Source organism: Blastopirellula retiformator, from assembly GCF_007859755.1.
In the GTDB taxonomy this organism is placed as follows: Bacteria; Planctomycetota; Planctomycetia; order Pirellulales; family Pirellulaceae; genus Blastopirellula; species Blastopirellula retiformator.
In genome coordinates this window covers 345,807-403,477 of the sequence record NZ_SJPF01000003.1, presented here as the reverse complement: position 1 = coordinate 403,477, position 57,671 = coordinate 345,807, and the positions used below count along the sequence as shown (strand labels likewise).

The window sequence follows — 57,671 nt, the reverse complement described above, 5'->3', positions numbered from 1 at the left end:
TGCTTGCGGAAGACGCTCCACAAGCGATGACGCCCCGGAGCGAGCACGCCGACGAATTCGCCGTCGACAAAGTGCAGGCCCGCTTCGTACGTTTGGATTTGAATTAGCTGGTTAAACATCATCGTCGTCATCTCTCCTGCTCCGCTCGTCTGTTAACGCATCGGAAGCAATCTCCACAAAAAGGTTGAAAACGAAAAAGCAATTCGGCCGTGATTGTGCGTGTACGAAAAATGCCATCCAGGATGCAAGCGTCCGCTGCGATCCCATCTTTTGCCGCGGGGGATCGTCGGTGCGCATCGCGAGCGTCAAGCGTCTTTCCACTTAGAGAGCGCCCGCTCTTCTCGCAAGAAGAACCAGACGCGCTTGCCGTAGAGGTCGGCAACACGCAGTATCGATGCGGACCGTTCGTCCCGCAAAGCCGCAAACCGATGGGGCCGCCGACAAAGCGAGTGTCATTCTCGGCATCTCCGCCAAGTGGCCGAAGCCAAAAAGCGTAGTTGCGTTGACCGACAAGACGCCGCGTCGACGACTGATCGTGCGATCGTCGCATCCCTTCAGGCGGTGGTTAACCGTGCAAGATTCGAACTTGCTACAGCCAGATTAATCGTCTGGTGCTCTACCCATTGAGCTAACGGTAATGGTGGAAATGCCATTGGGCATTTCCTGGTGCAGTGGATGGGAATCGAACCCATACATTCGGTCCTCAAAACCGACGTCCTACCTTTGGACGACCACAAGAGAAACGCAACCGTCGAACCCGTTTTCGCGGAACGCTTTTGACCAATCTGAACAAGAGGCCCAAGCGCCGCCGGAGTATTGCGTCTCTCGATGCTTGCATCAAAAAAACGTCGGCGGGAATCGAACCCGACGTGCGAGCCGTTTTGCAGACGGCCGGCTGTCCAACAGCGACGACGTTAAAAAAGCGGCTCACCCAGGAATCGAACCTGGCCTACAACCTTCGCAAGGTTGCGTGCGAATCCGGCACACTCGCAAGCCGAGAGAGAAGAAATGCCTAATGACCAATGTCTATTGTTGTTCTGTAGCTTTCGATGGTTGTTCGCCGCCCCAGCTTGAATATTGGAGCGAACCCAAGAATCGCGGTTTGATCGCTAAGAAAACGCAATTCGGTCTTGCGTTTCAGCATTGGCAGTCCGTTGATTTTCTCAACGGGCTGCTGGATCGCAGGGATGCGATCCCAAAATAGCGACGTAAGTTGTTATTTTGCGAGCCGCGAAGAGCTATGCTCTGAGCCTGGCGAGGTTGGAAAATGCCACGAGGGCATTTTTCAACAGGCAGTTAGACATTCGTCATTCTCAAATAGCGGACGCGGGAGTCGAACCCGCTGCCCGAAGCTTATGAGGCTTCGTCGAGCTCCGGCTCGTCCGCAGTGAGCATCAAGGTAGAGCAAGGGGAGTCGAGTGTGTCGGGACGGAATTGAACCGCCAAAGTTCGAAAACGAGTGGTTTACAGCCACTTGGGCTCGCCAATGCCCAGCCGACGCGTAGTGGATAGTGGCACGAGTGAGACTCGAACTCACAAAGTCACGAAGGTCTGAGCTTCGCCGCTTTGCCAAGATTTGCGTACCGTGCCGAAAATGGGAAGCGAGAACCGCGGCAACTTGTTACCGCGAATTCTTAAGCGCACCAGACGGGATTTGAACCCGCGACCTCCGCCGTGACAGGGCGGCGAACATTCCGGACTGTTCCACAGGTGCATTTTCGTTTGTAGGGCGAGCGACAAACCGGACCATCGTAGCCCAACAAGGCTGCGAGAGCTGGAATCGAACCAGCGGCAACCTGATTCAAAGTCAGGCATCACTACCAACAGCGAACCTCTCGCAACAGCAATCACTAGCCGAATTGTCAAAGATCAAAGTGGCCGAAACGTCGTTTCGGACGTTGCGGCGCGCTCCCTCGCTTGTTCCCACCCACTGGGAGCGCGCCGCCTCAAGTCGCTAAATCACGTCGAAGTAGTCGGCCGAGACTTCCAAAGCCCGGCGACCGCCTCCGAGTCGCAGTTCATAGGCGTCTTGGCCAACGCCGCTGGGTCGCAGGTCGACCTCCAACTCTTGGCCGCCGCGAAACTGTAAACGCTGCGGCTCGTCCGCTTCCTGCGGTCCCAGCACCACGGCGTAGCGCTGCGAAGCGCCGCCCCGGAAGCGGATCCGAGCCGAGCGGATCGCCGGCCGACTGGGAATTTCGAAGCAGGCGGCGATCGCTTGTTGAAACAAAGGTTGACTGTTCATCATCCGTCTCCTGATAGTGGACGAGGGAGCGCTCGAATCTCCGTCTTCTGGTTTTCAGCCAGACGCTACTCCGTCTCAGCTACTCGTCCGTAGATGCACAAAAAAAGCCCGGCGTCGATAGTCGACCCGGGCTTGTGCAGAACATCCGCGCAAGTCACCCGCGTCGAGAGCGAAAATCGAGATACAACGATCGCATCAGGCAGCAGCCTGAGGTCGCGTTACCTTCGTGTTGTCGCGGCAAAAACGTCATGGCGGAAAGGTTTTCTCGCAAAAGGTTGGTGGTCGCTATCACTCGCCCGCTGGCAGACATGGCACAAGCGGTATGCAAAGGTAGACGACGTAGCGCCGAAAAGGTTCGAGGCAAGAGAGAAAAAAACTTGGGAAGGAAGCCGAACCCGCGAATAGTAGCCCGAAGCGCAAAAAAAGCCCGCTCTTGGTGAGCGGGCTTTTTCGTTTACTTGCGAGGCCAAGAACTACTTCGGCAAGCGTTCCGTCTCAACGGCGGGGAACTCGCCGGTCAGCGATTCCATGAAGGCGACCAGGTCTTTCTTGTCCTGCTCGGTCAGGTCTAGCTTTTTGACCTTGTCGCTCAGGTACGGATTGGGGTGGCCTCCCTTGGCGTACCACTCGACCACTTCCATCAGCGTCTTTTGGCTGCCGTCATGCATGTACGGGCCGGTCTGAGCGATGTTACGCAGGGTCGGGGTCTTGAAGGCGCCCTTGTCCTTTTCTTCCTTGGTCACTTCGTAGCGTCCCAGATCCGGCTTCTCAACCTCCATGCCGACGCCGAGGTTGTGGTACAACTCGTCGGTGAAGTTGGCGCCAGCGTGACAGGCGGTGCACTTTCCTTTTTCGCTGAAGAAGATCTCACGACCACGGCGAGCCGATTCCGACATTTCCTTCGCCCCATCAACGGCGGCGGTGTACTTCTTGTACAGATCGGGATCGTCTTCTTCCAGGTATTCGATGTCGTCGCCCAGTTGGTTCTCGAACGTCCGCTGCACTTCGTAGTAGTCGTACGGCGCCGGACCGGTGACGATGGCACGCTCAAACGTGGCGATCGCCTTACCGACTTCGTCGATCGTGATCTCTTCGTCGCCAAAGATCTCTTTGAACTGCAGCACGTAGCCCGGGATCTCTTTCAGGCAGAGAATGCAGGCGTCATGCGTGAAACCCATTTCGATCGGGTTTGCGATCGGTCCGACCGCCTGGTCTTCGAGCGTCGCCGCCCGACCGTCCCAAAACTGCGGACCGCTTAGGATGCGGTTAAAACTGACCGGCGAGTTACGATTGCCTTGCTGCCCTAGAATGCCGACGCCGAACTGCGTTTCTTTCGCCCAGCCGCTGTTGGGATGATGACAATCGGCGCAGCTGATCGTTTGATCGACCGAGAGGCGCTTGTCGAAGTAGAGTTGGCGGCCGAGCTCGATCTTGGCGCGGGTCATCGGGTTCTTGTCGATCCCGGTGATGTTGCCGGCCTGGGCGGCGATGCCGTAGGGCAATTCGACTTCCAGCGTTTCGCGGTTGGCGGGATCGGCGAGCCATTTCTTCAGCTCGGCGATTTCCAGCGGACCTTCGCCTGGGATGCCGGCGGTCAGCGACGGATCGCCCAGGGTGACGTTGTTCGATTTAGCGGCTGGCTCGTCGGCGAACAGACAGGTCGTACAAGCGATGGCAGCAATCGCTAGCGCGCCCGATAGTTGGCGTTTCATCAGTTCTCCTAGCAGAACGAGAGAGGAAAGGTGGGGAAGGAATGGAGACATATCCCCTGCGAGATCTCGCTAATGGGATATAGGTAAAAAAAGGCGTCGGAGCAAATGCCGACGCCTCTTTCGTGGTTCATCCTTGACCGATACGTCGGATCGAGTGCGGGCGAGGCCGCGCAACCGATCTAGCCGGCGTATTCGGCGCCGAAAAATTCTTTCGAATCGGTCGGGGTCGGTTTGATCGTGCGAGCCCCTTCCTTCCAGTTAGCAGGGCAAACTTCGCCGTTGGTCTCGAAGAACTGCAGGGCTTTGACCATGCGGAGAGCTTCGTCGACGCTACGACCCAGCGGCAGGTCGTTGACCACCTGGTGACGGACGACGCCGTCTTTGTCGATCAGGAACAGACCGCGAAGCGAGATGCCGCCCGGCAGCAAGACGTCGTACTTGGTGGCGATGCTCTTGTCGAGGTCAGCGACCAGCGGGTACTGGATGTCGCCGATACCGCCTTCGCCACGAGGCGTGTTGCGCCAAGCCAGGTGCGAGAAGTGGCTGTCGATCGAGCAACCCAAGACCTGCACGCCCAGCGCCTTGAAGTCTTCAATGCGATCCGAGAACGCAATGATTTCGGTCGGGCAGACGAAGGTGAAGTCGAGCGGATAGAAGAAGAGCAGGACGTACTTGCCTTTGTAGTCCGACAGGCTGACTTCTTTGAATTCGCCGGTCTCGGTCACCGCGGTGGCTTTGAAATCAGGGGCTTCTTTCGTGACCAATACGCTCATCGTTCGTGTCTCCGTGTCCGAATTTGTGCTGTACGCCGGAACCTTCTCGCCATGGACGAGACTGGATAGGCTGTTGGATAGGTTCTACTATCATGACGGGGCGCAGACCCATCCGACAAGTGCCTAACGCGCTATGTCTGCGATAACTTTTGGTAATAGGGAAATCCCTGACGCGATTCCCGCAAATTTTCGAACCCGTTCATGTGAAAAAAGGGGCTCGCGATCCGAAATCCGCCGAAAGCGCAGAAAAAACGCCGCCGGCGAGAACCATCAGCCCGTTGATTTTCTCGACGGACTGTGTGATCGCATGAATGCGATCACAAAATAGCGACGTAAGTCGTTATTTTGCGAGCCGTGAAGAGCTACGCTCTGAGCCTGGCGAGGTTGGAAAATGCCACGAGGGCATTTTTCAACAGGCAGCTATAGCTTCGCGGAGGCGGCGATGTAGTTTGCGTGTATTGGCGATCGCGTTAGAGCGGTTTTCCTCCATCGGTATCGTTCTGGCTGGTTGCGGCCGCCTTGACCAGCTTGCCTCACCAACGCCAGAAACGCTACAGATATCAGAAAAACGCTCTAGCTGAACAGCTCGGCAATCGGAGTTCCGCCGTCGGTGATCGGCACTGGGCGATCGCCGGCGTACAGTTCTTCGTACGGATTGATGCCGAGCGTCTGGTAGATCGTCGCAAACATATCGGGGACCGAAACGGGACGATCTTCGATCTTCATCGCCAGGTGGTCGGTCACGCCGATCGCTTTGCCGGTTTGCAAACCGCCGCCAGCCAAGACGACCGTAAAGGCGCCGCCGTGGTGACCGCGACCGCCGCCGCCATCGAACTGGGCCGGGCGGCCGAACTCGCTGGAGATGACGATCAGCGTCTTGTCGAGCAGCTTCTTTTCTTCCAGGTCGGTCACCAGCGTCGAAATCGCACCGTCCAGTTCCTGAATCAGCAGATGCTGGTTCAACTGACCTTCGTTGTGCGTATCCCAACCGGTGCCGTTGACGAAGTTCAGGTTGTGTGAGACTTCGATAAAGCGGACGCCCCGTTCAACCAGCCGGCGCGACAACAGACAGCGCTGACCAAACTCGCCGCCATACTTGTTACGCAGCGCGTCCGGTTCGTTCTCCAGCTCGAACGCCTTCATGAACTCGGGCCCCGAGAGCCGCAGCGCCGCCTGACCCGCTTCGGCGTAGTCGGCGACCAGCTTCTTCTCTTCGGCCTTGGTCAGATAGCGGCTGCGGAGTTTCTCGAGCACGTTCTCGCGACGCGCCGCGCGGCTGTCGGAGATGTGCGGCATGCGAGCCAGACCGCTGGGGCCTTGCGCCGTATCGGTCAGATAAACGTAACCGGCGGCGGAGCCAAAAAAGCCAGGACCGCGGGTAACGTTCGGATAACCGATCAGCATATAAGCCGGGGCGATGTCGCTGGCGGCGCCGCGCTGATGCGCGACGACCGAACCGATCGACGGATAGACGATCGTTCCGGAGGTGTCGCGACCGGTGTGCATGAAGTTGGTCGCCGCTGCGTGCTCGTCAATCACATGGTGATTGACGGTCCGCACCGGGTTAAAGCGTTCCATCAGCGGCGCACAACGCTTCAGATGTTCGCAGACCTGCAGACCGGGGACCGCGGTATCGATCGCGTCGTAGTAGGCGCCAGCCTTCTTGGCCTTGGCGTCTCCTTTGGCCTTCGGGTCCCAGGTATCGATCTGGGCGGCGCCACCGCCGAGCCAGACCATGATGCAATGCTCGGCCTTGCCCATCGGCACGGCGGGATGAGCATGTTCGCCTTCATTGGCCAACAGCGGAACGCCGCCAGCCATCGCCAGGGCGCCAGCCGCGGCGGCCGATTGCTTCAGGAAATTACGTCGATTGGTATTGGGAATGGACATTAGCAGGCGTCCTTGTTTTGATCTTTGGTGAATTGCAAATGGGGTCAGCGGCGTGTTACGGGACGAAGACGAATTCCGGCGTATTCAACAGCGCCCAGAGCGCGTCTTCCATCCGAGTTCGCCACTCAGGAGTCAGTCGCTGCGTCGGCAAATCGCCTTTCCGCACGACGTGCTCCAGTTCGACGACGATTTCGTTGGCGCGAGGATCCAAGTGGTTGGTCCACGAGACCAGCCCGCGCGGCAACGGCGGACGCTTGACGATCAGAGCGTCAACGCGACGGGATTCGTAGCCCGGCGAGAGGAGCTCGCGGAAGATCGCCAATTCTTCGGCGTCCGGCTCGCGGGTTAGCACTCGCATGAACAGGCGACGCGTTAGATCATCCAGCTTGACGTCTTCCAGGGCCATCTCGGTAAAGACGCTATCGTCGCTGAGACGCGTAAAACGTTCGCCCAATTCACCGTTGGCCAAAATCGCCGGCTGCAACACGTTCGGCTCTTTCTCACGCTGGGCGATCGGATTTTGGCGAGCGCCGGTCCAACCGAACGATTCCATCGTCGCCACAAACGGCGCCGCGAACGGCTTGGCCAGACTCGGACGATCGCGCTCGTTGGAGAGCGAAATGAACTCCCAGGCGCGAGTCGGGACGCCGAAGTCGGTCGAATTGCTGCTAGATCGCGAGCCGTCGAGGTCGATGTTCAGCGGGCCTGCGTCGAGCGGCTTCTCACAGGCGACGAACAACGAGTCGACGATCTGCTCGGCCGTCATCCGGCGAGTCGCCGGACCGGCGAAATCGAAGCCAAACGGCGACGGCTCGATCGAAGTCCGCTGATAGGCGTCGGACGAGACGATCTGTCGCGCCAGATGCTTCAAGTCGTAGCCATTGGCGACAAAGTCGCGGGCCAGATATTCCAACAGTTCTGGGTGGCTCGGATCGGCGGTTTCCCAGTCGTCGACCATCTCGACAAAGCCGACTCCCATCAGCCGCTTCCAGACGCGGTTGACGATCACCTGGGCGAAGCGAGAGTTTTCGGGCGCGGTCATCAACAGCGCCAATTGCTCGCGCGAATCGTCGGCGTCATTCAAGTAAGCGTCGTCGGGATCGGCCGTCAGTTGCTCGAAGGCCCAATGGGGCGTGATCTTCTGCCCCGGCTTTAGCATTGACTTGACGATTCCTTCACGACCGCCGCCGGGCACGGTGCTCGACTTGGGAACCGAAATCTGGCTCCGATTGAGCATCGCCCCCATGCCGAACAGGTCGGCCTGAGCGATATCGTGATACGGCGCGTCATGGCAGCGGGCGCACTTCATCTGCACGCCGAGGAACGCCTGACCAAGCACAAACGCCTTGGCCGCCATCGGCGAGTCATTTTGCGAAGCGATGCCGAAACCAGCCGCCCCGCCCAAACGCGTGCTCCCTTCCATCATCACCAGTTCGGTCACCATGCGATCGAACGGCTTGTTGTCGAGGAACGCTTCGTACAGGTACCAGCGGAACGGGCCGGTGTTGTTGAGCGTCGGATTCACCAGATTCGGGTTTTCGGCCAGCGCGTCTTGCCAATATCCCACCCAGTGATCAGCCCAGCCTTGGTCAGCCAGCAGACGATTAATCGCCCAGGTGCGGCGCTCGCCGGCAGGCTGCTTCTGGTATTGAGCGATCAGTTCGGGCGTCGGAATCTGACCGATGACGTCCAGCGACAACCGCCGTAAAAATGCGAGGTCGCTGATCGGCGCCGTCGGCTCTTCGCCAGCGTCGGCCAGCTGCACGTTCAAGAAGCGATCGATGTCGATCTTCGCGGTTTGTTGATACGGATCGGCCAATTCAGCGACCGAAGGAACTTCGACCGGCTCGAGCCCGGCCACATATTTTTTCGCGTAGGTGTGACGTTTTTCCCAGTAGGGTCGCGCTTCGTCGATCTCGGCGCGGCGACGAAAATCGAGATCGCGGTACATTTGACGCTGATCCGCGGCGAACGGCAGCCAGGTCTCATCGGTGATCGCGATCTGAAACTCATCCCGCGGCGAGAGGAGATGGAAGTCTCCTTCCGGCGTGGCGATGCTGACCGACGATTCGCCAAACGTCTGACGACGATTGCCGCCGCCAACGATCATCTCGAACGCGACGATATGCTCTTGGCCGTCACCTTCGATCGTGATCACTTTCTCTTGATCGCCACGCTGCAGCGGGCGAATGTTGGGGGCCAGCGAACGATCCGGATCGACCACCGAACCGTGGGCCGAACTGCTGATGTTGTGAAACGGCGTGGTAACCTGCAGTTCGCCGTCGATGTAGACGCGGGCCGAGTTCCGCGAGCGGGTCAACATCCGATGCTCGCCTTTGGGCAGCGTCACGCGACCAGCCGCACGCAACAGATACGGATTGGGGCGGTCGATGCGAACGCCGTTGCCGTTGTACTTTTGGCGAGCGTCGAGGAAGGCGAAGGCCGGAATCTCATACGCTTCGATGAAACGAGGCTGGCGGAAGTCCCACGACTTGCGATTCGGCACCCCTTCGTACAACTCGACGCGAACGGCATCCGCTGGCAGTTGCGTCACGTCGAAGGTCGGCTTCGGCGCCTCGTAGCGGAAACGCTTCTTGATCGCTTCGTTCGAGAGGACGCTGCGGTAGAGCGCGACTTCGTCAATCTGGCCATGGAACGTGCTGCCAGGCGAACCGCCCATCGCCGAACCGATCCAAACCTGATCGTCGTCGACCATCGGCGCGGCGCCGGTGTCGCCGCCCATGTCCCATTTGCCTTTGACCGGCTTGCCGTCGATGAAACCCTTGAGCGAACCCTTCTCGCCAAAGACATACGTCACGGCGACATGATGCCAACCATCGCCGACGGCAATCACCTGCTCGCTGTCCCAGCGGTGATAATTGGCGTTGTCGGCGTCGCGATACAAGAAACTGATGCCAACCGAGCTATTGCCGCACAGACGCAGCGACCAGTTTTGATTGTCGGGCGAAAAACCGGCGCGATGGGTCCGCCCCTTGCCAATGATATAGATATAGCTGCCGGCGCGATGCTGCGGAGAGACCCACGCTTCGATCGTGATTGGGTCGCCGGCGGCGAAGTCGAGCGGGCTCTCGGCGCCTGGATCATCGATCACCATCCGCGCGGGCGTCTTCGGCAACTCGAGCGCTCGGTTGTCGACGTCAAACAGCGGATACTGGGGCGCGGCGGCGCCCAGGGTCAGCTTGACCGGACCATGTTCGGCAGCCGAAAATTTCGGCCCTTGCGGCGCTTCGTTCTGAATCTTCGCCAAATCGTCGGCGTCGAATGACAGATACAAAACCGGGCTGTCGGTCTCAATCAGCTCTCGGTAGGTCGCTCCCCGACTATCGGTGGATCCTAAAGCTAGGATGCAAACGGCAGTCACAAGGAGGGAGAAACAGCTTCTAAACGGCATAATTCCTGCCTTGATGGTCAGATTCGGGACTTAGGCGGGTGGTAAAGGTGGGCATCACCGTATTGGCGATGGATCTCAATTCTAACAAATATCGTTTCGCTTGACCAAGGAAAATTCGCTTCAGAAAAATCGCAGTTTTTTTGTCCCCCTCGATCGCTAGCATCGGGTGGTTGACCCTAGACCGGGCAAGGCCGTAAAAAGGCGAATTGGTATACCTCTTCCGTAATCGAGCAGGGAGCTCTGGAACGTTGAATCCTCCGATCAAGAACGCCATTATCAGCGTCAGCAACAAGCTGGGGCTGGTCGATTTCGCCCGGGGCCTGACTGCCCACGGCGTTACGATCTACTCGACCGGCGGCACCCGTAACCATCTCGACGCGGAAGGAATCGCCGTCCGCGACGTTTCCGAATACACCGGATTTCCGGAAATGATGGATGGTCGCCTGAAGACCCTCCACCCGAAAATCTTCGGCGGCATCCTGTGCCGACACGATCGCGACGACGACATGCGGGCCATCGACCAACACCGGATCGAAGCCTTTCCGCTGGTCGTGGTGAATCTCTACCCGTTCGAGGCGACCATCGCCAAGTCGGGCGTCACGATGGCCGAAGCGATCGAACAGATCGACATCGGCGGGCCGAGCCTAGTCCGAGCGGCGGCCAAGAACCATGCGTTCACGGCGATCGCCTCGCGTCCGGAGCAATACGCCGAGATCCTGGCGCAAATCGACGAAAACGGCAGCACGACGTTCGAGCTTCGCCAGAAGCTTGCCGCCGAAGCGTTCTCGCATACCGCCGCCTATGACCGGGCGATCTCGGATTACTTCGCCTCGCAGCTGGCTCCGGAAGCGTTCCCCGCGACGATGAATCTCTCGCTGAAGCGGGAAGAGATTTTGCGTTACGGCGAGAACCCGCACCAACAAGCGGCGGTCTACAGCAACCCGCGAGAAGTCGGCGCCAACCTGGTGACGGCCCGCAAGCTGAACGGCAAAGAGCTGTCATACAACAACCTGCTCGACCTCGACAGCGCCCTGGCGATCGCCCGCGGTTTGCCCGACTGCGGCGTCAGCGTGGTAAAACACAACAACCCGTGCGGCGCCGCCTCGAGCGACAATATCGCCGACGCATGCCGCAAAGCGATGGAAGGGGATCCGGTCAGTGCGTTCGGCAGCGTGCTGGGCTTCAACCAACCGGTCGATGCGGCGGCGGCCGAGTATCTCGCCACGCCGGGCCTGTTTGTCGAAGCGATCGCCGCCCCCAGCTTTTCGGCCGAAGCGGTCGAGATCTTGACCACCAAGCCGAAATGGAAGGCGAACGTCCGCCTGATGCAGGTGGGCGAATTTACCGACAATCGCCCCGCCTTCCAGACTCGCTGGATTGAAGGGGGCCTGCTGGTTCAAGGAACCGACATTGGCGACGATCCGGAAGCGGAATGGTCGGTCGTGACCGAAGCCAAGGTCGCGTCCGAACTGATGGCCGAATTGAAGTTCGCCTGGGCGGTCTGTCGCTTTGTGAAGTCGAACGCGATCGTGCTCTGCAAGGATCGTGCGCTGGTTGGCGCCGGCGCTGGCCAGATGAGCCGCGTCGATTCGGTCGAAATCGCGATCAAGAAGGCGGGCCAGCGTGGCCCCGGCAGCGTGCTGGCCAGCGACGCGTTCTTCCCGTTCCCCGACTCGATCCACGAAGCCGCCAAAGCCGGCGTCGCCGCGCTGATTCAGCCGGGCGGATCAAAGCGTGACCAGGAAGTGATCGACGCCTGCAACGAGCATGGCCTGCCGATGATCTTCACCAGCCGCCGTCACTTCCGCCACTAAGCCGCTACAGGGATCCCACGCCGTGTCGACCATCCTCGAAAAGATCGTCGCGACCAAACGAGAAGAGATCGACATCGCCAAGGCTCAATATCCAGAGGAGATGCTCACCGGCCTGCTCGACCAGGCGCCGCCGGTGCGCGACTTCTTTGCGGCGTTGACCGCGGAAGGCCCGATCAAACTGATCGCCGAAGTCAAAAAGGCGAGTCCCTCGAAGGGGCTCATCCGCGAAGACTTCAACCCGGTCGAAATCGCGCTCGCCTATCAAGCGGCCGGCGCGACTTGCATCAGCTGCCTGACCGACGAAATCTACTTTCAAGGCTCGCTCGACTATCTCCGCGACATTCGCCAGGCCGTCGACATCCCGGTCCTGCGGAAGGATTTCATCCTTGATCCGTATCAACTGCTCGCATCCCGCATCGCCGGCGCCGACGCCGTCTTGCTGATCGCGGAATGCCTGGATGACGAAGCGCTGAAGACGCTGCTCGACGGCGCTCACGAGCTGGGCATGACCGCCCTGGTCGAGCTGTACGAGCCGGAGAACGTCACCCGCGTGCTGGCCTCGGGCGCCAAACTGATCGGCGTCAACAACCGCGACCTGCGGACCTTTGAGGTCGACCTGCACCACACGGTTCGTCTGCGCCAGCAAATCCCTGCCGACAAACTGCTGGTCGGCGAAAGCGGAATCTTTACCAACGACGACGTGCAGATGCTGGCCAGCGGCGGCGTCAACGCGATCTTGGTCGGCGAGAGCCTGATGCGGCAGCAGGATATCGAAGTGGCGGTAAAGACGCTGCTGGGGACGAACTAGCCCCCACCCCGGTTAGCCGCGACAGCTCCGCTGTCGGGGCTAACCATGGTCCCCTACTGCTCGGCCGCTTCTTTCTTCAGCGCGGCTTTCTTCTTCGACACCGCTTTCACCCGCAGGTTGAGCATCTCCACGATCAGCGCGAAGGCCATCGCGAAGTAGACGTAGCCCTTATCAAAGTGGGCGCCGGTTCCTTCGGCGACCAGCATTACGCCGATCAAGATTAAGAAGCTGAGGGCCAGCATCTTCAGCGTCGGGTGCCGCTCAACAAAATTCGAGATCGGATTAGCGAAGGCGATCATCACGCCGACCGCGATAATCACGGCCGCGATCATCACGTAGATGCCGGGGATGACGCCTCCAATGTCTCCTTTCACCATCCCGACCGCCGTGATGACCGAGTCGAGCGAAAAGATGATATCGAGCAGCACGATCTGCGTGATCACCCCGCTGAAGGTAATCGCCGCTTTCGGCTCGTCCGACTCTTCGTGCGGCTCGTGCTCCAGCTTTTCATGAATCTCGCGAACGCTCTTCCAGATCAAGAACAACCCGCCGAAGAAGAGAATCAAATCCTTGATCGAGACGTGATTCAGCTCTTCATGCTCGGTCAGATAGTTGAGCTGAATCCCAAGATCGGTCCAACTGAACAACGGGAACGTCGCTTTCATCACGAGCGAGATCGTCAGCAATAGCAAGATCCGCATCACTAGCGCCGCCAACAGTCCCAACTTGCGGGCCTTGGGCCGCTGCTCCTCTGGCAATCGCCCTGAAATAATGGCGATGAACACGATGTTATCGATCCCTAAGACGATTTCGAGCGACGTCAGCGTAACCAGGGCGATCAGGGCTTCGATCCAAGCGTCCATCAAGCGGTGATCCTATCGAGGCGAAGTTGCGTATCAGCGGGTATTCGTCGTCCGGGAGGCGATCTTGGACTCGCTCGCCGCCGAGTATCATAGCCGAGTCGCGATGCTGCGCATACGTGCAACGCCCGCGTTGAAATCTGCGTGGCGGCGGTTCAGAATAGATCAACTACTTCCTCTTTTCCCGCACACCTTGGAATCGCCTGCCATGTTTCACCCCCTCGATCGACGCGACGCACTTCGTTTGGCTGGCCTGGCTGGCGCCGGCGTCTGGCTGGGCGGTGCGGCGAGCAGTCGCGCCGCCGAAACGCCGAAGGCCGACAAGCACGGCATCCGCTATTGCCTGAACATGTCGACGATTCGCGGTCAGAAATTGCCGCTCGATCAGGAGATCGAAATCGCCGCCAAGGCGGGCTACAGCGGCGTTGAGCCCTGGATCAACAAGATCTCAGCGTACCAGGAAGCCGGCGGCAGCCTGGAAGATCTCCGCAAGCGGATCGCCGATCACGGGATGCAGGTCGAAAGCGCCATCGGCTTCGCCCAGTGGATCGTGGACGACGAAGCTGCCCGCAAGAAGGGGCTGGAAGACGCGCGGCGCGACATGTTGCTGGTCAAAGCGATCGGCGGAACGCGAATCGCCGCTCCGCCGGCCGGCGCAACCAATGGCGCCAAGCTGGATCTGCTGACGGTGGCCGAACGCTACCGGGCGCTCTGCGAAGTGGGAGAAGAAGTCGGCATCACGCCGGAGCTGGAACTGTGGGGCTTTTCGACCAACCTCAGCCGGTTAGGGGAAGTGGCCTGCGTGGCGATCGAAGCGGCTCACCCGCGGTCGTGCATCATGCCCGACGTCTATCACATCTACAAAGGGGGCTCCGACTTCCACGGCCTGAACGTGATCAACGGCGCTGCGATGCCGGTGTTTCACATGAACGACTATCCGGCCGATCCGCCCCGCAGCGAAATCAACGACAGCTACCGCGTCTTCCCTGGCGACGGCGTCGCTCCGCTGACGCAGATCATCCAAGACCTGTACAACGGCGGATTCCGCGGGGCGTTTTCGCTGGAACTGTTCAACGCCAAGTACTGGAAACGAGAACCGCTGGACGTCGCCAAAGAAGGCCTGGCGAAGATGAAGACGGCGGTCGAAACGGCGCTTGGCTAAACGGCGCCCGCCCGACGACTAGAGCGGTTTTCCTCCATCGGTATCGTTCTGGCTGGTTGCGGCCGCGCTGGTCGGCGTTGACCAGCTTGCCTCACTAACGCCAGAAACGCTACAGCGATCAGAAAAACGCTCTAATCGTTAGCGAAGTGGATGTTCGAGACATACCACTCATAGTCGTGGCCGCTATCTTTGCGGCCGGCCAGTCGGCCCAGTTCAACGGCGATGTCGCGATGGGCTTCGCCGCTGGTCACCGTAAAAACGCAGGTCGCATAGGGGCGTCCATCGTCATAGCGAATCTGCGCCACCCGCAGGAATTGAACGCTCGGCTTCGGCTCTTTGTGATCACGCAGCCACTGGACGGCGGCGTTCTCCATGTATATGCCGTATTCTTCGAGCGCTTTCGGATTCTCGCTGTAGTAGACGTTCAGATTGCCGTCGAGCGGCACGCGACCTCCGGCCGAGATCGTCAGTTGGTGCGCCTCTTGCGGGTTCTCCGCCGCCAACTCGAGCCACGCTTCGGCGAACTGCGTCGCATTGGCCTCGATCGCCTGAGTGACGATCAAACTATTCGCAACTCCGACAGCGCCCAGCACGCCAGAGAGAAACAAGCCAAGCGTGGCGATTCCCTTGCCGGTCAGATGATCGCTCTTGCTGATACCGCGCAGCGCGACCAGGGCGACGATCACGCCGACGATCGGCACAAACCAGAAAATCTGGTTCAAGAGCGCGAGCACCGAAGCGACGCCCAACACAAGGGCGGCGATCGCCATGCGGCTCGGCTCGCGATAATTGACGAGATCTTCGTTTCCGGCGGCGAGTTCTGATGAGGAGAATTCGTTCATTGCATCAACAACACAGGGCGAAGAATAAGGAGGCGTTAGGGGACATCCATCACGCCCTTCTTGGTTTTCAACTCGTTGCTACGATCCAGTCGCGAATTCATGTAGTCCGTCATGCTGATCGGTCTACCCAAGAGCCCCATCCCCAACTTCCCTGGCGCCGCAACGTACCATCCACCAAATCGAAAAGCGGCCGTATGCGCAACAGCGCCAGGCGACATCATACTTTGAAAGCCATCAGCCGCGATCGGCGCCACAACCAGGGTAAAGCAGACCCAGATGGTGAACATGCACGAAACCCAAACGCTGAACGCGTAGTTAAGAATGGTCTCGCCCGTCTCGCCGCCGACCCGCACCGGAACCGGCGACAGCTTGTCGGTAACCGCCCGACTGATCGCGAAAAAGATCAGGAACAATACCCAGAGGGACATGAACTCGGCCATGTAGTAGAGCGGTTCATACATACCGATCAGCAGGTTCGCCAGTGGCGCGGCGTAATTGAACGCCATCACTCCGGCGAACGTGATATTGAACATCATCAACGCGCACGTCCAAAATCCTTGATTGAACGTCAGCGAAAAGACGATCAATTCGAGCAAGCCCAGCATGAGCAAATTCATATTCATGGCGCAATCGCCTTTCTAAGCGTTTCGCTTTGGATAATCTTTATTCCTTAAGAGCGCGACCAATTTCTTCCAGCGACGTCACGCCGCTGACCGCCAGCAAGATTCCTTCTTCCTGCATGGTGCGATTGCCGGCCTGCTTGGCGGCGGCTCGCAAGGTCTCTAGTCGTGGCTGCTTCATCAGCGCTTTGCGAAAGCGGTCATCAACTTTCACAAACTCGAAAATGCCGACTCGGCCGTAGTAGCCAATACCGCCGCACTTGGTGCAGATCGACTTCGGATCTTCCGGATCTGGCTTGCCGGCGCGGTAGAGCGTATCGACGCGTCCCGCCGGAATGCCCAGCTTCTGCAGCATTTGCGGCGTCGGCTGAAACGGCTCGCGGCACTTGTCGCACAACCGGCGGCACAGCCGCATGTTGAGCGAGGCGCTGATCGCTTTGGCGAACGCCTTCGGCTCGGCGCCGATCGCCATCACCCGCAAGATCGCTTCGACCGCTTCCTTGGCGCGAGTCGACGTAAAGACCAGGTTCTTTTCTTCCGCTCTTTCCAGCAGCACTTCCATCGCTACCGCGTTGTCAATTTCGCGAAACACGAGCACGTCGGGCTGCTTCCGCAGTAGGCTGGGCAAGTGAGTCTCTTGCGTCTCTTTCGCCGGATCGTACTCGACCAGGCCGACGTTCAAGATCTCCGGCTCTTTGCTGGTCGTCTTCTCTAACCCGGCGAAGTCGCGAACCAGCCGATCGGTCGAACCGATACCGAGCGAAAAAAGCGTCGACAGACCGCCTTCGGGACGCGCCGAAAAGATGAACATCCCGTGCGAAGCGAGCATCGCCTCTTTGACGTCTTCCAGCAGCTTCTCCCGCATCCCCAGCTCGACCAGCGTCGCCAGCTTCCGATCATTGCCGGAGAACTCGAGCAGGACTCGCTCACCGGTCGGAACCCCTTGGCTGGAGATATTGCAGGTGTACTTGGCGTTCTCGTAGTTGGCGCCAAAAGTTCCTTGCTGGCGAGAACGACGATCTTCCGGCTTGAGCGCGGCGATCAGCTTCATCAGCACCAACATCAGATCGCTCGACTCGCGATCGCGGGCTTCGCCGGCATGCCAGACGCCGTCGATGAAGTACTTCATCTGCACCGAATCTTTGCCGTAGTCCATCAAGATCTTGTTAGCGCGGCGCTCGTGCACTTCGGCGACCAATTCTTTGACCCAGACGTAGGCGTCCGACGCCTTGCGGGCGTTGTAAAGATTGGCGTTGTTGGTTTCGCCTGATGCGCCTTGCGCGATCAACTCGACGCGGGGGCCCATCTGCCACGGCTCTTTCCGCTCGGCGTCCATCTTACCGCCGCTGAGTCGCGAGATGACGAACCGAATATGATCGCGGGTCAAGACGCGCAGGTGCGGGTCGACCAGCGCGTTGCGCTTCGAGACGTACATTCCCAACGGCACCGCATACAGCGCGATCGCAAAGGGGAAGCCGAGAAAAAACGGCACCAGCGCGACAAACGCCCAGGACAACAGAAAGAAGGGCCAGAAGTTCAATGAGACCCACCTTGCCTGGGGCAACTTCAACACTTCGGTGTCTTGGCTAATCCAGGTGGTGGAATAGACCCAGCACAGGAATAGCGCCCAGTACATCAGCAAAAACAGCGGGTTGACGAAGCCGTACTCGCCCGGCTCGTTGACGCGCAATCCGTCGGGCTTGGGCGCCGGCGTCGAGGCTTGGGCCGCCGGCTGCGCCGCGGCAGGCTCGGCTGCGGCGGGCGCCGCTTCCCCTTCCTGTGCGTGCAGGTAGAGCGGGCCGGTTAAAACGGTCGCCAGGACGACCGCGATAAGAATCAGCGAAGAGATGCGCAGCATTAGACCATACCAGGTTGCGAAACGTTGATGCCCTTGAGCGACATCTTCAAGGCTTCCAAATTCGGCGCGACGGCGAACGCAGTCTCGCGGTCGATCAACTCTTCGTCGATCAGCGCCTTCAGACTCATCGTGAAATCTTGCATGCCGTCGTCCTTGCCGACGCGGATCGCATCGGGCAGCTTGCTGTCCTTCCCTTCCAAAATCAACTTCTGAACCATCGGGCTCAGCGTCATGATCTCGACCGTCGGCACGCGACCGACGCCCGGCTTGATCGACTTGAGCAGCTTTTGGGCGACGATGCCCCGCATGTTAAACGCGATGGCGCTACGAATCGAACCATGCATTTCTTCGGGGAACAAGTCGAGAATACGACCGATGGTGCTCGGGGCGCTCGACGCGTGAATCGTACCGAACACCAAGTGGCCCGTTTCCGCCGCGTGAATCGCCGTGAGGAACGTTTCCTGATCACGCATTTCGCCGATGAGGATGATGTCGGGATCTTCACGAACCGCGTGTCCCATCGCGATTTCAAAGTTCTTCACGTCCTGACCGATCTCGCGCTGATTAATCAGGCACTTGTCTTCGGTGTAGACGAATTCGATCGGGTCTTCAAGCGTCAGAATATGCTTCGAGTAGTTGCGGTTGATCCAATTGAGCATCGACGCGATCGTCGTACTCTTACCAGAACCGGTCACCCCCGCCAGCAGCACCATCCCTTGGTCGAACTTGCAGAGCGACTCCATCACCGGCGGCAGATTCAAACCTTCAAAGTTCGGAATCCAGTTGCTAATGCGACGGGCGACCAATCCGAGATTGCCCAGCTGCGTCAGCATGTTCACGCGGAAACGCCATCGCTCGCCATCGACGTCGATGGAATGCGCGAAGTCGGCGCCTCCGTTTTCTTCGAGGATTTTCTTATTCCGTTCGTCCAGCAGCGGGATCAGCAGACGAACCATTTCTTCCGCATCAATCGCCTCGCGGTTCAATTCGCGCAGCGTACCGTTAATTCGAACGATCGGCGGACGCCCGACTTTCATGTGCAAGTCGGAGCCTTCCAGCTTGACGCAAGCCCGGAAGATCTTGTCGACTTCCAGCTCTACCTTCTTCTTCAGGTACTTTTCTTTTAGTTCAGCCGCTTCCGTCATCTGTTCGTTCTCCGACTAGTCCGCTAGATCCGCACGGCGACTCCGCGCTCGGCCATGATTCGCTTTGTTTCTGAAATCGAGTACTCGCCGAAATGAAAAATGCTGGCCGCCAAGGCGGCGGCCGCTTTCCCCAGTTGAATCGCATCGGCCAAGTGCTCCGGCTTCCCAGCGCCGCCGCTGGCGACTACCGGAATCGCCACCGCTTGGCTAACGGCTCGCGTTACGTCGATGTCGTAACCATCCTTCGAGCCGTCGCAGTCCATGCTGGTCAGCACGATCTCGCCGGCGCCCAGCTCCTCGACCGTTTTGGCCCACGAGACCGCTTCCAAACCGGTCGGCGTGCGGCCGCCGTTGATGTGCACTTCCCAGACCTCGTCCCCGTTCTCTTTCTTCACGCGTTTGGGGTCGATGTTGACCACGATGCATTGGCTGCCAAACCGTCGCGACGCTTCGCGAACGAATTCGGGATTCTTACAGGCAGCCGAGTTGATCGAGACCTTGTCGCTGCCGGCGTTAAGCAAGGCGCGAATGTCCTCGATCGTGCGAATCCCGCCGCCCACGGTCAGCGGCATGAAGACTTGCTCGGCGGTGCGCTGGACGACATCCAACATGATCGCCCGCTCTTCGTGGCTGGCGCAGATGTCGAGAAAGACCAATTCGTCGGCGCCTTCCTGCTCGTAGCGCGAGGCGACTTGCACCGGGTCGCCGGCATCGCGCAGGTTGACGAAATTGGTTCCTTTCACGACGCGACCGCGATCGACGTCGAGACAAGGAATCACACGATGAGCCAGCATCGGCGACTTTCGAGTTAAATAGTTGCGTTAACGGGAGTTCCGGCCAGTCGCCAGCAGAAGTTTGACGACCGAAGAGGTGCAAATCTACTGTAAGCCGGGCAAGGGAGAGGGTCAACTAACCCAGGCGTCGTCTCGCCGTCGTTCTTCCTATTTTGCCCCGGTCGGGCCTCCTTTTCGCCAAGCAACCGGCCCGAAGCCCACCCCCGACCAGGACGACGTAAAAAAAGCTCGCCGGCGCCATACGACGCCCGCGAGCTTGATTTCCCGTTTTTCGCTCTTACTTGGCCCCACCAGAGCCAAGCCAGTCGATTAATATTCGCCGATCACTAGGCCATCGTTGCGAATCCCCAGCCGCTGATAGACCCCCAGCTGCGCGGCGGTCCCCAACGTTACCGAGCCGTCAAACGTGCCAGACCCACTAATTGGCGTCGACACGACCGTCGCACCTACGCTGAAGGCGATCGTCTCGGAGATGAACTTCACGGCGCCGTCCCCCAACACGAACTGCGTTCCGCCAGGATGACTGCTGCTGAAGCCGGCCCAGGTGTTGTAGGCGATCTCGCTTGCCGGGACCGATTGCCCCTGACGTTTGTAATTCGGCGGAACGCCGACTGTTCCCAGCGAATTGGCCGAACTCGACTCCTCGGTCACAAAGGTCGCCGTATTGCCGCCAGCCCGAACGTAACCGGTACCGATCCACGTGCCGACCGCTTGGTATTCGGCCCGCTCGCCCACCAGAAACGTATTGCTGGCGCCGTCGGTCATCCCCTGGAACCCGGTTTTGCTGTGGGCGTACATCACACCGTTGTTGGCACGCATCTGCGTATCAAAGATGCCGGCGCAGGCGACGTAGTTCGTCGTACTGGCCTGCATGGCGGTAATGCCTCGCAAGGTCGTTCCCGACGCGGGGCAGGTCCCTGTCGCGCCGTTGTATTTGACGACGCGACACGAAGGGAGCGTCCCGGCCGTGTCGCTGGGACAGCGAAAGGCGTCTAACTTCGCCTGCATGGCATTCTTTAGCGCAACGCTGGCCGTCGTGGGGGTCGTTGGATTGGCGTTGTCAATAACGATCGAGAGCGAGTTCGATGTCACACCCATCGTGTCGTACAGGTTGTCCTGCTCGATCTGCGGCAAGATCAACGCGCTCCAACTCCAAGCATTATCCACACCAGCGTCCGAGGTGCGGTTCACCGGATCGACCGCCCCCGAAGGAAACACCTTGAACGCGTCGGCGTAGGTGTGACAAGCAATACCAAGCTGCTTCAGATTGTTTGTGCAAGAAATGCGACGCGCCGCTTCGCGGGCCTGCTGGACGGCTGGCAGCAGCAGTGCGATCAAAACGCCGATGATCGCAATCACCACAAGCAGCTCAACAAGCGTAAATCCCCGACGACGCTGATAAAAACCGATAGACATTGCCCCTCCCAATGGAAAGAAAGAAGTTGTGATTTCCGGATATACAATCTCTAGTAACCGGGTAGCAAACACAGCCTAAAGTGCGGCCACCTAGCGGGTCAATCAAAATACCCCATGAGAACCACAATTCTTCGGAATTCCTTGAAAGGCGAACTACCGTTCCGGCCCTGCGCTAACAGTCCGTTGATTTTCTCAACGGGCTGCTGGATCGCAGGGATGCGATCCCAAAATAGCGACGTAAGTCATTATTTTGCGAGCCGCGAAGAGCTATGCTCTGAGCCTGGCGAGGTTGAAAAATGCCACGAGGGCATTTTTCAACAGGCAGCTAAGGCCCAAGGAGCCGAGTTTCCACGAAAAAAGCTCGCGAGCGTTTTTAGACGCTCGCGAGCTTTGGTTTTGTCATGTTGTCGAGATCAACCGTTCATCACCAAACGGCGAAGTCGATTAATATTCGCCGACGACCTGACCGTCGTTGCGGATACCGAGACGCTGATAGACGCCGTAGTCGGCGGGGGTGCCATTGGCAACCGAGTCATTGAAACCACCGCTGCCGTCGATCGGCGTAGCGCCGCCGTTGTTGAAGGCGATCGTTTCCGAGATGAACTTCACGGCGCCGTCGCCCAGCACAAACTGCGTGCCGCCCGGGTGCGTGCTGCTGAAACCAGCCCAGATGCTGGAAGTCGCGGTCTGAACTTTGTAGTTCGGGACCACGCTGACCATACCCATCGAGTTGGCCGCGTCCGAGGTGTCGGCAACATAGGAAGCGGTGTTGCTCGTTCCACGGATGTAACCGGTGGCCATCCAGGTGCCGGCGGCCTGGTATTCAGCCCGTTCGCCAACCAGGAAGGTGTTGCTGGAACCGTCAGTCATCGACTGGAAGCCAGTCTTGCTGTTCGGGTACATCACGCCATTGTTTTTACGCATCTGCGGGCTGAAAAGACCAGCGACGGCGATGTAGTTCGAGGTGCTCGCTTGAACGCCAGCGATGCCCCGGAGATTGGTGCCGGCAGTCGGGCAGGTGCCGGTCGTTCCGTTGACGCGGACCGTGCGGCAGGTCGGCAATTCGCCAGCGGTGTCGCTGGGGCAACGAAAGGCGCCGATTTCCGATTGAATCTGACCTTCCAAAGTCGTCCCTGAGGTGGCGTTGGAGGCCACGGTGAGGACCGAGTTCGTGGTAACGCCCATCGCATCGTACAGGTTGTTTTGTTCGATCTGCGGCAGAATCAGAGCACTCCAGCTCCAAGCGCCGTTGGTGCCGGTCGCAGTTGCCAAAGCGACAGGATCAACGCCGCCGCTGGGGAAGGTCTTGAAGGTGTCGGCGTAGTTGTGGCAGGCCAGACCGAGCTGTTTCAGGTTGTTGGTGCAGGTCATACGACGAGCAGCTTCACGAGCTTGCTGCACGGCCGGCAACAAAAGAGCAATCAATACGCCGATGATGGCAATCACGACGAGAAGTTCGACGAGGGTGAAACCCCGACGGCGCATACCTTGAGCGATAGACATTGCCTCTCCAAAAGAAAGCGAAGGGAAGAACTGTTCCGTGTGTGCGGATATTAAACGACGAGACTCGTCATAGGTTCCGGTCGTGCCCCTCAGATTTCACTGATCAAACGGATCCTATATCGTTCAATTCAAGATTTGAACGCTTGATGTGTCAAGCGTGTGGTTCCGAAAAAATGATAGTTCGCAATCCCCGAGAAATCCGGGAAACTTCCGTTTTTTTCTTCCAACTTTCACAGCTCGCCAACTTGTCGCTATTTGCTGTAAGCAGGGCAAAATTTCGCGCGATTGCACCGCTTTCTCGCGAAACCACCCTCGATATCGCGCCTGGCGGTACTGGGATTTACGGGTCACCGAGGCGACAAGAAATCTTTTTTCTTTCACCCCCACAGGAGTGGACTCCCTGCCGTTAAATCGATGAAGAAACTCCGATTTGTTCCGATTGGGAAAGTAGAACGGCGCAAAACCGGCTTCCTCTGGTTCGCATGACCACACATCCCCCACTCCCCACGTAAGCGAGCCGCGCATAAAAAAACGCCTGGCGGGCCATTGCCAAGCGTTTTTCAAGCTTGCTGTTCGCGCTCGGAGGTTTGGCGTCGTCATACGCCAACCGGCGCGCGATCAAGTGATCGCTAACCCGCCTTGGGCGCGATGGTGCACATCATGCGACGTCCCATCTGCTTCGGGGTTGATTCAACCTTGCCGTATTCCTCCAGCAACTCGATCACTTGATTCATCACACGCTGACCTTCGTCGACGTGGGCCATTTCGCGGCCGCGAAACTGGATCGAGACTTGAACTTTGTCTTTGTGCTTCAAAAAAGTAATCGCCTGCTTCACTTTGAATTCGATATCGTGATTCCCGGTCTTGGGACGCAGGCGAATCTCCTTGGTTTTCGCGTGATGCGAGTGCGATTTGTGTTGTTTCTTGTTTTGCTGGTACTTGTACTTGCCGTAGTCCATGATGCGGCACACCGGCGGAGTCGCCATCGGGGCGACTTCCACTAGATCCAGACCAGCAGTGCGAGCGCGGCTGAGCGCGTCTTCGGTGGGAATGATCCCCAGCTGTTCTCCTTCTTCATCAATGACGCGCACCGGAGTCTTACGAATTCTCTCGTTAATGCGCGTTTGATCGCGGTCACGATCGCGATCCCGTGAATTCCGATCTATGATGGCAGTTAATCCTTTTTCGTGGATAGAAACGGGAAAAGCTGGGCAGGGGCCCAGCCACTAAGTTTGACAAGTCTAGCATTGTAGCTATTTTCGGAACAGTTTGTCCCCCATTTTTAAACTCCCCCAAAAATAACGAATTTTTCGGTCTTTCTCGGGGAAACGCGGCCTCCGGCGTCGGTTGAATCGCCGCTTCTACTTGAGGGATTCTTGGGCAATTCGCCGCGATTTCCCCAAAAAGCCTTCTATTGGCCTTGTCCGACTCGCCCTGGAAGCCGACATTGGTCCGACCTCGCGAACGATCGAGGCAAGGATGCTATCACGTTCGCACCGTTTAGGTACCGCACTGGGCGTCTATGTTCGCCCCCACGATCCAGGGAGGGACGCGATGAACGCAGTCTCCGCGCTAATGTTGTCGGTCGCGCTGACCGCCGCCCCGGCCGATAATTCGCGATCGCCGGTTCTGTATTACGTCACCGCCGACTGGTGCGTCTACTGTCGCGAGATGAAACCAACCGTTCAGCGGCTCCAAGCGGCCGGCTACCCGGTCGTTATCATTGACCAAACCCGGGATCCAGACATGGCCCAGCGTCTGGCCGTCCGCGGACTGCCCGCGTTTCGCATGGTCCAACAGGGCAAGATCATCGCCCAAACCGAAGGCCGTACCAGCTATGACGAACTGGTCGCCATGTTTCCGAAACAACCATCCGCGGCGACCAATCCCGCGCCGCAACAAGCCATGGCGATGCAATCGCCGGCGGCGCCGGTCGTACGGGGGCAATCGCCGGGCCCGATGATGACCTCCGGCAATTCGTCGGCCGCTCGGCAAAAAGCGCTGGCCGCGACGGTCCGCTTGAGAGTCATCGACCCCAATGGCTTTTCGTACGGAACCGGCACCGTGGTTCACTCGCATCATGGCGAAGCGCTGGTGCTGACCTGCGGCCATTTGTTCCGCGATTCGCAGGGCAACGGTCAAATTGAAGTCGAATCATTCGCCCCTGGCGCTACCAGCGCTATTGCCGGCCGGTTGCTGACTTACGACCTGGACCGAGACGTCGCGCTGCTCACCTTTAAGCCGAACTTCCCGATCTCTGCGGTCACGGTTCGTACTCCGAATCAGCCGGTAACCGTCGGCGAAAAAGCGTTTACCGTCGGTTGCGACAAGGGAGCGGACGCTTCCATTCGCGAAAGCCGCATCAATAGCATCAATCGCTATCAGGGCCCCGACAATCTACAAGCGGCGGGCGCACCGATCGACGGTCGCAGCGGCGGCGGCTTGTTCAATGACGCCGGCCAGCTGATCGGCGTCTGTAACGCCGCCGACCCCGAATACGACGAAGGCTACTACGCCGCCTTGAAGACGATCTTCGCGCTGCTAGAGGAAAAGCAGATCGCTCACCTCTTCACCGGCAATGCCGCGCAGCCGCAAATGGCGCAAGGCTCGCCCAGTCCCAATCGAGCCGCCCCCTCGATGCCTGATTTGCCCAGGTCACAGCCGAATCTGCCCGCCCACATGCCGTCGACCGCCGCCGGAGCCGCCGCGTTGGCCAGCAGCGGAATGATCACCGGCAGCAGCGATCTGACCCCGGCCGAACGAGAGGTGCTGGAGTACATTCGCCAACATGGCGGCGAGGCGAACATCACGATCTTGTTTCACTCCAAGTCGAACCCCTCCTCCCAGCCCGAGGCGTTCACGCTCCCCAACCGGCCTTCCCCCCAATTCCTGCAGCACGTGATCGGCGCCGCAGCGGGGCAAAACGGAGGCATGGTCGTCCGCGGACAAAGCCAATAATACGGGTCATCTGGCCAGCAAATCCCGACTTAACGGCGTGGTCCGGTCATTTAAACCGTGATTCCACCAAACCCGCGGGGAGACGGCTTCCCGTATTGCGCAAACCCGGAATGCCCTATTCCAACGAGCTATATTTTTTCGCAGCCTGCCAACCACGGCTCGAATCGAAAGCCCGTCCCGAGGACTTCCGTTGCTTCTATTTGCGCTCATTTCCGTCCTGAATCTTGTACTCGGCTTCGCCGCCGCAGTGGCGCTGGGCTACGGTCCGCGCCCCTGGTGGAGCATCTTTGGCGACGGCATTCAGCAAGTGGTGCGGATCGAGATGTTGGACGAAGAAACGCCCCCAGCGGTCGACGTCGATGACGAGTCTGCGGAAGCGGCTGATGTGGACGACGACTATCCAGACGATGAGCCGACCGCCGATTTCGACGACGAGCTGCCGGAAGAAGAGCCGGTCGAAGGTGAAGAACAAGATCGGCTCGAAGCGGCTCACCTGGAAGAGATCGAAGCGGACAAACTCGCCAAACGGCTTGAAGAAGAAAAACGCCAGGCCCGGGAAAAGCAGGCTCAGCAAGAAGCCGAGACCCCCGCAGCGGATCTTCCGTCTGACGACGAGGCGCCCGCTGAATCTCTCGCCGCTGAAACGGACAACGCCGATCCAGCCGCCGCCGCGAGCCAACCAGCGGGCGATAACGACGCGTTCATGACCGACGACATGGAACAACTGCTCAGCGGCAGCGACGCCGATATGGAGCGGGACGTCCTGGACGAGTCGCTCGACGAAATCGAATCGCTGCTCAAAGCGGCCGGACAACTCGACGCCGACGACGCACCAGCTGCCGAAGCGGAACCCAAGACCGACGCGGCGGCGGAATCTGCCGAAGAACCGGTCGCCGAAGAACCAATTGCGGAGCCGCCGGCGCAGGAAGTCGCCGAGCAAGGCGAATCGGAACCAGTGGACGAAGAACTGTCGGCCGACGAGATCGCTTCGTTATTCTCCGCCGCCAGTCCGCCGACACCCGAAGCCGATGCCAAGAGCGACATCGCGATCCCAACTGCGGAAGAGCCCACCCCCAAAAAGCCTGCGCCGGAAGTCGCCGAGCAAGCGGAAACGGAACCCGCCGACCAGGAACTGTCGGCCGATGAGATCGCATCGTTATTCTCCGCCACCAGTTCGCCGACAACCGAAGCCGATGCCAAGAGCGACATCGCGACCCCAACTGCGGAAGAGCCGACCCCCAAAGAGCCAGCAGCGGAAGTCGCCGAGCAAGCGGAAACGGAACCCGCCGACCAGGAACTGTCGGCCGATGAGATCGCTTCGTTGTTCGCTGCCGCCAGTCCGCCGACAACCCCGTCGGAGCCGGAAGAGGAAGCGGCCGACGTGAAAGGCAAAGCCGATAGCGTCACCGCAACGGAACCAGAGGAAGAGCCCACCCAAGCGCCGGCAGCGGAAACGGAACCCGCCGACCAGGAATTGTCGGCCGACGAGATCGCATCGTTGTTCGCTGCCGCCAGCCCGCCGACAACCCCGTCGGAGCCGGAAGCGGCCGACGTGAAAGGCGAAGCCGATAGCATCGCTGCGGCGGAACCAGAGGAAGAGCCCACCCAAGCGCCAGCAGCGGAAGCGGAACCCGCCGACCAGGAACTATCGGCCGACGAGATCGCTTCGTTGTTCGCTGCCGCCAGCCCGCCGACAACCCCGTCGGAGCCGGAAGCGGCCGACGTGAAAGGCAAAGCCGATAGCGTCACCGCAGCGGAACCAGAGGAAAAGCCCACCCAAGAGCCAGCGGTGGAAGTCGCTGCGCAAGTGGCGGCGGAACCGGCCGACCAGGCACTGTCGGCCGACGAGATCGATTCGCTCTTCCCGACCGCCGATTCCCCTGCCGCCAAAGCGGCGTCAGAAGCGGACGCGGATGACGCGCAAGCGGAACCTACCGCAGAGCCGACGGCCGAAGTCGCGGAACAAGACGAATCGGAACCGGCCGATCGAGAATTGTCGGCCGACGAAATTGAAGCGTTGTTCAAAGGTTCGTAATCGCAAACCCCTTCGCCGTTTGTCGTAGTCAGCGAAACTAGACGATTTCTCTTTTAAAAAGCGAGGGAGATCGATCTTTTACGGCGATCCGTCGAAAAAGAACCACTCGGAAAAACAAGCGTGAATCCCGCCAATGGCCTCCGTCCGCATCCTGTCGGCATATTTCAACCGCCGATCAATCCGAGTAGTTTAATACGCGCCCCGGTTCATCCCCATTCTCTCTCCAACCTCCAGTAGGAAAAACGAGGTCCAGGCGGCATGGCGATTCGAAACCTCTCCAAGATTTTTCATCCCAAATCGGTGACCGTGATCGGCGCCAGCCGCAAGGCAGGCAGCGTCGGCAATACCGTCGTGAAAAATCTGATCAGCGGCGGCTTCACCGGCAAGATCTATCCGATCAATCCGAAGTACGACACGATCGAAGAGTTGCCGGCATTCGCGAGCGTCGCGGATCTGCCCGAAACCCCAGACTTAGCGGTCATCTGCGTCCCGTCGGCCGGCGTCCCGGCCCTGATCGAAGAGATCGGCGCCAAAGGAACGCGCGGCGTTGTGATCATCTCGGCCGGATTTCGGGAAACTGGCGCCGCCGGCATTGAACTGGAACGCCAGGTCGCAGCGGCCGCCGCCAAATACGACGGCCTGCGGATCATCGGCCCCAACTGCCTGGGCGTGATGTCGAGCGCCGTCAATCTAAACGCCAGCTTCGCCGCTAGCAGTCCACTCCCGGGTCGCGTTGGATTCATCTCGCAGTCCGGCGCCTTGTGCACGTCGGTGCTTGACTGGTCGCTGCAAAAGAACATCGGGTTTTCGTACTTTATCTCGGTCGGCAACATGCTCGACGTGCAGATCGGCGACCTGATCGACTACATGGCGAACGATCCCCATACCGATTCGATCATCATGTACGTCGAATCGATCAGCGACTCGCGCGAGTTCATGTCGGCCGCCAGGGCGTTCGCGCGGCAAAAGCCGATCATCGCCTACAAGGCGGGACGGTTCGCCGAGTCGGCCCAAGCCGCCGCTTCGCATACCGGGGCGCTCGCCGGCGTCGATGCCGTGTATGAAGCCGCCTTCAAGCGGGCCGGCGTCGTCCGCGTCTTCGACAGCGACAACATGTTCATCTGTGCCGAACTGCTCGCCAGTAAGAAGCTGCCGACCGGCGACCGTTTGGCGATCGTAACCAACGCCGGCGGTCCTGGCGTGATGGCGACCGACATGCTGCTCGACCGGCATGGCCGATTGGCCAAACTGGCGCCCGAGACGATCGAGAGCCTGACCGCCATTCTGCCCGCCGCCTGGTCGCACAATAACCCGGTCGACGTGCTAGGAGACGCCGACTCGACGCGGTACGCTGAAGCGCTAAAAGTGACCCTGGCCGACAAGTCGGTCGACGCAGCGCTGGTGATTTTGACCCCGCAGGCGATGACCGATCCGATGGGAACCGCCGTCGAAGTCGTCAAGATCGTGCAAAAGAGCCCCAAGCCGGTCCTATGCGTCTGGATGGGTGGCGAAATGATCCGCGCCGCCGTCAATCATCTCGACGAGCATGGCGTGCCGACCTTCACCTCGCCCGAGTTGGCCGTTCGCTCGTTCATGCATCTCGTTTCGTATGCCCGCAACCAGGAAACGCTGTACGAAACGCCTCGCGACATGCCGGTCAAGTTTCCACTTGATCGCCAAAAATTGCGGGCCGTCTTCAACACGATCCTTAGCGAGGGACGCGAGATCCTGTCGGAAAGCACGTCGAAGGCGCTGCTGGAAGCGTACGAGATTCCGGTCACCAAGCCGTATGTCGCCTGGTCGAAGGAAGACGCGGTGACGTTGGCCCAGCGGATCGGCTATCCGGTGGTGATGAAAATCTTCTCGCCGCAGATCACGCACAAGACCGACGTTGACGGCGTGAAGCTGAACCTGTCGAGCGCCGAAAAGGTCGAAGCCGCCTTCGACACGATGATCGCTACCGCCAAAGAGAAACGCCCCGATGCGATGATCGAAGGGGTGACGATCCAAAAGATGATCTCGGCGCCCAACGCCCACGAGTTGATCGTCGGCGCCAAGCGCGACGACGTCTTCGGCACAGTGCTGATGGTTGGCGCCGGCGGAATCGCGGCCGAGATCTTTCGCGACAGCGCCCTCGAACTGCCGCCGGTCAACGAACGCCTGGCCCGGCGGATGCTGGAATCGCTCCGCAGTTGGCCTCTGCTAGAAGGGTATCGCGGCCGTAAGGGAGTCAACATCGACCGGCTGATCGAAACGCTGATGCGGATTTCGTACCTGGTCGCCGACTATCCCGAAATTAAAGAACTCGATATCAACCCGCTGTTGGCGACCGACAAAGACGTCGTCGCCCTCGACGCCCGGATCATTCTCGACCGTTCCGCCTTCGTCGAACCGCCGCGGCCCTACTCGCACTTGGCGATTCGCCCTTACCCGGAAGAGCTGACCCGAACGACTTACCTGAGCGACGGAACCGAGATCTTGCTGCGGGCGGTCAAGCCGGAGGACGAGCCGCTCTGGATCGATCTACACGAGAACTGCTCGGAGCAAACGATCTGGTTCCGCTTCCGCTACTTGTTCAAAGAGACGACGCACGAAATGGCGTCTCGCTTTTGCTATATCGACTATGACCGCGAACTGGCCCTGGTCGCCGAACTGAACGAAAACGGCCAGCGCAAACTGATCGGCACGTCCCGTCTGGTCGCTGACCCCGACCGCCGCGAGGCCGACTACGGCGTGCTGGTCTCGGACGCCTATCAAGGCCGCGGGCTCGGCTCGATCCTGACCAACTACAGCCTGAAGATCTGCAAAGACTGGGGCATGAAAGAAATGGTCGCCGAAACGACGCCTGATAACAACCGGATGATCGAGATCTTCCGCAAGTGGAAGTTTGAACTCGACTTCAAGACGGCGGACGATGCGGTGCTGGCGCGGAAGCTGGTGTAACTGTTCAAAGTTCTAGGAGCATTTATTCCACTACCAATGTAACATCAGTGCTTGCAATGCAGATCCCGCCAATATTGACTGAGTGTAAATCCGCATGGCGAGTGCCCTGCGGGATCGTGGAGTTACGGACTTGGCGAAGTACAAATTTACGAATGCTGAGCGTTTCGCAGTTTACGTAGTGCACGGGGAAGTCTGCTACATGTGCACGAAACCCATCGACCTCAAAACGATGGAAATCGATCACATAATCCCTGAATCGCTCATCCTAGACCGTCCAAAACTAGAGGAGACGCTAACTGCCTTTGGGCTCTCCCTGGACTTCTCACTAAACTCGTATGAAAACTGGTTACCTGCGTGCCGTAGTTGCAATGGGAAAAAAGGCGCAAACGTCTTTGCCCCAACGCCTCTTGTTCAACTACAACTCACGAAAGCATCCCGGAGAGCGGCTCAAGCTCGATCCCTTGCTAAGCGGACCGTGAAGCAGGCGGAAATCACCAAAGCGCTGAACATCCTAGAAAAAGCGGATGAGTCAGGTGAACTTAGCGACGAGGTCAAATTGCATTTAAGGGCAATCGGTAATTTACAGGAGCAGGAGCGTGAACCATCACGCAAGAACGAGCCGATACTACTTGCCCCCAATTTCTCAATACCTGCCCATGAACACTCTAGCTATCATCGAGACGAGTTGCTGAAGAGCGAAACTTGCGGCTGCTTCTTCTGCCTGAGAATTTTCAATTCTTCCGAAATTGTCTGTTGGACGGACAAGTTACCAAATTCTGAGAAGGGAGAGACAGCTCTTTGTCCATATTGCGGTATCGACTCTGTCATAGGGTCCCAATCCGGATACCCGATGACTCACGAATTTCTAGAGAAAATGAATGATCGTTGGTTTGGAGGTATTCGGGACTCGACTTAGGCAAGACTTCTTGTCGCCATGCTCATCCGGCGAAGACGCCGCAAGAGCATGCCACCAGGCGCATTGGGCGCCGTCCCTCTAACCCGCAATCGCGGAAACCAACTCAATCGGCGGCTAGCAGTTGGCCGAGATTAACCTTTACGGAAAGTCTTCAGACTAGCCAAGCCGCGACGATTGCAACAAGTCTGGGCACTTTTTGCCTGATTTGATGCATCGATGGCGGATCCGTTCGCCAAAAAGCCGCCCCTGTCGAGCGAACTCCGGTTATGCCGGATTGGCATATCGTTTGCTTTCCAACATCCTCGGAAACGCCGAATGGATGCGTCGGGCGGTTCGTCTTTGTGCGGATCCAAGCCGACCTGAACCAGGCCACCTCGAGCGAGAGCTTGACACCGCCGTGGTTGCATTCGCTACACTGAGGGCGGCTTATTTGCCAGACGTCAGATACGGTTTCCTCTCCCACTTCCCCGACAAAACCGAGTTCGAACGTGCAAAAACCGATGATCGAGTCTTCCGCTATCGAGACTATGGAGACGCGTCAAAAGGCGCTCAGCGTTAACCTCGACAACCGCCGCTACGGCACCTTCGCCGAAATTGGCGCCGGCCAGGAAGTGGTACGGTGGTTCTTCCGCGTCGGCGCCGGCGCCGGAACGATCGCCAAAAGTATGTCGGCTTACGACATGCAGGTCAGCGACGCGATCTACGGCCGGGCCGCCCGGTACGTCTGTCGCGAACGTCTGCAATCGATGCTGGACCAAGAGCACGCCCTCAACCTGGAACGTTTGACCGAAGCCCGCGGCGAGACGAGCACCTTCTTCGCCTTCGCCGACACGGTCGCCGCCCGAGGATACAAAGGCAACTCCGATTGCCACGGCTGGATGGGGATCAAATTCCAGGCGCATCCCCGCGACGAAGACAGCCAGATCATCATCCACGTCAAGATGCTCGACACCGAGACCGCCCTCCAGCAAGAGGCGCTCGGCATTGTCGGCGTGAACCTGATCTACGGCGCGTTTAACTTTAACCACGAGCCGGAACTGCTGGTCGATTCGCTGCTCGACGGGCTGTCGACTTCCCGCATCGAAATTGACATGATCGAGTTCTCCGGCATCGCCTTCCGCCGGGTCGACAATCGTTTGATGAGCCTGAAGCTGGTCGAGCTGGGCTTGAGCGGCGCCGCGATGTTCGCCGCCAACGGCACCGTGCTGCAGCCGTCGGAGTTCCTCTATCGCAAACCGATCCTGGTCGAGCGGGGCAGCTTCCGCCCGGTCTGCAACGTCAACGTCGACATGCTCCGTTGTGCGCATGAGAAGTTCTCGGAACTGCCCGACGTGAAAGGGAAAGAGGTCGCCCAGGTGATGGAAATCACCATGCGGAACCTGAAAGCCCAGGGCGAGATCGACCGCCGCGACTTCCTGGCCCGGGCCGACGTCATGGCGGCCTGCGGCATGAACGTGCTGATCTCCGACTACTTCGAGTACTTCCGCCTCGGCGCCTACCTTTCGCAATGCACGAAGGAAAAGATCGCCCTCACGATGGGCGCCGCCAGCTTGAAGGAGCTGTTCAACGAGAAGTATTACACCGAGTTGCCAGGCGGCATTCTCGAGTCGTTTGGCCGCTTGTTTAAGAACGATCTGAAGATCTTCTGCTATCCCTACCTCGATCCGCAAACGGGCGAGTTGGCGACTTGCGATAACCTGGAGCTGAAGCCGGAGCTGCAACCGCTGTACAGCTATCTGCTGGGACGCGGCGGGATCAACAACCTGGACAACTACGACGAAAACTGCCTCGGCATCTTCTCGCGGGAAGTTCTCCGCAAGATCGGCGATTGCGACCCCAGCTGGGAACAAATGGTCCCCGCCCCCGTCGCCCAGGTCATCAAAGACCGCAAATTCTTCGACTACCAATGCATCGAACCAGAATCGTGCACCTTGCCGTCGAAGTAACGCAAAGCGAATAGTAGCTCCGAGGCGCAAGCCGAGGGAATGCGGCCCAATGCACAATCAATCGTAGGGCAGGCCGTGCCTGCCGGAATGGAAACGTATCCACTTCGGCAGGCACAACCTGCCCTACATTTCTTCTTGCTCGCGAATAAACCGGAGATGGTGTTCGCTATGCCGCAAATGAAAGCCAACCCATTCGTCGTGCGAAAAGTATCCCAGCACCGGATGGGGCGGGTGCGGACCTTCGTGTCGCTCGAACTGCTCGATCGCCACTAACTGCCGGTTGAAAAATGCCCTCGTGGCATTTTCCAACCTCGCCAGGCTCAGAGCATAGCTCTTCGCGGCTCGCAAAATAACGACTTACGTCGTTATTTTGGGATCGCATCCGTGCGATCACGCAGTCCGTCGAGAAAATCAACGGACTGCTAATAGTCGCTGGTACTGTTCCTCTAGATCGGCTTCTGGCGGCGGCGCGACCTTGTCGGCGATCGCCGCGGGAATCGGGATTCCGGCCGGAAACCATACCCGCGTCAATATCCACCGTACCGGCGCCACAAGCGTCCGGGCGACCACGTTATAGCCCGGCGGCAACCCTTCAACCGACCCCTCAAACGCCGCCGCCAAATGATAAAAGATCTGCGCTGCGGTCCACCGCCCGGTCGTCTCATGCGGCGACTCGGCGATTTTCGCCAGTCGCTTTTGGAGTTGCGTGAGCGTTTTGATTTTTGGCATGTATCTCATTGCCGGTAATAGAAGCTTCGCCCCTCAGTATAAAAGCGAGCCGGCGTCGCTCGCCAGCGTCGTTTCTTTAGCGCCAAGAAGAATTGGTTGGCGTTTTCGCTCGAGAGGCGTAATACTACGGCAAGTCGCCCCAAGCGCCGTTTCGTTTCTTCCTACTTGCGAGCCCCCATGACCGCCAAAGTTCGCGCTTTTCTCTCCGACACCGACGACTACCGCGTCGCCTTCGAGACCTTTCTCGCCAACACCGATCAAAAGGTCAACGCGCGGGCCTGGATGGATGCCGAGATCCAGAAGCTGGACGACACCGATCTGCTGGTCGACGCCGGGGCTGGCAATGGCGAACTGACCAAGTACCTGGTCGAACGATTCGGGTCGGTGGTCGCGATCGAGCCGAATCCGTTTCTACTAGACCAGTTGAAAGCCGATTACCCCGATGTCTTGACGGTCGCCGATGGGATTCTGGCCGCCAAGGTTCCGCCGCAGTCGGCCAGCTTGGCGATTTGCTCGCACGTTTTCTACTACATTCCGCCCGACCAGTGGCAAGTGAACCTGGAGAAAATCGCCTCGTGGCTGAAGCCAGGCGCCAAGGCCTGGATTATCTTGCAAAGCGGCGATACCGACTGCATGGCAATGCGGGCTCACTTCGGCGAGCAAACCTTTTCGCTAGAGCCGGTACGCGAAGAGTTCGTCAAAGAGCAGGGCGACGCCTACGATGCAGTGATGCATTCGATCGACGCACACATTACGACCAAGAACTTGAAAGACGCCTACGTGATCGCCGAGTTCATGATGAACATGCTGCCGTTAGAGTCTCCCCCCGACGCCGTCGACCTGGAAGCGTATGTGGAACAATACTTCGCCGAGTCGCCCACCAGCTATCGGTTCTCTTGTACGCAGAATGTGTTGGAGCTGACGCGGAAATAACGCGAACAGGGGGAAGACAAACCTTCCGCCCGCTCGCTTAGACAAGCAACGCTTACGTCCAAACGTGATGCTCATGCGCCCAACTACCGTCGGGATAGAGCTTCACTTCCATCCAACTGGCCGGGCAATCGAGATAGGTTCCGCTATTCCACCAGTCTCCGCTGACGGCGCCGCCGCAGATGTAGGTGGTATTGTCGACTTCGACCCGGTCGACCGTGTGCATGTGGCCGCTGAGGCAAAGTTTGACCCGGGGATGCTCGCGGAAAAGTTGCCGCACCTTCGTCAGGTGCTGCGGCGACCAACCGGCCGGCACGACATATCCCTTGCCAAGTCCCTTGTCGGTCGACGGCTCAAAGAAGTGGGTGACCGAGAAGAGCGGGGCATGCGTCAGCACGACCGCCGGCTTGTCGCTCTTTTTCAGCTCGGCGGCGAACCAGTCCCACTGCGTTTCGTCAATTTCGCAGCCGTTTCGCTGGTAGGTATCGAGCGAGAAGAACGTCCAGCCGCCATGATCAACGCTGTAGTACCGGGCCGGCATGTCATACGCGGCGATCGCTTTTCCCTTTTCGGCATAGGACGCCGGCTGGTCGCTCGACTTGTCGGCCCAGCGGATGTCGTGGTTGCCAATGCAGGTCACGCTGGGGACGGCAAGCCGCTCCATGACGCTTTCCCGCCATCCTTGAAACTGGGCGGTAACATTGTCGTCGGCCTGACCGCCATCGACCGCCATGACGCAGTCGCCGCCGAAGGCGAACAGACTAGGGGAAGTCGGGCGAGCCTGAATGCCATCGACCAGGCGAGCCACGCGGGCGGCGATCTGCGGCTTGCCGGCCGGCAAGTGGACGTCGGTTAGAAAGGCGAAGCGAAACGGATTGCCCTGGGGCGATTCGGTCTTGGTCGACTCGGCGGCTGCTGCGGCGCCGGCGCCCAAGGCCAGACCGCCGCCCAACAGCGACTGCAGAAAATTACGTCGAAATAGCGGCATGGGATCTTCTTTCGCAAGAGAGCTTATTTGGTCAGTTTAATCGACAGCACGTCGGTCTGCTCATCAATCGTGAACTCTAAGTCAGACGTATCGTCGCTGGCGTAGCGATTGGGAACCGGTACCGGCAACGGCCGGGCGCCACGGACCGGATCGGCGTTTTTGCTGACGTTGCGCGGCTTGATTTTCGGCACGCTGATCGAAGCTTGATACAACCCGGGAGCAATCTGCGGCATGACGAAGGCGCCGTCTCCTTGGATCGCGGCGTAGTGATGCTCGCCACGCTCGTCGGTGAAAATCAAAGCCCCTTGGTTCAGCGGCTTGCCATCGATCGAAATATTGCCGGCGACGTTGTGGACCGGGGCGGCGCCGGCGCCACAGCCAATCGCGGCTGCAACGACCGTCATGATACATGCGGCGAGCCATCCACCGCGGCGGACCAAGCACAAGCTAGTCAAGGGTCACCACCTCGCCGGCGTCCGGCGTGCAGAGGGACCACCAAACGTTATCTTCGATCGTGGCGGCCAGGTGGCGACAACTGCCGTCTCCCATCGAGACGAGAATGCCGCTGGATCGTGGCGATTGGGCCAGCAACGAATTACACGTGGCGCCAGGCACGCCGCTCGATGGATTGACCTGAAACTTCGAGGCGGCGCCAGTAACGTAGGCGGCGAACACCGGGTTATACTCGTACCAACTGGCGTCGCCATACGCCCAGATGTTGTAGTAGAGGGTCGACGTTTCGCACCGGGTGAACTTTTCAGCGTAGAACAACGTGTTGGTCGTGCCGTCGGTGATGCTGCCGAAGTCCTTGGTCATGTCTTCGCTGGCGTTAAGATGCCCCAGGGCTTGATAGTTGGCGGCAAAGCCGGTTACGCCATACTGCCCCCAACTGCCATCTTCCAGCGTTCCGTCGCCGCCGTTGGTCCAGTCGGTCGGATTGACGTAGAGCGAGACCGGCTCGCGATAGACGACGTAAAAATCGCCATCGTCAAACGCCAGTTCGCCGAGCGCCGCCTGTTCGACATACGGCAGGATCATCAGCAGCGCCGAACCGCGATTGTATTTCAAATCGGTGTCGGTCACGATCGACGGCGGCAGATCTCCAAAGACGTCGTGAAAGTTGTGCGTCGCCAGGCCGATCTGCTTCAGCTTGTTCATCGCTTCCATCCGTCGCGCCGCGGCGCGGGCTTGCTGGACGGCCGGCAAGAGCAAAGCGATCAAGATGCCGATGATGGCGATAACGACCAACAATTCAACGAGCGTGAATGCCGGTCGCATTCGTTTCACGTTCATAGGGAACTCCGCGAATAGGAAATTGAGTGCGTTGCGTCGATCAAGACGACCCTTATTCTGCGTAGCGAACGACCACCGCACCACTAAGATTTGCGCAAAGCCTCTGATGATTCGCGCATCCTGTTTCATTCGCGTAGAAATGGTTTTCGCATTGTTAAAATCTCATGAATAGCCGGATATCTCTCGAGTTTCGCATTAGAATGCGACCTCATCACTCCGAGAATACGGCCCTGCAAAATGATGAAATGCGCACCAGTCTCTCGTCCTTCTTCCCGTCGTACCGCAACCGATCGATCCATGAAAAACATCGCCGTTCTGATTGAAACGTCGACCGGCTGGGGTTCGGGCATGGTCCACGGCGTCTCGAGCTATCTGGATGGCTGTGGCGAAAATTGGAACGTCTTCCTGGAACCTCGCGGCAAGTTTGAACCGTTGCGGCTTCCCAAGGGTTGGCGCGGGGATGGCGTCATCGCGCGGGTCAACAACGCCGAGTTGGCGGACGAGATCCTGCAAGCCGGCCTGCCTTGCGTCAACGTCTCGTGGTACGAATACGGCCAAGGAACGATCGCCCGCTGCACGCTGGACGAGGAAGAGAGCGGACGCCTGGCGGCGAAATACTATTTGGAAAAGAAGTACGCCCACTTCGCCTATTGCGGCTCTCCCTGGCGCCCCAATTACGATGACCTGTTTGGCCGCGCCTATTCTCAAGCGCTGAACGCGGCAGGTTACGATTGCCATCACTATCCGGCCAGCGGCATTGATCGCGAGCAACCTTGGATCAACCAGCTGCGGCAACTTGGCGACTGGCTGACGAAGCTTCCCAAGCCCTGCGGCGTGTTGGCGATCGACACGCAGACGTCGCGGCAGTTGATCGACGCCGCCAAACTGGCCGATCTGGGCGTGCCTGAGACGATCGCCGTCTTGGCAGGCGAGTACGACGAACTGGCCAGTCGCATTACCCGCCCCAAATTGTCGATGCTCGACAACGCCGCCCACAGCGTTGGCTATCATGCGGCCGAATTGCTCGACCGCATGCTCAAGGGAGAAGCCGGCGGAGGCGAATTGGTCACGATCAAGCCGACCAACGTGATTTCGGAAAAGTCGACCGACTGGACCGTACTGCCGGATGAGCGCCTTGTCCGGGCGCTCCGTTTCGTCCGCGACAACTTTCATCGACCGATCCAGGTAGCCGATCTGGCCGAACAGGCAGGTACGTCGCGGCGCCTGCTCGAGAAATTGTTCGACCGCCATCTGAACGTCACGCCGAGCCGGCAGATCTCGCTGGTTCGTCTCGAAGAGGCGAAGCATCTGCTTGATCGCTCGGTGCTGCCGATGTCGGAAATTGCGGCGCGCTGCGGTTTCGACTCGCCCGAGGTGATGTGCCGCGTTTTCCAGCGCGAAGCGAAGACGTCTCCCTCCGAATACCGCCGCACCAGGCGAGGCGCATGAACCACACCTATGGCAATCAGTTCCTCCGCGATCGCCTCCAAAATGCCGGTCCGACCAGAATTGCGCTCTTTGCGTCGATCACGTCGTTTTGCGTCTACTTCTGTATGTACGCGTTCCGCAAGCCGTTTGCCGTGGCGACCTACGACGGCTACGAATTTGCCGAAACCGGCGTCGAGCTAAAGACGGCGCTCGTCCTTAGCCAACTATTCGGGTACGTCTTGTCCAAGTATGTCGGCGTCAAATTTTGCTCACAGTTGCGGCGCGAACGGCTGATGATTGCAATTATTGCGTTGATCTTGATCGCCCAAGCGGCGTTACTGGCGTTCGCCGTGGCGCCGGGCAACTGGAAAGTCGCCGCCATCTTCTTTAATGGATTGCCGCTGGGCATGGTTTGGGGACTGGCGATGCGGTACCTCGAGGGGCGACGCTCGACCGAATTCCTGGTTGCGACCCTCAGTTGCTCGTACATTGTGGCGACCGGACTGGTCAAAGATGTCGGCAAGCGGATGCTCGACTACTGGGCGGTCGATCCCTTTTGGATGCCGTTTTGCGTCGGCGCTCTGTTTCTGACGCCGCTGGTTCTTTCGACCTGGTTGCTGGACGCCGTGCCGGAGCCTGACTTGGATGACGAAGCGGAACGCTCGAAACGTACTGCGATGACCGGCAGCGACCAATGGGCGTTTCTCGCCCACTTTTCGCTGGGGCTGATCGTATTGACGTTCGTCTACGTGTTGCTAACGGCGTTTCGCGACTTTCGCGATAACTACGCGATTGAGATCTTGAAAGAGATCAACCTGGCGAAGATCCCTGGCATCTTCACTACCATCGAGTTTGTGATCGCCGTCGTCGTAACGCTTACGTTGGCCGGGCTCAGCTTTTTTCGCCGCAACAGCCATGCGCTGCTCGCCACCTTTGCGATCATGACGTTCGGCACAGTCATGCTGGGCGCATCGACGCTGTTGTGGAAGGCGGGCTGGCTCAATGGTCTTGCTTGGATGATCTTGGTTGGGCTCGGCGCGTATCTCGCCTATGTGCCTTACTCGGTCCTGTTTGAGCGAGTTTTCGCCGTCACGCGGGCAACCGGCTCGTCGGTCTTTGCGATCTATTTGATCGATTCGTGCGGCTATACCGGATCGGCCGCGATGCAGCTTTACAAAGACCTCTGGCACGCCGAGAAATCGCGCCTCAGCTTCTTTACCGACTTTGCCCTGGCGATGTCGGTCATCGGATTGGTCTCGTTACTCTATTGCGGGTGGTATTTCATTCGCGAAGAAAAGCGATCGCGCGAGAGCGTTCAGAATTCGTCTTCGCCAGCGGATGGCGAGCCTGCTTAGTTGCGCAATTCCAGCGAACCTGGCAGGTCGTTTCCCACTCCGTACGACGTGATTCGCACGCCTTCATACTTCTCCAGGGAACCGCCCATGCCCATTCGTCAGGTCGATACGCTCAACGATGCGCAGCTTGCGCGACTGACCGAACTGTTTCAAGATCTGTGGTGGACGCCGGGTCGGCAACTTGCGGATGTTCGGGGCGCGGTCGCTCATAGTTCGGTCGTGATCGCCCTGGTGGATGAGGAGGCCGATGACCGACTGGCCGGGTTCTGCCGCCTGCTGACCGATTTCACCTATCGGGCGATGTTATACGACGTCGTGATTGCCCCCGATTACCGCGGCCAAGGGCTGGGGAAACGTCTGATTGGTGCGGTAATTGCGCATCCCCAATTGGCCGCCGTTGATGCGATCGCCCTGAATTGCGCCGGCGATCTGATCCCGTTTTACGAGCGTTTTGGCTTTGAAAAACAGGAGCCGGGCGTTTATTCGCTGCTGCGAAAAAAAATCACGTAACAAACGCCTGCCTCTTCCGCTTCGCCAAATATCGCCCCAGACCGCACTCGAATTTAGACGGCGGGCGAATCAATCGTGAACGGGAGAGAGTGAGATGGCGACAGCTTTGGAACTAGATCCGGCGAAGATGGAATCGTTCGCCGCCACGTTCTTAGACGCGATGAATGGCGCCGCGACGATGCTGATGTCTTCGATCGGACATCGGACCGGGCTGTTCGACGTCATGGCCGAGATGCCGCCGGCGACCAGCGAAGAAATCGCGTTTGCGTCGGGCCTGAATGAACGCTACGTACGGGAATGGCTGAACGCGTTAGTCGCGGCCAAGGTGATCGACTACGATCGGGACGAACGTTCTTACCGATTGCCGCCCGAGCATGCGGCGCTGCTGACGCGAGCCGCGACGCCGTCCAACCTGGCGTCGGTCGCGCAGTGGATCGCCGTGTTGGGTTACGTCGAAACGCAGGTCGTCGACAAGTTCACCCATGGCGGCGGCGTCTGCTATCACGAGTTCCACCGCTTTCACGACGTCATGGCGGACGAAAGTGCGCAAACGACGGTCGCGGCGCTGCTGGATCACATCTTGCCACTGGTCGACGGTCTGACCGACAAGCTAGAGCAGGGGATCGACGTCCTCGACATCGGTTGCGGTTCGGGCCAAACGCTGATTCTGCTGGCCGAACGTTTTCCGAACAGTCGCTTCGTCGGCTACGACCTGTGCGCTGATGCGATCGTCGCCGGCCGGAGCGCTATTGAAGACAAAGACCTGCCCAACCTGGTGCTGAAAGTTCGCGACGTGTCGCAGTTGGAAGAGCGAGATCGCTTTGACCTGGTGACCGCGTTCGACGCGATCCATGATCAGGCCTATCCTGACAAGGTGCTGCGAAATATCTCCGGCGCATTGCGTCGCGACGGCATCTTTTTGATGCAGGACATTCGCGCCTCAAGCTATGTCGAGAAAAATATCGACCAGCCGCTGGGGGCGTTCATTTACACGATCTCGTGCATGCACTGCATGAGCGTTTCCCTCGCCCAGGGCGGCATGGGACTAGGCGCCGCCTGGGGCGAGGAGCTTGCCCAAGAGATGCTGATCGGGGCCGGTTTCGCCCAGGTCGATATCCGTCAGCTAGAGCATGACATCATGAACAACTACTACCTCGCCCGCTTAGGCTAACGCAGGAAAAACTACCTCCATCGCGGCGCTTCGGGGGAAGGCCGGTTGAGACGAGAGAGAGCCGCTTGGCTCTCTCTCGTTTTTTTCCGTTTTGGACCAGTTAGCGACTGGTCGCGCGGCGCATCGTCTGGTTGAATGCCGCTACCGCCTTGTATTGTCTCAGTCATTCTTCTGAGATCCCTAAGGCGACCACGGTCCGAAAACCTGTTGCGAGTGTGGTGCGATGCGAAAATATATCATCATGGGGGTCCAGGGGTGCGGTAAAGGGACGCAGGCCAAAATGCTATGCAAAGCGTATGAGTTGGCCCACATCAGCGTCGGCGACATCTTTCGCTGGAACATCGCCAACCACACCAAGCTGGCGGCTCGCGTTCAGCGTTTGATCCGCCAAGGAGAGTTGGTCAGCGACGAGATTGTCGCCGACGTGGTGAAAAGCCGCCTGGCCGAACATGACTGGAACTTTGGCTATATCTTGGACGGATTTCCGCGGAACGCCGTTCAGGCCGAATTCTTCCTCGAATCGTACGACATCGACGCCGTCATTCATATCGTCGTGCCGGACGACGTCGTACGTGAGCGGGTACTTTCGCGACGACTCTGCACCGGCTGCGGACTCGACTACAACCTGATTCATCATCGCCCCCGCAAAAAGGACGTCTGCGACGTGTGCGGCGCCCCGCTGAAACAACGGGCCGACGATACGCCGAGCGCCGTCGCCGATCGCCTGCAAACTTATCACGAAAAAACGGCGCCGATTCTCGATTTGTTCCGCCGCAAAGAACTGGTGCTGGAAGTCGACGGCACCCAACCAGCCGAAGGGGTCTACGAAGAAATCCAAACGAAGCTCGGTTTGAAGACGGCATAGCGCACAAAAAAGGGAGTTCTCTTTGTGCGAAGAGAACTCCCTTGAAGCGACAGAGCGTGACCTCCGGCCGCTGTTTTCACGTTTCGTTGCGGCTATCGCAGCACGGCGCCCGAGATCTGCCGGGCAATCGCTTGCGGCTCTTCTCCCAGCGACCGATCGGCCAGGTTCTGCAGTTCGTGCGGGCGAAGCGTGATGACGACGCTCGATCCGCTGGCGAAGGCGCCGCCAACCGCTTTGGCCAGGGCGAAGACTCCGCCACTGCGAGGCGTCGCCGCAACGGCCAACGCTTGATCTTTCAGCGTCAGCAGTTGGCGAAGCGAAGCCAAGGCCGTATCAACGTCGCGGCTACTGGCCGAGATCTCGCTGCGAAGCGAAACCAGTTCGTCCAGCGTTTCGCGGGCTTCGTAGCTGTCGCCGGCCTGGCAGATCAGCTCGGCTTCGATCCGCATCATGTCGCCGGCGACTTCGCGGGCCCGCATCGTCATCGGGGCCGCCATAACCAGCTCTTTCTGCAGAGCGTAAACGTTCTGCTGGGCGATGTCGGCGGCGATGGCGCCGGTTCGTGAGTCGAGAATGTCATCCTGCAGGCGAAACATGTTATTCAAGACGATGTCGGCCTGACGAGCTTGCGGCACGTTGTCGACGATTTCATCCTGCATGCCCAGCATGTTCTGCAAGGCGCTGTCGGCTTGTCGCGACTGCGGCAGCGACGCCAGCAGGTCACCCTGCACTCCCAGCATGTTGGTCAGCACCATGTCGGCGCAACGTCCCTGGGTGGCCGAGAGGATGATTTCGTCTTGGCGAGCGAGCATGTTCTCGAGCAGCATGTCGGCCTGACGGGTCTGAGCCTGCGACGCGAGCACCTTGTCGAGCAACTGCGTCAGCGAACCGAGATTGCTCTCCAGGTTGGCGACATACTCGTACTGCGAAACCTTGGCCAATTCGCCCGGGATCGCCAGGACGTTGTCGAGCACCATGTCGGCCTGTTGCATGTCGCCGGTCGAGTTCAGCGTCTTATTCTTCAGACGCAGCAGACCGTCGACGGCGCGGTGGGTGGCGATCATTTCGGGTTCAGCCTGGGCGAGACGAGCCTGAGCGTTGAGCATTTGATTCAGCGTCTGTTCGGCAGCCAGCGCCGCCGGATACTGATCCTGCATGCGGCGATGTAGCGACGCCACGCGATCCAGCGTCACTTCGGTGCGGGCCAGATCATGTTCGACCCGCTGGGCCTGGCCGCGGAGATTGTCGGCGTTGGTCAACGCCGCGATCGCATCCAGGGTGAGGGCGTCTTGTTCGAGTAAGGTGCGGTTCACGTAGTCGATGTTCTCGACGACGCGGACGGACGCGGCGGCGGCCTTGGCCTGATCATTTAAGCGTTGCTGCAGGCGATCAAGCCGCTGGAGCGAGGTCTCCATTTGTCGGAAATCAATTTGGCTGGCGGCCAGCTGGCAGTGAATGCTCTCGAGCGAATCGCACGAAGCCTGAGCGTCAGCATACAGCTCGGCTTGTTGTTGGAGCGACGACATCAGATCGTTCGTCTCCTGCACGCTCGACTTGAAAGCGACCAATTCCTTCAAGGTGCGGTCGATTCGCGAGATTCGCGACTGCAGGGCCTGCGAATCGTTTTGCGCGGGACGCACAATCACGATATAGAGCAAGACCACGCCAAAAATGATTCCGAACGAAAAGGCGCCCCACGAAAAAGGCTCCTGCTGGTTGACGTGCTCGCTATGTCGTCCCGCCTTGTTTTCCGCCGCCACGTTCCGTCTCCTACCGGTAAATTAGCTGTTGCGCATCTCCCCGCAAACTTCCTCACTTACCATATCGACGCATCGACGCCATTTTTACAACCTTTCTTATTCGTTTAGGTCGCTGCTAGCACAATTACGAGAATTCCCCCGCGTTTACGACTGATCTGGACGCGATCTGGCGAGCTTGATAATTTCCCCCACCGATTGAATCGGGCGATTTCGCAAACAAGGGAGCGAGCATGAGCAATAACTTCAACTTCTTTCAGTGGATGCGCGACGGCGTCAAACAAGCCGTCCTGCTCGGCGTGAATGACGCCGTGGAACAAATCGGCATGCCCACCGAGCAAGAAAAAGGGAAGAGCGACTTTCTGGGCCTGATGGGCAACGTCGGCGAGACCGCCGCGTCGCGCAAGTCGCTGGGATCGGGCTCGTCGGGCAGCAGCCCGCGCACCAAGCGCTTGGGACGTAGCCTGAAAGACATCAACACCGACAGCAAGTAAGACGGCTGTCGCAAGAAAAAGAAGAGGGCGCCGCAGCACATCGACGCCCTCTTCGCACACACATCAGAACCCGAGCGGATGTTCTCTTCCCCACCGCGTTCTTCTTTCCGGCAGATTAATTCTGTGACGGGGGACGACGCACCGTCGGATGGATGATGGCAATTTCGTCATCTTCGTCGAGCGACTGACCACAGTGCTCGCAAATAAACTGATCGGTCAAAGGTCGCACTGCTGCGACCACCTTCCGGCATCGACAGCAGCGATACCAGGCGGGAGTGCGCTCCCGCTTCGTCATAGATACAATTCGCATGCCCCAATTCCCCAAAAAGAGCGATTCAAATCGATAAGTAAAGTTGGCTACCGCGTGGCCCTTACTTATCTAAGCGAATTTGAGACGATTGGCAGGACAAGAAAACTCGCATCTCGCGAGAAAATCGCAGATTCTATACAAAATCAGTTGACTTGGGGGGATCGACCGCCAGCTAATAGAGCCTCAAATTCGTCCTCCGACAGCACCTTCACCCCCAATTGTTGGGCCTTCGCCAGCTTGCTGCCCGCCTTTTCGCCCGCCACGACATAGTCGGTCTTTTTGGAAACGCTGGAGGTCGCCTTCCCCCCATGTTTGGCGATCAGCTCTTGGATCTCGTCCCGGCCGTACTTGGATAGCGTCCCGGTCACCACCAACGTCTTTCCGGCCAGCGCCCCTTCCGCTTCGGCGCCCGCGTCCGGCACGTCTTCGCTCATCTTCAGCCCCAGCTCGCGCAAATCGGCGATGGTCTCCTGGCCAAACTCGCTGGCGAAAAAGTGGTGGACGCTGGTCGCGATAATCGGGCCAATCTCGTCGACAGCGGCGATTTCCTCTTCCGAGGCGGCGATGATCTCGTCAACCGTGACAAAATGCCGGGCCAGCAGTTGGGAGACCCGTCCGCCGACATGGCGAATCGACAGCGCATTGAGCAGTCGGGCCAGTCCCCGCTGTTTGCTTCCTTCGATCGCCGCCACCAGGTTTTCGCTCGACTTCTTCCCCATCCGTTCCAGCCCCGACAACTGCTCGGCGGTCAGTCGATAGAGATCGCCGTAGCTGCTGACGATTTCTTCGGCCACTAACAGATCGACCAGCTTGTCTCCCAGCCCTTCGATATCCATCGCGTTGCGGGTGGCGAAATAGCGGATCCGTTCTTTTAGCTGCGCCGGGCAGGTTTCGCGATTGGGGCAGCGGATGTAGACGCCCCCTTCGTCTTTGACCAGCGTCGTGCCGCAGATCGGACATTCGGTCGGAAACTCAAACTTCGGCAGATCGGTCCTGCGCTCGTGCATTTCGACCCGAACGATATGCGGGATGATCTTCCCCGCCTTTTCGACCACCACCACGTCGCCGACCCGAATGTCGAGCCGCTCGATCTGCTCGGCATTGTGCAGGCTCGATCGCGATACGGTCGTCCCGGCCAGCTCGACCGGCGTCAGTTCGGCAACCGGCGTAATCGTCCCGGTCTTGCCAACCTGCACGCGGATTTCGTTCAGCTTGGTGATCGCTTCGTACTTTTCAAACTTGTAGGCGATCAACCACCGCGGGCTCTTGGTCGTACTTCCGAGTCGTTCGCGCTGATCAAGACGATTGACCTTCAGCACCAGTCCGTCGACTTCAAACGGCAAGTCGTCGAGCGACTCGACCAGCGTCTCGCAGTGCGCCACCGCCGCTTCGAAGTCCGGAAACGCCTCGACGTTGGGCGTCGGCGGCAAACCATAACCCTTCAGCTCGTTCAAGAACTCGATATGCGATTGGCTCTGCAGCCCTTCGACATAGCCGACGCCATGACTGAACATCCGCAGGTTGCGACCGGCGCAGATTCTCGGATCAAGCAAACGAATGCTGCCGGCGGTCACGTTCCGCGTGTTCTTGTAGAGCGCTTCGTCCGCTTCGGCCAGGCGCTTGTTGATCCGCGACAGTTCGTCGTTGGTCATGTAGATTTCGCCGCGGACCTCGACCACCGGCGGCACGTGATCGCCGGTCAGCTGCAGCGGAATGTCTTTGATCGTCCGGACGTTGTGCGTGATATCATCGCCGATCTGACCATTGCCGCGCGTCGTGCCGCGGACGAGCAGTCCATTCTCATACAACAGCGACACGGCGACGCCGTCGATCTTCAGCTCGACCACCCACTCGATCTTCTCGTCGGGCAGCAGCTTCTGGATTCGCTCGCCATAGGCCCGCAGCTCTTCCAGGCTGTAGGTGTTGTCGATCGACAGCATCGGCACCCGATGCGCCACTTGGGTGAGATGCTCGACCGGCGCATCGCCAATCCGCTGCGTCGGACTGTCCGGCGTCACCAGCTGCGGATTCTCGGCCTCGAGATGTTTCAGACGATTGAGCAGCTTGTCGTACTCGAGATCGGTGATCTCGGGGCGGGCCTCGACATAGTACATCCGATCGTGGCGGCGGATCTCGGCCCGCAGTTGATCGATCTCTTCTTGAACGGCTGCCATACGGAATCCTTCACCTCATAGGGAGACGTGCGCGGCGAGCAAACCTACTCGGCGCATTCCGGCTTGGCGACGAACTGGGCGTTGTTGGCCGCATTCGGAACCAGGCAGAGGAACTTCAGCGGGCTCGCGCCGACGTTCTGAAACTGATGCACTTCGTCCGGCGCGACATAGACGACGTCCCCCGCTTTGATCTCTCGCGGCTGATCTCCTTCCAGCACCACGCCGTTGCCGGCGATCACGTAAACCTCGTGCTCGTAGGGATGGTGATGCTTGGGAGTGTGGCCGCCAGGCGCCACTTCAAACTGCCGCATCGCAAAGTTGGGGGCGCCATCCTTATCGTTGATCAACTGCCGAACTTGGCAGCCGGTTGCGCCTTCCATGTGAACCGCGTTGGCGGCCGACTGCTCAAAGTGCTGAACTTTCATTGGTTATCTCGCTGGTTGTCGCCAAAGCAGGAAGCGGCGGCGGATCGTGGTTTCGGTTCTGGGGTCGCAAATTGGGGTGATCGCAAGGACCGGGATTGGCCGACCAGGATCGCCCCCTTGGCGTAAATCGCCAAGACGCTCAATTTAGCCCTCATTCGCGTAAACCCGTGCCGCCGGGCCGAAATGATCCTGGCAGCCGCTTCTGACCTTCGCAGGGCTAGCTGCAGGATCACCCCATGATAGCCGCAAATAGTGACGAGGACAGCGGTTCCGACGATTCGGGCCGCAACAAAACAAGGGCCAGCCATTGGGGCGGTTCGCCTGCAGCGGCGACCTCTCTGCGACACTCTATCGAACTGCCGGGGGGCAGGCAATATCCAGGCCGGCCGCGCTACTATCTTGACGGCTCAGCCGGGGGTAAGATGAAGGATTCTATGGTCGCCGCCGACGCGCGTTGAGAGGAAGTGGGGAGGAGCCAGAGTTGCCCAACACGTCGATTCAACTCCGAGGCGTCGAAGTTCACAACCTGAAGAAAGTGGACCTCGATCTCGCACATCGCAAGCTGTTTGTATTCTGCGGCGTCAGCGGCAGCGGCAAAACCAGCATGGCCCTCGATACGCTGTATGCCGAAGGGCAGCGCCGCTACATCGAGAGCTTTTCGGCCTACACGCGGCAGTTTCTCGAGCGGCTCGAAAAGCCCGCCGCCGAATCGATCGACGGCATTCCCCCAGCGCTGGCCGTGACCCGCGGCAATGATTCGCGCTCAAACCGCTCGACCGTCGGCACCGCCACCGAAACGACCGACTACCTGCGTCTGCTGTTCGCCAAGATCGGCGAGATCTATTGCCCCTGCTGCGGCGCTCGGATCCAACGCGACACCCCGCAAGACGTCGCTCAACAAATCCTGGAGATGAACTTCGCCGGGCGGATGATGCTCACCTTTCCGGTCGCCCCCGACCAGGAAGAGTCGTGGGATCAGGTCGTCGCCGATCTGCGTGAAGATGGGTTCGTCCGGGTGATCTTGGGCCAAAAGACGCTCAACCTGACCAGCGACGCGCAGCAGCTCAACGGCGGCCCGGTTCAAGCGATCGCCGATCGTCTCTCGGGCGAAGGGCTGAAAGCGGAACGTCTGCAAGAGTCGCTCGAAACCGCCTTCCTGCATGGCGAAGGAGTCTGCCAACTGCTGGTCGAATCGGAAGAGCAGGGCGCCGCCGATCCCAGCTCGCTGCAAGAGGTCGATGGCCGCGTCTGGCGTCGCCAGGTCTACAGCAACCAGCTCCGCTGCGAAACGTGCGATAAAGAGTTCATCGAGCCTGAGCCGCGACTGTTTAACTTCAACAGTCCGCTTGGCGCCTGCCAGGCCTGCGAAGGTTTTGGCAACGTGATCGATATGGACATGGATCTGATCGTCCCCGACGTCAGCAAGTCGCTGGCCGATGGCGCGATCGCTCCTTGGAATACGCCCGCCTATCATCACGAGCTGGAAGAGTTGCTCGCCCTGGCGCCCGACTACAATATTCCGACCAACGTCCCGTTCCGCGAATTGACCGAAGACCATCTGCGTCTGATTCGCGAAGGGGTGCCGGAGCGCGAGTTTGGCGGGCTCAAGGGCTTCTTCCAATGGCTCGAGCGGCGCAAGTACAAGATGCACCTGCGGGTCTTCCTCAGCCGCTGGCGCAGCTTCCGCGATTGCGAGTCTTGCCATGGTCAGCGTCTCCGCCCCGAGTCGCTGGCGGTCCGCATCGGCGGCAAGAACATCGCCGAAATCTCGACGATGAAAATTCGCGACGCCTACGAGTTCTTCCAATCGCTGAAGCTTCCGCCCCGCGAACAGGCGATCGCCCGGCAAGTGCTGACGCAGTTGCTCGATCGGCTCAAGTATCTGAACGTCGTTGGGCTCGGCTACTTGTCGCTCGATCGCACGATCCGCACTTTGAGCGGCGGCGAAGCGCAGCGCGTAGCGCTGACCAGCACGCTCGGTTCGAGCTTGGTCAACATGCTGTACGTCTTTGACGAACCGTCGGTCGGTTTGCATCCGGTCGACGTCGAACGTTTGGCCGGCGCGATTCAAGACCTGAACCGCCGCGGCAACACCGTCGTATTGGTCGAACACGAAGAGTCGATGATCCGCCGAGCCGATGAGATCATCGAGTTTGGTCCCGGCGCCGGCGAACGTGGCGGCGAGATCGTCTTCCAAGGGACCGCCAAAGAGCTGCTAACTTCGGAAGAAACGCTGACCGGCGATTACCTGATGGGCCGCCGCAAGGTGATCCATCTCGAAAAGCGCCGCGACACCACGCACGGTCGCGTCCGCGTCAAGGGCGCCCGCGGCAACAACCTGAAGAATATTGAAGTCGAGTTCCCGCTGGGCGTCCTTTGCGTCGTGACCGGCGTTAGCGGCGCCGGCAAAAGCACGCTGGTCGACAACACGCTGTATCCCGCCCTTTGCCGTCGCAAGCGAAAAGAGGCGCCCAAGCCGCTCGACTGCGACGACGTCTTTGGCGATGGCCAGATTGACGACGTCGTGCTGGTCGACCAAAGCCCGATCGGTCGCTCGCCACGATCCAACCCGGTCACCTACATCAAAGCGTTTGACGAAATTCGCAGCGTCTTCGCCGCCACCGTCCAGGCCCGCACGCACAACTTCACGGCCAGCCACTTCAGCTTCAACGTGGCCGGCGGACGTTGTGACGCATGTGACGGCGACGGGCACATCGCGATCGACATGCAGTTCCTCGCCGACGTCTACATGAAGTGCCCCGAGTGCAAAGGGCGACGCTACAAGAAGGACGTGCTGGAAGTCATGTACCGCGGCAAGAACATCGCCGAGGTATTGAACATGACCATCCGCGAGGCGTTCGTCTTCTTCCGCGGCCAACCCAAGGTGCAAGCCAAGCTGCAGCGGCTGATCGACGTCGGGCTCGATTACCTGCGTCTCGGCCAGCCCGCCAACACCCTCTCGGCGGGCGAAGCGCAGCGTCTGAAACTGGCCGGCTATCTCGCTTCGTCGAAGCGGGGGCGGACCCTCTTCTTGCTTGACGAACCGACCACTGGTTTGCACTTTGCCGATATCGCCCAGCTGCTCGACTGCTTCAACTCGCTGCTGCAGGTTGGACACTCGCTAATTGTCGTCGAGCATAACCTGCACATGATGATGGCGGCCGACTATATCATCGACATGGGCCCTGGCGCCGCCGATGAAGGGGGCATGGTCGTCGCCACCGGTACGCCGGAAGAAGTGGCGCAAAACCAAAACTCGCGAACCGGACGCGCCCTGGCCGAAGCGCTGTTGTCGCGCTCCGGCGTGCGGCTCGGCCCGCGCGACGAGTAGAAGGGAGTCGCGATGACTCCCGCCAATCCCTGGACGATCCGCCAAGGCGCCACGTCGGAGGCCCGCGTCGAACTCTGGATCGACGGTCCGGTCGCCGCCGACACCTGCGTCGAAGGCCCGGCCAACCGACACGCCCAAACGCTGACCGCCAAGTACCGCGTTCAGCCTGCTGCAAATGGCCCGGCCCCGTTTCGCGCGGTTTTGCCCGAGCCAAACTTCTGGACGCCGCGGACCCCCAACTGCTATCGCGTTACCGGAGCGCCGCAGCCGTTTGGCCTCCGCGACTTGCATGTCCGCGGCTCGCATCTTTGGCTCGAGGATCATCGCTTCGTCCTGCGCGCCGCCGCGGCAACGGAGGCCGAGCTTACCGACTTTTCCTCTTGGCGCGAAACCGGCCTGGCCGCGATCGTCCGGCAACCGACCGAAGAGCTTTGCCTGCAAGCGCTGCAGGCAGGTTTGTTTCTGATCGCTGATCTCTCCGACGCACATCATGCTGACGTTGCCGGGGAAGTCGCCAGGCTATCGGCCTGGGCGTCGGTGACGATGGCGATCTTGCCGGGGCGGATTCGCCTGCAAGACTTCAAGCAGTTCGCCCCGCACTTGCCGCTCGCCTGTTTGGGCAAAGAGGCGACGCCAGACTGGGCCGATGTGGTGATCAATTCCGTCGAAGAGAACGAAGCGCTGCTGACGCCATCGGTCGAACAGCCGGAGATCTTGTGGCGTTGTCAGTCGGCGTCGGCGGTCACTCCAGCCGACTTGCGCATCGAGTGCGATCGCCTCGCGGCGGAGGTGGTCGGGGCTTCTAATTTCAGCGGACTGTGGGTCGGGAGCGTGCGATGAGCGAACCAGCGGCGAAGCCGGAAGATCGATATGCCCGCCAAACCGCCTACCATGCGATCGGCAAAGAGGGTCAAGCGAAACTGGCCTCAAGCTCGGCCCTGGTCGTCGGCCTGGGCGCCCTGGGCAGCGTAATCGCCGAAACGTTGGCTCGCGCTGGGGTTGGAACGCTGCGGATCGTCGATCGCGACTTCTTGGAATGGAACAACCTCCAGCGGCAGGTGCTCTACACCGAGCAAAACGTGCGCGATCGTTTGCCGAAAGCAGTCGCCGCCGAGCAGCGACTGCGGCAGATCAACTCCGAGATCACCATCGAGCCGCACGTCTGCGATGTTGACTATCACAACATTACGGAGTTGGCCAACGGCGCCGATGTGATCATCGACGGCACCGACAACTTCGGCGTTCGCTTTTTGTTGAACGACGCCTCGCTAAAGCTCGGCATCCCGTGGATCTACGGCGGCTGCGTCGGGGCCGAAGGGCGAATGATGGTGATCCTGCCAGGCGAAACGCCCTGCTTCCGCTGCCTGATGCCGGAAGCGCCCCCGGCCGAGATGACGCCGACCTGCGACACCGCTGGCGTCGTGGCCCCGATCGTCAACGTCGTCGCGTCGCTGGAAGCGGCCGAAGCGCTCAAGCTGCTCTCTGGCAATCGCGACGCCGTGCAGCGTGACCTGGTGGTGATCGACCTGTGGGAAAATCGCTGGCGTCAGGTGAAGCTCGACAACCTTCGCGACAACGCCGACTGCCCGGCCTGCGGTCAGCAAAACTACGAATGGCTCCGCGGCGACCTCGGCGGCCAATCAAGCGTCCTCTGCGGCCGCAACGCCGTACAGATCAGCTTCCCGGACCGCCCCCGCGTTTCGCTGGAAGCGCTCGCCGAAAAACTAAACGGCGTCGGCCGCGTCGAGAAGAACCCGTATCTGCTCCGTCTGCACGTCGACGAGTACGTACTGACGATCTTCCCCGACGGCCGCGCGATCATCGCCGGTACGACGGAGCCGACGGTGGCGCGGACGCTCTACGCCCGCTACGTTGGTGGGTAGAGAAACTAGCCCGCAGCGCCAGCGAGGCAATGCGTTCGCAAGCGCATAGGGACCATCGAAGCGCCAACAACGCCTGTCTCTTGCTCTTTGCCAGGTTCTCAACTCAACTCTCAGGATTTTGCACAACGCATTCTCTCGCTGGCGCAGCGGGCTAGTATCGGAAAAAATTCCCGACGCCCGGAAAACTCTCTGCCCGCAAGCGTCGTCTCCCTCTTTAGGCAGCTTCCTGCGCACCGGGCGCCGCAAGCTCCCTAGTCTGCAACTCGCGGGAGACGAAACGATGCGCGTCCTCACCTTTTGCCTGGCAGCTATCGTCGGTTTGATCGGCGCTGGCGTCGCGATTTCTTACTCCCTGGCTCCCGCCGAAGCGGCGGCCGAGTTCGCCAATCCGCTGATCGACTACGACGGGTTCGCCCAAGAGGCGGAGGTGGTGCGCACGATTCGCGAACCGCGGCGCGTGTCGGAAGCGGAATTTATTGAGATGGCGAAAGATCCGCAGACGATCGTCCTCGATTGCCGCAGCCGGGCGATGTACAAGCTGCTGCATGTCAAAGGGGCGGTCAACCTGACCTTTCCCGACATCACCGAGGAAGCGCTCGCCAAAGTGATCCCGACCAAAGAGACTCGGGTGCTGATCTATTGCAACAACAACTTCCAGAATGCCCCGATCGCGTTCGCCCCGAAAAGTAAGCTCGCCTCGCTCAACATCCACACCTTCATTGTGCTGCACAACTACGGCTACACGAACGTGTATGAACTAAAGCCGCTACTCGATCGCGAGACGACGAAAATTGCGTTTGAAGGGACGGAGGTTGACGCATTGAAATAGTAGCCCGAAGCGCGAGCGAGGGACATGCGGAAGGAAGAAAAGCGGAGAGCCGAAAGCGATCGTAGGGTCCGCTGTGCGGACCACCGGCAGCGCTAACCACATGGCCATCTTAATCGAGCAGTTCTTTGGTCCGCACAGCGGACCCTACGTTGAACGTCTCTGTCCTACCTGACGCAGCGAAAACCGGTAAAGTTGTTGGGCGAACGCGGCGCGGCATGCGAGCGGTACCAGACCATCGCTTCGCTGACGCCCTCTTGTTCTTGCGAAAGCCAACTACCGCCGCGGATGACGCGTTCTTCTCCTTCGCCGGGTCCAACCGGATCGGCGAGATCGGCCAGCTGATAGGCGTCTTCGGCGTAGTAGTCGCTGCACCATTCGGCGGCGTTGCCGATCATGTCGTGCAGTCCGTAGCCGTTGGGGACGAACTTGCCGACCGGCGCCAGGTCGCCATAGCCATCGCTGGCCGCATCGGCGAACGGGAAGCGTCCTTGCCAGACGTTACCCACTTTTCCGTCGGCGTCTTGCGCCGGATAGTCGCCGTCGATCTTTCCGCCCCGGGCAGCAAACTCCCACTCGGCTTCGGTCGGCAGACGTTTGCCGGCCCATTCGGCGTACGCCCGCGCGTCGTACCACGAGACCTGCAACACCGGAAAGTTCTCGCGACCGATGATCGTGCTGTCGGGACCGGTTGGATGTCGCCACTCGGCCCCATCGACAATCGACGACTCGCCCGTCTTGGCGTCAAAGACCCATGATCGCCCGCGTCGTTCGGCGTCGGTCAAATACCGGGTCGCTTCGACAAACTTGGCGAACTGCGCGTTGGTCACCTCGTGCTGGTCGACACGTAGCGGCGAGATGGTGATCTTCACGACCGGCTGCATATCGACAGGGCCGCTGGCGTTACCGAGCAAGAACTGCCCGCCGGGGATGGCGATCATGCCGTCGGCGTCCGCGAGATCGATTTCACCCGGTTCAACAATCGGTTCTGGCTGCGAACCGGTCAGGCCGGCGACGCTTAGCTTGGGGAAGTTGCCATCGGGCGGAAAGAAGTAGAAGCCCGCGCCCAGGCTCAAGATCACCAGACCAACGATCGGCAGCAGGTAAGAGCGCGTCGGCTTGGTCGGCGGATTGCCTGCCGCCAGGCTTCGCATGTACTGCAGACGGTCGGTTTGTTTCGTCACGACGGCCTCCTTGCCGCGATTGCGTTGGCTTCGCCTAGCTATGCTTTTGCTTCATCCGCCGGCTGTACGCTTCCAGCTTCTTCTTTTCGGCGGCGGTGATGCTATCCATCCCCTGTTCGCGAATCTTGTCCAGAATCCGCTCCGCTTCGTCGTTCGAGTCGCCGTACGGATCGTCGTCGGGGGGCGAATGGACCTTCAGGTTGGGCTTCCGTTTCATCGACTTGCGCAGTCGATCAGGCAAGTCGCCAAAGGTGAGGTAGCTGAAATTCCAACCGCCGTAGAAGTAAGCCAGGCCAAGCGCCGCGCCGGCCAGGTGAACGGTAAACGCCACGTTGCTTTGCCCCGGCGCGAAAGCGCCCATGACGTTAAAGCCGATCATGATCACTCCCAACACCCAAGCCGGAACCGGGAAGAGGAAGTTGATATAGATCGTGACGCGGGGGAAGTTGCAGATAAACAGGATCAACACCGTCGTCACGGCGCCCGATGCGCCGACAACCGTCCCCGGCGAACCGGTCGCAAGCGCGATGGCGGACCAGAAGACGCCTCCCAGGACGATGCTTAGCAAGTAGATCCGGAGAAACTCGGCGCCGCCGTAGCGATCTTCGATCTGGCGGCCGAACATCCACAACACGAACATGTTGCCGATGATGTGCCAGATATCGGTCGGGCTATGAATAAAGCCGTACGTCACAAACTGCCACCACATCCAGGGTTGCAGCAACGTTTGCGTATGCACCGCCCCCCAGCCGCCGACATAGCCGACGTCGGGCTCGAAGATTCCGGCCAGTTTGCCTTTGAAAACCAGCCAGTCGACGAAAAAGACGATCACGTTGATGATCACCAACGTGTTGACGACCGAGCGCCCGCCCGAACGGAAAGAGAGCGAGCGCGGTTCGTCCTGATAATACTCGCGGTCGTAAATTCCCATAGTCCGTAACGTGCTTCTGCCACTGGAGGTCGCGCCGCCGGAACAATCGTTACCATCGGCGGCGCCATCATCATCTTAGGCGCGAGATCGCTCTAAGTGCAGTCCAGTTTAGCACGTTCGTAAGAATGGGGCGCAAAGCGTCAGTCTCCGACGCCCAACGTGACCGGAACGTCCACTTTCTTTCCCTCGCGTAAAACGCTCAGATTGACGACTTCCCCAGGATTTTTCCGCTCGATCGCGGTCAACAGGTCATCGGCCGAACGAATCGCGGCGCCATCGACTGCGGTAATTACGTCCGCTTTGCTCCGATCGACGCGCGTCTCTTCGTAGACATACGGTCCCCGCCGCACCTGCTGGCGAACCAGTTGAAATCCCTGCAGGCCAGCTTTCTCGGCCGGCCCCCCTTGAACGAGTGATGCGATGCCGAGCCCATCGTCGGTCAGATAGACCCGCGAAACGCCTAAATCAGGTCGCGTGATTTTTCCTTCGGCGATCAATTGCGGGGCGACGCGGCGAATCGTGGCGACCGGAATCGCGAATCCCACCCCGGTGTTTTGCCCGGTCCGACTGGCGATCGCCGTGTTCATGCCGATCAACCAGCCGTTGCTATCAAACAGCGGCCCGCCAGAATTTCCCCGGTTCAGCGCCGCGTCGATCTGGATGATCGCTTTCATGGTCCGCCCGCTGCGGGAAGGAAGCATCCGATTCAAGCTCGAAATAATCCCAATCGTCATCGTCCGTTCCAGACCAAACGGATTGCCGATGGCGAACGCCTTTTGGCCGACGCGCAGATTCGAGGAATCGCCCAGCTCGACCGGAACCAGCAAATCGGCCGGCGCGTCAATCTTCAGCACGGCGATGTCATTGACCGGATCTTGCCCCACCAGTTCGGCCGGGTAGCTCTCGGCATTGAACAGCGTGACGTCGATCTCATTCGCCCCTTCGATCACATGGTAATTGGTCAGGATATGCCCCTGCTTGTCGAGCACCGAACCTGATCCAGAGCCTTCTGACGGGGTCTCGGTCATCATCAAGCCAAACACCGTGTCGCGCTGGACGCTGCGGGTCATGATGTGGCAGACGCTGCGGTTCCCTTTGTCGTAGACGTAGATGTTGCGCTGCTCATCGGGGGTCAGCCCGAGATCGCTGCTAGCAGTCGGCCGCAAATGTTGCATCGGCCGGGCGTCGCTGACCCGCGGATTGCTATCCGGCGATCGCCACTGTCCCGACATCGGCGGATTGGTCGCTGGCGATGTCGCTAGCGGCGTCATCGGTTGTTGAGCGAACAGCAGCGAGCCGCACACGGCCCACACAGAAAATACCAGCACGCCTGGAATGAGCGAGCCGGCGGAAAAACAAGTTTTCGGCATAGCTGACTCCCACTTGGGCGGAAGATTATGGGGAAAATCGGATCGGTTTGCGCACGATAAATCTT

At 59.4% G+C, this 57,671-nt stretch carries 46 protein-coding genes and 6 tRNA genes (1 of these 52 only partly in view); 20 read left to right on the top strand and 32 right to left on the bottom strand.

Annotated features, from left to right (window positions below; all coding sequences use genetic code 11):
- Both Enr8_RS13360 and Enr8_RS13355 read right to left on the bottom strand, forming a co-directional pair.
- Positions 1–131, bottom strand: partial view of a slipin family protein gene (locus Enr8_RS13360; protein ID WP_246120077.1) — the 5' end (the start) only. It extends 985 nt beyond the left edge of the window; 131 of the gene's 1,116 nt are visible here — the first part of the coding sequence; its start codon is at positions 129–131; the stop codon falls past the left edge of the window.
- A gap of 431 nt (positions 132–562) precedes the next feature.
- Positions 563–638, bottom strand: a tRNA-Asn gene (locus Enr8_RS13355).
- Positions 639–1,015: 377 nt separating this feature from the next.
- Here Enr8_RS13355 and Enr8_RS13345 point away from each other — a divergent pair.
- Positions 1,016–1,204 (top strand): hypothetical protein, encoded by a 189-nt coding sequence (locus Enr8_RS13345; RefSeq protein ID WP_146432286.1) that lies wholly within the window; start codon positions 1,016–1,018, stop codon positions 1,202–1,204.
- A gap of 215 nt (positions 1,205–1,419) precedes the next feature.
- Here Enr8_RS13345 and Enr8_RS25455 read toward each other — a convergent pair.
- From Enr8_RS25455 to Enr8_RS13305, 10 genes are all read right to left on the bottom strand, one after another.
- Positions 1,420–1,501, bottom strand: a tRNA-Tyr gene (locus Enr8_RS25455).
- A gap of 11 nt (positions 1,502–1,512) precedes the next feature.
- Positions 1,513–1,590, bottom strand: a tRNA-Leu gene (locus Enr8_RS25450).
- A gap of 49 nt (positions 1,591–1,639) precedes the next feature.
- A tRNA-Asp gene (locus Enr8_RS13340) sits at positions 1,640–1,714 on the bottom strand.
- A 51-nt stretch (positions 1,715–1,765) separates the two neighbouring features.
- Positions 1,766–1,840, bottom strand: a tRNA-Gln gene (locus Enr8_RS13335).
- A gap of 114 nt (positions 1,841–1,954) precedes the next feature.
- Positions 1,955–2,245 carry a hypothetical protein gene (locus tag Enr8_RS13330; protein ID WP_146432284.1) on the bottom strand — a complete coding sequence of 97 codons (291 nt, stop codon included), beginning with the start codon at positions 2,243–2,245 and terminating at the stop codon, positions 1,955–1,957.
- 17 nt (positions 2,246–2,262) lie between these two features.
- Positions 2,263–2,334 (bottom strand) — tRNA-Phe (locus tag Enr8_RS13325).
- A 384-nt stretch (positions 2,335–2,718) separates the two neighbouring features.
- The gene (locus Enr8_RS13320) at positions 2,719–3,957 is read right to left on the bottom strand and encodes a cytochrome-c peroxidase (RefSeq protein ID WP_146432282.1); all 1,239 of its coding nucleotides are present in this window, start codon (positions 3,955–3,957) and stop codon (positions 2,719–2,721) included.
- 179 nt (positions 3,958–4,136) lie between these two features.
- Positions 4,137–4,730, bottom strand: a complete 594-nt coding sequence (locus Enr8_RS13315; RefSeq protein WP_146432280.1) for a peroxiredoxin — start codon at positions 4,728–4,730, stop codon at positions 4,137–4,139.
- Between the two features lie 573 nt (positions 4,731–5,303).
- Complete coding sequence (locus Enr8_RS13310) at positions 5,304–6,620, bottom strand: DUF1501 domain-containing protein (protein WP_146432278.1); 1,317 nt, start codon at positions 6,618–6,620, stop codon at positions 5,304–5,306.
- Between the two features lie 55 nt (positions 6,621–6,675).
- Positions 6,676–9,915, bottom strand: a complete 3,240-nt coding sequence (locus Enr8_RS13305; protein WP_246120076.1) for a DUF1553 domain-containing protein — start codon at positions 9,913–9,915, stop codon at positions 6,676–6,678.
- Positions 9,916–10,280: 365 nt separating this feature from the next.
- Here Enr8_RS13305 and purH point away from each other — a divergent pair, with 365 nt between their 5' ends.
- Both purH and trpC read left to right on the top strand, forming a co-directional pair.
- Positions 10,281–11,846, top strand: a complete 1,566-nt coding sequence (purH, locus tag Enr8_RS13300) for a bifunctional phosphoribosylaminoimidazolecarboxamide formyltransferase/IMP cyclohydrolase (protein ID WP_146432276.1) — start codon at positions 10,281–10,283, stop codon at positions 11,844–11,846.
- Positions 11,847–11,868: 22 nt separating this feature from the next.
- A complete protein-coding gene (gene trpC / locus Enr8_RS13295; RefSeq protein WP_146432274.1) occupies positions 11,869–12,654 on the top strand; it encodes an indole-3-glycerol phosphate synthase TrpC in 786 nt (261 codons plus the stop codon).
- A gap of 53 nt (positions 12,655–12,707) precedes the next feature.
- Here the strand turns inward: trpC and Enr8_RS13290 are convergent, their stop codons facing one another.
- Entirely contained in the window at positions 12,708–13,517 is an 810-nt protein-coding gene (locus tag Enr8_RS13290; protein WP_146432272.1) for a TerC family protein, read from the bottom strand.
- A 205-nt stretch (positions 13,518–13,722) separates the two neighbouring features.
- Here Enr8_RS13290 and Enr8_RS13285 point away from each other — a divergent pair, with 205 nt between their 5' ends.
- Positions 13,723–14,676: a sugar phosphate isomerase/epimerase family protein gene (locus Enr8_RS13285; protein WP_146432270.1), complete on the top strand. Its 954-nt coding sequence runs from the start codon at positions 13,723–13,725 to the stop codon at positions 14,674–14,676.
- A gap of 131 nt (positions 14,677–14,807) precedes the next feature.
- On the opposite strand, the gene Enr8_RS13280 is transcribed toward Enr8_RS13285, so the two are convergent.
- From Enr8_RS13280 to infC, 8 genes are all read right to left on the bottom strand, one after another.
- On the bottom strand, positions 14,808–15,518 hold the full coding sequence (locus Enr8_RS13280; RefSeq protein ID WP_146432268.1) for a DUF4190 domain-containing protein: 711 nt from the start codon (positions 15,516–15,518) through the stop codon (positions 14,808–14,810).
- 35 nt (positions 15,519–15,553) lie between these two features.
- Positions 15,554–16,141, bottom strand: coding sequence for a hypothetical protein (locus Enr8_RS13275; protein ID WP_146432266.1), 588 nt, complete (start codon positions 16,139–16,141; stop codon positions 15,554–15,556).
- 40 nt (positions 16,142–16,181) lie between these two features.
- Positions 16,182–17,996: an ATPase, T2SS/T4P/T4SS family gene (locus Enr8_RS13270; RefSeq protein WP_146432264.1), complete on the bottom strand. Its 1,815-nt coding sequence runs from the start codon at positions 17,994–17,996 to the stop codon at positions 16,182–16,184.
- Positions 17,996–19,141: a type IV pilus twitching motility protein PilT gene (locus Enr8_RS13265; RefSeq protein ID WP_146432262.1), complete on the bottom strand. Its 1,146-nt coding sequence runs from the start codon at positions 19,139–19,141 to the stop codon at positions 17,996–17,998. Before Enr8_RS13265 ends, Enr8_RS13270 begins: the two co-directional genes overlap by 1 nt.
- Positions 19,142–19,164: 23 nt before the next feature.
- Positions 19,165–19,935, bottom strand: coding sequence for an imidazole glycerol phosphate synthase subunit HisF (hisF, locus tag Enr8_RS13260; RefSeq protein ID WP_146432259.1), 771 nt, complete (start codon positions 19,933–19,935; stop codon positions 19,165–19,167).
- Positions 19,936–20,244: 309 nt separating this feature from the next.
- Positions 20,245–21,351, bottom strand: a complete 1,107-nt coding sequence (locus Enr8_RS13255; protein ID WP_146433332.1) for a DUF1559 domain-containing protein — start codon at positions 21,349–21,351, stop codon at positions 20,245–20,247.
- A 444-nt stretch (positions 21,352–21,795) separates the two neighbouring features.
- Positions 21,796–22,854, bottom strand: coding sequence for a DUF1559 domain-containing protein (locus tag Enr8_RS13250; RefSeq protein WP_146433330.1), 1,059 nt, complete (start codon positions 22,852–22,854; stop codon positions 21,796–21,798).
- A 629-nt stretch (positions 22,855–23,483) separates the two neighbouring features.
- Positions 23,484–24,020 (bottom strand): translation initiation factor IF-3, encoded by a 537-nt coding sequence (infC, locus tag Enr8_RS13245; protein WP_261342466.1) that lies wholly within the window; start codon positions 24,018–24,020, stop codon positions 23,484–23,486.
- Positions 24,021–24,408: 388 nt separating this feature from the next.
- Here infC and Enr8_RS13240 point away from each other — a divergent pair, with 388 nt between their 5' ends.
- The 5 genes from Enr8_RS13240 (at position 24,409) to Enr8_RS13220 (ending at position 33,652) form a co-directional block, all read left to right on the top strand.
- On the top strand, positions 24,409–25,812 hold the full coding sequence (locus Enr8_RS13240; RefSeq protein ID WP_186767635.1) for a trypsin-like peptidase domain-containing protein: 1,404 nt from the start codon (positions 24,409–24,411) through the stop codon (positions 25,810–25,812).
- Between the two features lie 190 nt (positions 25,813–26,002).
- Entirely contained in the window at positions 26,003–27,847 is a 1,845-nt protein-coding gene (locus Enr8_RS13235) for a hypothetical protein (RefSeq protein ID WP_146432253.1), read from the top strand.
- Between the two features lie 258 nt (positions 27,848–28,105).
- The gene (locus Enr8_RS13230; protein ID WP_146432251.1) at positions 28,106–30,790 is read left to right on the top strand and encodes a bifunctional acetate--CoA ligase family protein/GNAT family N-acetyltransferase; all 2,685 of its coding nucleotides are present in this window, start codon (positions 28,106–28,108) and stop codon (positions 30,788–30,790) included.
- Between the two features lie 199 nt (positions 30,791–30,989).
- Complete coding sequence (locus tag Enr8_RS13225) at positions 30,990–31,706, top strand: HNH endonuclease (RefSeq protein WP_186767634.1); 717 nt, start codon at positions 30,990–30,992, stop codon at positions 31,704–31,706.
- A gap of 500 nt (positions 31,707–32,206) precedes the next feature.
- Positions 32,207–33,652: a TonB-dependent receptor gene (locus Enr8_RS13220; RefSeq protein WP_146432246.1), complete on the top strand. Its 1,446-nt coding sequence runs from the start codon at positions 32,207–32,209 to the stop codon at positions 33,650–33,652.
- 123 nt (positions 33,653–33,775) lie between these two features.
- Here the strand turns inward: Enr8_RS13220 and Enr8_RS25445 are convergent, their stop codons facing one another.
- Positions 33,776–33,922: a DUF1569 domain-containing protein gene (locus tag Enr8_RS25445; protein WP_186767633.1), complete on the bottom strand. Its 147-nt coding sequence runs from the start codon at positions 33,920–33,922 to the stop codon at positions 33,776–33,778.
- A gap of 141 nt (positions 33,923–34,063) precedes the next feature.
- Positions 34,064–34,381, bottom strand: coding sequence for a DUF1569 domain-containing protein (locus Enr8_RS13210; protein WP_186767632.1), 318 nt, complete (start codon positions 34,379–34,381; stop codon positions 34,064–34,066).
- 177 nt (positions 34,382–34,558) lie between these two features.
- Between Enr8_RS13210 and Enr8_RS13205 the strand changes: the two genes are divergently transcribed.
- Positions 34,559–35,314 carry a class I SAM-dependent methyltransferase gene (locus tag Enr8_RS13205; RefSeq protein WP_146432240.1) on the top strand — a complete coding sequence of 252 codons (756 nt, stop codon included), beginning with the start codon at positions 34,559–34,561 and terminating at the stop codon, positions 35,312–35,314.
- A gap of 52 nt (positions 35,315–35,366) precedes the next feature.
- On the opposite strand, the gene Enr8_RS13200 is transcribed toward Enr8_RS13205, so the two are convergent.
- The 3 genes from Enr8_RS13200 to Enr8_RS13190 are packed head-to-tail and all read right to left on the bottom strand — an operon-like array spanning position 35,367 to position 37,592.
- Complete coding sequence (locus Enr8_RS13200; protein WP_146432237.1) at positions 35,367–36,299, bottom strand: metallophosphoesterase family protein; 933 nt, start codon at positions 36,297–36,299, stop codon at positions 35,367–35,369.
- A 23-nt stretch (positions 36,300–36,322) separates the two neighbouring features.
- The gene (locus Enr8_RS13195) at positions 36,323–36,754 is read right to left on the bottom strand and encodes a hypothetical protein (protein WP_146432235.1); all 432 of its coding nucleotides are present in this window, start codon (positions 36,752–36,754) and stop codon (positions 36,323–36,325) included.
- The gene (locus Enr8_RS13190; protein WP_186767631.1) at positions 36,747–37,592 is read right to left on the bottom strand and encodes a DUF1559 family PulG-like putative transporter; all 846 of its coding nucleotides are present in this window, start codon (positions 37,590–37,592) and stop codon (positions 36,747–36,749) included. Before Enr8_RS13190 ends, Enr8_RS13195 begins: the two co-directional genes overlap by 8 nt.
- A gap of 297 nt (positions 37,593–37,889) precedes the next feature.
- On the opposite strand from Enr8_RS13190, the gene Enr8_RS13185 reads away from it, so the two are divergent.
- The 5 genes from Enr8_RS13185 to Enr8_RS13165 all read left to right on the top strand — a co-directional run bounded on the left by Enr8_RS13185 (position 37,890) and on the right by Enr8_RS13165 (position 42,921).
- On the top strand, positions 37,890–39,041 hold the full coding sequence (locus Enr8_RS13185) for an AraC family transcriptional regulator (protein ID WP_186767630.1): 1,152 nt from the start codon (positions 37,890–37,892) through the stop codon (positions 39,039–39,041).
- Complete coding sequence (locus Enr8_RS13180; protein WP_146432230.1) at positions 39,038–40,375, top strand: DUF5690 family protein; 1,338 nt, start codon at positions 39,038–39,040, stop codon at positions 40,373–40,375. The genes Enr8_RS13185 and Enr8_RS13180 overlap by 4 nt, the downstream gene beginning before the upstream one ends.
- A gap of 87 nt (positions 40,376–40,462) precedes the next feature.
- Complete coding sequence (locus tag Enr8_RS13175; protein WP_146432229.1) at positions 40,463–40,885, top strand: GNAT family N-acetyltransferase; 423 nt, start codon at positions 40,463–40,465, stop codon at positions 40,883–40,885.
- Between the two features lie 94 nt (positions 40,886–40,979).
- Positions 40,980–42,056 (top strand): class I SAM-dependent methyltransferase, encoded by a 1,077-nt coding sequence (locus Enr8_RS13170; protein ID WP_146432227.1) that lies wholly within the window; start codon positions 40,980–40,982, stop codon positions 42,054–42,056.
- 223 nt (positions 42,057–42,279) lie between these two features.
- Positions 42,280–42,921 (top strand): adenylate kinase family protein, encoded by a 642-nt coding sequence (locus tag Enr8_RS13165; protein WP_146432225.1) that lies wholly within the window; start codon positions 42,280–42,282, stop codon positions 42,919–42,921.
- A 92-nt stretch (positions 42,922–43,013) separates the two neighbouring features.
- Here the strand turns inward: Enr8_RS13165 and Enr8_RS13160 are convergent, their stop codons facing one another.
- Positions 43,014–44,681: a hypothetical protein gene (locus tag Enr8_RS13160; protein ID WP_146432224.1), complete on the bottom strand. Its 1,668-nt coding sequence runs from the start codon at positions 44,679–44,681 to the stop codon at positions 43,014–43,016.
- 230 nt (positions 44,682–44,911) lie between these two features.
- On the opposite strand from Enr8_RS13160, the gene Enr8_RS13155 reads away from it, so the two are divergent.
- Positions 44,912–45,172: a hypothetical protein gene (locus Enr8_RS13155; protein ID WP_146432222.1), complete on the top strand. Its 261-nt coding sequence runs from the start codon at positions 44,912–44,914 to the stop codon at positions 45,170–45,172.
- Between the two features lie 453 nt (positions 45,173–45,625).
- Here Enr8_RS13155 and ligA read toward each other — a convergent pair whose 3' ends face one another.
- Positions 45,626–47,656 (bottom strand): NAD-dependent DNA ligase LigA, encoded by a 2,031-nt coding sequence (gene ligA / locus Enr8_RS13150; RefSeq protein ID WP_146432220.1) that lies wholly within the window; start codon positions 47,654–47,656, stop codon positions 45,626–45,628.
- Between the two features lie 44 nt (positions 47,657–47,700).
- Positions 47,701–48,081, bottom strand: coding sequence for a cupin domain-containing protein (locus Enr8_RS13145; RefSeq protein WP_146432218.1), 381 nt, complete (start codon positions 48,079–48,081; stop codon positions 47,701–47,703).
- A gap of 481 nt (positions 48,082–48,562) precedes the next feature.
- Here Enr8_RS13145 and uvrA point away from each other — a divergent pair, with 481 nt between their 5' ends.
- From uvrA to Enr8_RS13125, 4 genes are all read left to right on the top strand, one after another.
- A complete protein-coding gene (gene uvrA, locus Enr8_RS13140) occupies positions 48,563–51,412 on the top strand; it encodes an excinuclease ABC subunit UvrA (protein WP_146432217.1) in 2,850 nt (949 codons plus the stop codon).
- A 12-nt stretch (positions 51,413–51,424) separates the two neighbouring features.
- Positions 51,425–52,252 (top strand): hypothetical protein, encoded by an 828-nt coding sequence (locus tag Enr8_RS13135; RefSeq protein ID WP_146432215.1) that lies wholly within the window; start codon positions 51,425–51,427, stop codon positions 52,250–52,252.
- Positions 52,249–53,295, top strand: a complete 1,047-nt coding sequence (locus tag Enr8_RS13130) for a ThiF family adenylyltransferase (protein WP_146432213.1) — start codon at positions 52,249–52,251, stop codon at positions 53,293–53,295. Before Enr8_RS13135 ends, Enr8_RS13130 begins: the two co-directional genes overlap by 4 nt.
- Positions 53,296–53,575: 280 nt before the next feature.
- Positions 53,576–54,124 (top strand): rhodanese-like domain-containing protein, encoded by a 549-nt coding sequence (locus tag Enr8_RS13125; RefSeq protein WP_146432212.1) that lies wholly within the window; start codon positions 53,576–53,578, stop codon positions 54,122–54,124.
- A gap of 164 nt (positions 54,125–54,288) precedes the next feature.
- On the opposite strand, the gene Enr8_RS13120 is transcribed toward Enr8_RS13125, so the two are convergent.
- From Enr8_RS13120 to Enr8_RS13110, 3 genes are all read right to left on the bottom strand, one after another.
- Positions 54,289–55,305, bottom strand: a complete 1,017-nt coding sequence (locus tag Enr8_RS13120) for a formylglycine-generating enzyme family protein (RefSeq protein ID WP_146432210.1) — start codon at positions 55,303–55,305, stop codon at positions 54,289–54,291.
- 34 nt (positions 55,306–55,339) lie between these two features.
- The gene (locus Enr8_RS13115; RefSeq protein ID WP_146432208.1) at positions 55,340–56,236 is read right to left on the bottom strand and encodes a rhomboid family intramembrane serine protease; all 897 of its coding nucleotides are present in this window, start codon (positions 56,234–56,236) and stop codon (positions 55,340–55,342) included.
- 140 nt (positions 56,237–56,376) lie between these two features.
- Positions 56,377–57,606 carry a S1C family serine protease gene (locus Enr8_RS13110; RefSeq protein WP_146432206.1) on the bottom strand — a complete coding sequence of 410 codons (1,230 nt, stop codon included), beginning with the start codon at positions 57,604–57,606 and terminating at the stop codon, positions 56,377–56,379.
- Between the last annotated feature and the right edge of the window lie 65 nt (positions 57,607–57,671).

Bases quoted from the DNA above. Each gene is read 5' to 3' on its own strand.
- ligA (WP_146432220.1), bottom strand. From the start codon at position 47,656: ATGGCAGCCGTTCAAGAAGAGATCGATCAACTGCGGGCCGAGATCCGC.
- Enr8_RS13285 (WP_146432270.1), top strand. From the start codon at position 13,723: ATGTTTCACCCCCTCGATCGACGCGACGCACTTCGTTTGGCTGGCCTG.
- Enr8_RS13225 (WP_186767634.1), top strand. From the start codon at position 30,990: ATGTGCACGAAACCCATCGACCTCAAAACGATGGAAATCGATCACATA.
- Enr8_RS13265 (WP_146432262.1), bottom strand. From the start codon at position 19,141: ATGACGGAAGCGGCTGAACTAAAAGAAAAGTACCTGAAGAAGAAGGTA.
- Enr8_RS13165 (WP_146432225.1), top strand. From the start codon at position 42,280: ATGCGAAAATATATCATCATGGGGGTCCAGGGGTGCGGTAAAGGGACG.
- Enr8_RS13180 (WP_146432230.1), top strand. From the start codon at position 39,038: ATGAACCACACCTATGGCAATCAGTTCCTCCGCGATCGCCTCCAAAAT.
- Enr8_RS13205 (WP_146432240.1), top strand. From the start codon at position 34,559: ATGACCGCCAAAGTTCGCGCTTTTCTCTCCGACACCGACGACTACCGC.
- Enr8_RS13250 (WP_146433330.1), bottom strand. From the start codon at position 22,854: ATGTCTATCGCTCAAGGTATGCGCCGTCGGGGTTTCACCCTCGTCGAA.
- Enr8_RS13275 (WP_146432266.1), bottom strand. From the start codon at position 16,141: ATGAATATGAATTTGCTCATGCTGGGCTTGCTCGAATTGATCGTCTTT.
- Enr8_RS13320 (WP_146432282.1), bottom strand. From the start codon at position 3,957: ATGAAACGCCAACTATCGGGCGCGCTAGCGATTGCTGCCATCGCTTGT.
- Enr8_RS13310 (WP_146432278.1), bottom strand. From the start codon at position 6,620: ATGTCCATTCCCAATACCAATCGACGTAATTTCCTGAAGCAATCGGCC.
- Enr8_RS13280 (WP_146432268.1), bottom strand. From the start codon at position 15,518: ATGAACGAATTCTCCTCATCAGAACTCGCCGCCGGAAACGAAGATCTC.
- Enr8_RS13125 (WP_146432212.1), top strand. From the start codon at position 53,576: ATGCGCGTCCTCACCTTTTGCCTGGCAGCTATCGTCGGTTTGATCGGC.
- Enr8_RS13130 (WP_146432213.1), top strand. From the start codon at position 52,249: ATGAGCGAACCAGCGGCGAAGCCGGAAGATCGATATGCCCGCCAAACC.
- Enr8_RS13345 (WP_146432286.1), top strand. From the start codon at position 1,016: ATGACCAATGTCTATTGTTGTTCTGTAGCTTTCGATGGTTGTTCGCCG.
- Enr8_RS13135 (WP_146432215.1), top strand. From the start codon at position 51,425: ATGACTCCCGCCAATCCCTGGACGATCCGCCAAGGCGCCACGTCGGAG.
- Enr8_RS13200 (WP_146432237.1), bottom strand. From the start codon at position 36,299: ATGCCGCTATTTCGACGTAATTTTCTGCAGTCGCTGTTGGGCGGCGGT.
- Enr8_RS13155 (WP_146432222.1), top strand. From the start codon at position 44,912: ATGAGCAATAACTTCAACTTCTTTCAGTGGATGCGCGACGGCGTCAAA.
- Enr8_RS13315 (WP_146432280.1), bottom strand. From the start codon at position 4,730: ATGAGCGTATTGGTCACGAAAGAAGCCCCTGATTTCAAAGCCACCGCG.
- Enr8_RS13230 (WP_146432251.1), top strand. From the start codon at position 28,106: ATGGCGATTCGAAACCTCTCCAAGATTTTTCATCCCAAATCGGTGACC.
- Enr8_RS13175 (WP_146432229.1), top strand. From the start codon at position 40,463: ATGCCCATTCGTCAGGTCGATACGCTCAACGATGCGCAGCTTGCGCGA.
- Enr8_RS13330 (WP_146432284.1), bottom strand. From the start codon at position 2,245: ATGAACAGTCAACCTTTGTTTCAACAAGCGATCGCCGCCTGCTTCGAA.
- Enr8_RS13110 (WP_146432206.1), bottom strand. From the start codon at position 57,606: ATGCCGAAAACTTGTTTTTCCGCCGGCTCGCTCATTCCAGGCGTGCTG.
- Enr8_RS13145 (WP_146432218.1), bottom strand. From the start codon at position 48,081: ATGAAAGTTCAGCACTTTGAGCAGTCGGCCGCCAACGCGGTTCACATG.
- Enr8_RS13190 (WP_186767631.1), bottom strand. From the start codon at position 37,592: ATGAACGTGAAACGAATGCGACCGGCATTCACGCTCGTTGAATTGTTG.
- Enr8_RS13170 (WP_146432227.1), top strand. From the start codon at position 40,980: ATGGCGACAGCTTTGGAACTAGATCCGGCGAAGATGGAATCGTTCGCC.
- hisF (WP_146432259.1), bottom strand. From the start codon at position 19,935: ATGCTGGCTCATCGTGTGATTCCTTGTCTCGACGTCGATCGCGGTCGC.
- Enr8_RS13270 (WP_146432264.1), bottom strand. From the start codon at position 17,996: ATGCTGCGCATCTCTTCGCTGATTCTTATCGCGGTCGTCCTGGCGACC.
- Enr8_RS13290 (WP_146432272.1), bottom strand. From the start codon at position 13,517: ATGGACGCTTGGATCGAAGCCCTGATCGCCCTGGTTACGCTGACGTCG.
- Enr8_RS13240 (WP_186767635.1), top strand. From the start codon at position 24,409: ATGAACGCAGTCTCCGCGCTAATGTTGTCGGTCGCGCTGACCGCCGCC.
- Enr8_RS13210 (WP_186767632.1), bottom strand. From the start codon at position 34,381: ATGCCAAAAATCAAAACGCTCACGCAACTCCAAAAGCGACTGGCGAAA.
- Enr8_RS13185 (WP_186767630.1), top strand. From the start codon at position 37,890: ATGAAAAACATCGCCGTTCTGATTGAAACGTCGACCGGCTGGGGTTCG.
- Enr8_RS13115 (WP_146432208.1), bottom strand. From the start codon at position 56,236: ATGGGAATTTACGACCGCGAGTATTATCAGGACGAACCGCGCTCGCTC.
- Enr8_RS13220 (WP_146432246.1), top strand. From the start codon at position 32,207: ATGATCGAGTCTTCCGCTATCGAGACTATGGAGACGCGTCAAAAGGCG.
- Enr8_RS13255 (WP_146433332.1), bottom strand. From the start codon at position 21,351: ATGTCTATCGGTTTTTATCAGCGTCGTCGGGGATTTACGCTTGTTGAG.